The organism is Tenacibaculum agarivorans (assembly GCF_001936575.1).
GTDB classification, from domain to species: domain Bacteria; phylum Bacteroidota; class Bacteroidia; order Flavobacteriales; family Flavobacteriaceae; genus Polaribacter; species Polaribacter agarivorans.
In genome coordinates this window covers 1-57,671 of the sequence record NZ_MSMP01000019.1, presented here as the reverse complement: position 1 = coordinate 57,671, position 57,671 = coordinate 1, and the positions used below count along the sequence as shown (strand labels likewise).

The window sequence follows — 57,671 nt, the reverse complement described above, 5'->3', positions numbered from 1 at the left end:
TTCTATAATAATATGATCAATTTGATCTTTACGCTCCATTAACTGAAGCATTGTTGGTAAAAACTCTTCTTGTACAGTACAACAAAGACAACCATTACTTAATTCTAAAATATTCTCTTCTTCACATCCACAATCGTTTCCTTTTAGAATTTCTCCATCCATTCCTAATTCACCGAATTCATTTACGATTATAGCCAAACGTCTACCGTTCGCATTTTTTGCTATTTGATGAATCAATGTTGTTTTACCTGATCCTAGAAACCCGGTAATTATGGTTACTGGTATTTTATTTGTAAGCATGATGTCTCTGATTTATTTGAGTCAAAAATACGGGTTTTATATTTTTTTAAAACGATAATTGGCTGAATGATGTTTCTTTAAAAGAAACAAAGCCCTCTAAGGATTAAAACAGAGTACAAATTCAATCAATTGAGATTGGCTATTTTAAATAACATGATTTTTTACACCACTTATTTCTATGCGCTCATTTTCTGCTTTATATATTGAGTGGGGGTAATTAATGTTATTGATTTGAATATTCTATTAAAAGAAGCTTTACTATTAAAACCAGCACTTTGAGCTACTGCTAATAGTGTTAAGTTTTTATTTTCTTTTTTTAATATTTCTTTTTTAAACTCTTCTACCCTATACTGATTCACAAAATTGTAAAAATTGATATTGAACTCTTTGTTGATAATTTTTGATAGATAATTTGGTGTGACTCCTAACATTATAGCCAACTCATGAGATTTTAATTCAGGATTTAAATACGGTTTATTTTCTTCCATAAAAAGAGAAAGCTTATTTAAAAAATCATGGTCAATACTATATGTTTGTTTATCATCTATTCCGCTAACTTTGCTCGTTTTTTTTATAGATAATTGATAGAACACTTGGTCTGGATTTACTATCGTCTGAAAAATATAATATTGAGTTAGAATTGATAATAATAAATTGGTTATGATTTCTCCTTCCCCTGGGCTCCATCCCAATACGGTAACTGCCCCTAGACGTCCAACATCAATCAATATTAATGTCAAATAAATAAAAGTGAATTTTTTCAACCATGAAAGATACTCTATATCCGTACTTGAAAAATCATTCTTTAAGTTTCGATCTGTTTTTAAAATTAAAAGTAAACTAACTATTAAATAAACAATTAAAATAAAATTAGGGATAGAAAACGTTATAAATTCAGTGAAACCAATTGTATATTCACCAAACCATAAATTTGTTAATACATTAACTTTTTCATCAAAAGATAAAGGAAAAAACCATTTTATTTGATGAAATCCCCATACCAAAGGAATTAAATGTAACACATGGTTGACTTTAAACTTAAAATCTTTATATAACAATAATTGTATGTAAAAATAGTATACAGGACCTGCGATAAACACAAAAGGGTAAATTACTAAGGTAAATAGAGGGATATGTTTATACAAGCTACTAAACATAAACAAATTAGTAAAACACCCTAATGTGTTAAGCAATACAATTGCTACTAAAAATAGATTGGCTATTTTTTTACCTTTTTTAATTACAAGAAGCGCAATAATAAACAAAATAGCTATGATTATTGTCGCTCCTAAAAAGGCTAATTCTATGAGTCTTATTTCATCCATTTAATTCTGAGATATCTCACAATCCATATATTGAAATTAAAATAAAAACATACGGATTGTATTAAAATAGTATTCTAAATATACTATTTCAAAAAATTAAATTTCTAATACTTTTTTAACTTTCACTTCTCTTAAATAACAATAGCTACATCATTTCAATTGGGGTTATTTAAAAAATTCTATTTCACCTGAATGATCACCTTCACAATCATTTCCTGTTAATTTAAGCTTTAATCGATTATTTTGAGTATGGTTACCTGTAGCTACAAATTCACCTGTACAATTTGGTATTTGATCTACCCATTTAAATGTTACTTTTCCATTTTCTATTTTTATTGTTATAGGACCATCTCCATTATTTCCTGAAGTATTACAACAACTTGTATAGTTTTCTGAAATAAATAGCGAGCCACTATATTCTGTCTTTGAAACTTTTTTAATTGTAGCAGTAATTTTTAAATCGGTATATACTGATCCATTAGTTGCCGTTGAATTCCATAATCCTTTATAGTTTCCTTCTTCTAAAAGAAATGTTTCATTTCCGTTTCCAGGATCTTCTACAGTATCAGAATCATTATTGTTGCTACAACAAAGAAATACAGTAATCAATAGCAAGTACATTACATTTTTCATTCTATTATAATTTATAAGGTTTATTCTAACAAAATTATAAGCTATAATAACTTAGGGTAGTATTACAAGTACATAAAAAGGCTCAGTTCCTAAAATTGAGACGTATTTCTTTATAAAATTAACCTGTAATGATTAAAATAGTTTTCTCTATATATTCACTTTTTCAAAAACAACAACTTTATACATTGCGCTTACGGGTACTTTTTTGTCTTCAATTACTAAATGTACTCGGGTTGCTTTTGTTACTCTGTCTAAATTGGCTATATAAGATTTATGTGTACGTTGAAAGTTTTCAGGTAATCTTTTGGTTATATTAATTAATGTCTCTGAAATTAGGTACATTCTTGAATCTGTAAATATTTTTAAATAATTCCCAAAACTTTGAATATATAAAATTGATTTTAATGGAATATTAGTTAGCAAACCATCATATTTTATTTGAAGCTCTTCCTTTTTGCTGTCTTTTTTAGGTGCCACTATTTTTGAAGCTGAAATTTTGTTGATTGCTTTTAAAAACCGCTCTAGTTTTATTGGTTTTAATAGATAATCAACTACCCCGTAATCATAACTTTCTAAGGCATACTCAGAATATGCAGTGGTTAAAATAACTTTTGGAGCATTTATCATAGATCGTAAAATTTCCAATCCATTAAGTTCTGGCATTTCAATATCGAGAAAAACAAGATCAACATCATGTTCCTGAACGAAATTGATAAACTCTAATGGGTTGCTGGTATTTAGTATAATTTTAAAATTATTTATTTTGGAACAATATTCTTCAAGTACTTTACGTGCCAATAGTTCATCATCTACAATGCCTATTTTAATCATCGTCAATTATTAATCTTTACTTTATTAAATCAATAGTTAAATTTACACTATATACCTTTTCCTTATCTTTAATTTCTAATACATACATGCCTGGATATAATAGTTGTAAACGTCTTTTTACATTTTCAAGTCCTATTCCTTTTCTTTTTGATTCAAAAACTACAGAAGGTTTTGAATTTACAATATTAAAATAAAGTTTATTATCTTTTACTGTAGCTCCTATGTCAATTGTACTTGACTCATTTGTAGCTTGAGCACCATGTTTAATTGCATTTTCTACAAACGGAATCAATAACATTGGTGCTATAATGAAATCCGATGTATCGCCTTCAATTAAAAACTCAATTGCACAACGTTTACTGAGTCTTTTTTCTTCAAGTAACACGTAATTTTCAATAAACTCCAACTCTTTTCTCAATAATACGCTGTTATTTTTAGCACTCTCTAATTGGTATCTCATCAATTCTGATAACTGCATTACTACATCGGGAGTTTCTTCTGATTGTTGTCTAGAAAGCGCATAAATACTATTTAGTGAATTGAATAAAAAATGTGGATTTACCTGTTCTTTTAAGTAATTAAGTTCTAATTCTCTTTGTAATTTTTCTTTCTCATTATTCTTTCTCTGTATACGCATATTTCTTCTTAAAAAGAAAGCTGCCATACCTGTCCCTGTGGTATAAAGATAAAAGAAGAATAGTTTAGAAATATGTCCCCAATCTCCTCCACGAGCTTTTATATATGAGCCTAAAAAAATAATTCCAATAAGAGATACAGCATATAAAAAATAATAGCTTTTATCTAATAAAAATGGAATTAAAAGAAAATGATTGACCCAAATAATACTCATAATGTATATTGTATAATTTAAGCTATGGAAGAAAAAGGAATAATCAGGACCTATTTTGTCTTTGACAATCCATATACTCAATATCTCAAGTACCAATACTAACAAGAAAGCTCCTAAGTTGGTTAGTATTGTATTTCTTAAAGATTTTCCCATAAACCCTTTTATTTTAAGTCATGTAAAAGTAATACGATTATACACAAACTCCGATAATTTCTTACCAAATGCAGATATCAATGATTAAGTGATTTCATCATTTAATTATTGTGTTTATCCTGTTTAAAAAAATAGACACAGACTATCATATACTTTTATAAAACAGTAATACATAAACATTTTATATAAAAAGATGAAAAACAAAACTGAAATATTATTTCTATTAATCCTATTAGTACTAATTCATAAAAGTTTTGCACAACAAAACAGTACTAAACTACCTGAAGCTACTATTGCTGAAACTACAATGTCATTTTGGGATCTTCCTCATCTCAAAAAACCGTATATCAGCGTTTCTCCAACAGATAGAAAAGATGGTGTAAAAGTTGGAAAATTAAAGGTAGAAAGTAACCATATGGACTCAATTTTAAAGTTATCTAAAGATATTTTTCTTGATAAACACGGTAATTATGATGCTTTATTAATTTCACATAAAAACAAATTAGTTTTTGAATCCTATTATAAAAAGGGGCGCATTAATCTATCACACGGACAAGCATCAGCTGTTAAAGCTTATACAAGTTTAATACTTGGAAGAGTGATTCAATTAGGTTATTTAACTATAGAAGATCTTAACAAACCCATAATAAATTTTTTAAAAGATGTAGATCCAAAAAAATTAACTGAAGGAGCTGAAAAAATAACGCTTCATAAAGCATTGACAATGCATGGAGGACTAACTATAGACTCTAACAAATGGAAAGAAATTGAAAAAGATTCTACTCGATTAAAAGGTCAAGGTTTAGTCCAAACTCTTCTAGAACATAGTACTCCTATTACTTCTGAATCTCAAACCTATCTGTATGGTAATTTCAATCCAATGCTAGTGATGACTGTAATTGACGCTGTGGTACCTGGAACTGCTAAAGATTTTATCAAAAAAGAATTACTTAATAAGTTAGACATTACAAATTATAAATGGTCAACTCATGTTAGTGGATTACCACAAGCAGGATGGCGTGTAAGTTTAATGGCACGTGATATGCTCAAATTAGGAAGTTTGGTTCAAAATAAAGGAAAATGGAAAGGCGAACAGCTTATCTCTCAAGAATACATTAGTATTGCTACTAAAGGTATTGTTAAGCCTACTCAAGATTGGATGCCAGAAGCATATCGCTATGGATATTTTTGGTATCAAACACTAATAACTGTAGGTTCTAAAAGTTATGATACTACGTTTGCTTGGGGAGGTGGTGGACAACGTGTGATAGTGATTCAAGAACTTCAGTTAGTTATTGTAATCTCTGGTCATGATAGAGACGATAAAATAATGCCTTACATTTCTAAAATAATCATACCTGCTTTTGTTAAATAAGAATTTACTTTTCTAGAGCACTGACAGTTTGGTTTAATGTTTCTAATCCGAAAAATTATTTATGAGAATAAACTGAATTATAAGTTAAAAAACATATACTTCAGTTTATTTCTTCTTTACGGTTAAACTTTACATAAAAAGCCTACAAACACAGCTAGACTTCTTCAATGCACATTCTAAGTGAAATAAAATTAAAAACAATCATTATAATTCTGTAACAATCATTACAAATTAATATATTTGTATTAAATTAAAAGTTATAATGGCTGGTAGACCTAAACATTTTCAAGAAGACGAATTAATATCTAAAGCAACAAATGTGTTCTGGAAAAAAGGATATACAGCAGCTTCAGCACAAGATTTAATGCAAGCCATGGAAATTGGGCAAGGTAGTTTTTATCGAACATTTTCAGGAGGTAAAAAAGAACTATATCAGAAATCGTTAAAGAAGTTTTTAAATGAATCTATTACATTATTCTATCAAAAACTAGAGGAAACCGAAAATCCTATACAATTTATAAAAGACTTTTTCTATAGGCTTCCTACGTATTCCTCGGGTGAAAAAGATAATGGGTGTTATCTTGGAAATGCTATTGTTGAACTCAGCAATATAGATGAAGAAACTCGATGCATTGCAGCAAATCAACTCAATAAACTTCAGGAAGGTTTTAAAAAAGCATTATACCTAGCTAAAGAAAAAGGAATCTTGGCGAAAGAAAAGTCTCCTGAACTTATAGCTTTACATCTTATAAACTTATGGAATGGTATTAACATTACCCAAAGAATTAACCCAAACAACGATGAAATTATTGAACTATTAAACTTAAATCTTAGCTTATTAGATTAATTTTTTTCTTCAATATTGTAATGATTGTTACAATATTGAAACTAACTATAAAATATGAACGATAAACACATTAAAAATGAGTAAAACAGCAATAGTTATTTTATCAGACCCTAAAGGTGAAACAGACGAGTCTACAGCTAGACTATTAAACGGACTTGCCGCAGCTTACGACTACAAAGAAGCTGGAGTAGAAGTTAAAATCATTTTTCAAGGTACAGGTACTAGATGGCCGGAATTACTTCAAAAAGAAGCTCACATAGCCAACAAATTATATAAAACCCTAGAAGAAAATATTGAAGGTGTATCATCGGCCTGCTCAAAGGTTTGGGGAGCAAATCCATCTGGATTAGATTTAATCACGAACAACCCAATACCTAATACACCTGGCCTATCAAGCTTTGTGCAATTAGAAAAAGATGGCTTTAATGTACTTCTATTCTAATCCAAAATCTAAAAAAGGCTATTGTTTTATTTTAAATAAAAACAATAGCCTTAATTATTTAAACTAAAAATTTAGATACTTATGAATGCTAAATATCACAAAGGAGAACTAGAACTACAACAAAGATTTGGCGAAACAACTATGGCTAAAAGAGTTGGTAGAATAATTAGTAATAAAATTATACCTGGAGCGATTCCCTTTATAGAAAATCAGCCTTTTGCTATCTTGAGTAGTACAGATTCCAATGATGATAATTGGTGCTCTATACTCATTGGAGAAGATGGATGGATTAGTGCTACTGAAGAAGGAAAAATTCATTTTGATTTAGATAAAATATATAGCCCTAAAACTGATCTATTTTTTAACAACATCATTGAGAGCCATCAAGTAGGTATGATTGTTATTGATTTAAGTACACGCAGAAGATATCGAATCAATGGTCGGGTACTGTTAAATAATTCTCATCTTGAACTTACTATAGAAGAAGCTTACCCTAACTGTCCTAAATATATCCAAAGAAGGATATCCAATTTTAATAACCAAGATAATACACAACCAACTATCAGTAAAGGAAACTCTTTAGATGAAAAGCAAAAAAGATGGATTACACAATCTGATACTTTTTTTGTGGGTAGTCAATCTAGTTCAGGTTTTTTAGATGTAAATCATAGAGGCGGTAATCCAGGATTCATTGAAATATTAGAGAATGGTGATTTAAAAATCCCTGATTATGTTGGGAATAATATGTATAATACACTGGGCAACTTTGTAGAAAACCCTAAAGCAGGTCTGCTCTTTTTTGATTTTGATAAGGGCAGTATTTTACAACTTACAGGAAGTACTTCCTTTTTATTTGATCAATTTTCAGATCTAGATAATGCAAAAACTATGGAAACTGGAAGGTATTGGTTATTTACACCAGAAAAATGGATACAAACTGATCAATATCACAATATCAATTGGGAACTTTTAGATAATTCTCCATTTAATCCTTAAAAGTTTACTTATTTCAGGACGAGACATAAAAAACAAAAAAGCCTTACTAAAACTAGTAAGGCTTATTGTGATCGCGACAGGATTCGAACCTGTGCTTTTATTCTTAGTATTTATAGTATCTGTGAGGTTATTACTTATTTTCCATCTCTAAAAGTTCCCCTTTTTTCTTTTATTCTATTCGTGTAAAGTAAATAGTTTTTATGTAATTATTAAGCCCAGTTACTGTGAGCTTAAAAGTCATTTCATTTCCATTTACCTCTACTACTTGTTTATTATTACCAGGTAAAGTTAATTCATTACTTGATTCATTATAAGAATATACCCCTTCAGAAGTATTTGCTTGATTACAATCAGTGCCTGAATATCTAATTAGTATAACTTCTAGATTAGATTTTAACTCCAAGGTTTCTTTTAAGTCACAATTTAATAGGCTTACATTTTCAGTTGTTCCATTTGAAAACTCTTTAGTTTCTTTTGTTTTATTCCATTTCCCTATGATTCCTGATTGAATATTATCTTCATTAGTCCCACATGAAAGTAATACTATAGATAATAAGATTAATAATTTGTTTTTCATATTGTATAATTTAATTAGTTACTCATTGAAATTACTAACATAATAGAGAATATATATTCGATGTTAGTTGTGATTTATTAATGTTGAGAATAAGATGTTTATAATTAGCTTACCTATATATACAAGTACTGTTATTATAGTATGTATTGTTAGGAAAAAGACTAAGAAACCTACTGCTTCTCTAAAAAGTTCTTTCAAGGGATTCTCTTTTTCCTTGTTTAATGCCCAAACTAGTAGTAACACTATGTATACAGCACCTATTAATATATATTTCATAGATTAAATTAAAAGTTGTCATATATGACATTAAAATAAACAAATATAGCTCTTTTCTTGACTTGTCAAAAATGACAACAATGATTAATGAAGATTTAACAGATTCAAAAGATATTATTCAAAGAAAAGTAGGTAACAAAATCCAATCAATAAGAGAATCTAAAGGATTATCTCAAGTTGATTTAGCTGGAAAAATTCAAGGCAAATTTGATACTACTAATGTTTCAAGAATTGAATCAGGAAGAACAAATTCAACTCTTTTTACTCTATATAGAATTAGTAAAGCTCTTGAAGTTCCTTTAACTGCTCTTGTGGATATTGATACTGAATAACTTCCATAGTTCTGTGAGGATAAAAGGATATATCTAAAAAAAGCTATAATTAATTATATAGATCTTTTTCAATTCATATTTTTTGTCTTAATAAGACTAATATAGATATTCTCTCATTTACACTAACATCATAGAGAATAATATATCATAATATTAATTCATCAGAAAAACTATAATATCCTGCTTTAGTTATTATTAAATGATCTAATAGTTTAATATCTATTAGTTCACATGCTTTTTTAAGTTTTTCTGTAATACTTCTATCTGAACTACTAGGAATTAAGTTACCACTAGGATGATTGTGAAATAGTATCAAGCCATGTGCATTAGTTTTTAATGCTACACTTAAGACTAATTTTATATCTATAATAGTTGAACTTGTTCCTCCTTTAGATAACTCATAAATACCTAATAGTTCATTTGCTCTGTTTAACAATATAATCTTAGCTTCTTCTTGGAGTTCTAGTAAATCTTTATTCCATTTCTCCATTATAACCTTGTATGCTTGGTTGCTCCCCTTTACTTTAATTCTTGAATTGTTATTATTAGAATACGAAACCTTTATTTCTGTTACTTCCATAATTTTAAATTAAATACTGTCCAGTTTTTGTAATCACTTATTAAAGTAACCACAGAAACTGGACATTTTTAAACACCATTAATTCAATCCATTTTGAGAAAACACATTTTCCTCTTCTTTAAATAATCCTTCTATACTAGGAGCCTCATCTGGTGTATAAACCCATTTATGAGTTAATACTACCTCTTCCCCTGTTTCTTTAATGATATACTCATAAGGAGTTACTTCTTGCTTAACTATACTTCCTTTCATTTGAGTTCCTATTAAAGCTTTACAAGTAGATTCATCAAAAGTTGAGGAGATTACAGCTTTTTTAGCTGTAGCATAGAATTGCCCTGTTGAATTACTAATTACCATTTCAATTCCTCCTTGCAGTTGCAATAAATAGAATTTAGAACCATCTTCCTTGTTACATTCTCTGTAACCTACAATTTGTACCATAATTTTTATTTTTTAGTTGTTAAATAAATTGACTGTAGAAAATGTTTCTACCCTCTAAAAAAGTTATCACTTTGGATTTACATATAGGGCTTCAAAAATATTTTCTACTGAGAAACACCACGGGGTGTTTTAAAATCAAGAATAAGTGGGGGTACTTAGGAAAGTGACATCAATGAAAGTAAAAGTCTGTGCAATTTTTTTTTATAAAATTCAAATATTATATTTACTCTTATTTAATTAACCTCAAAGAAAATTGTATCCAAAAGTCCCAAAAGAAACTTATACTACTTCATATCAAACCACATTCGGAAAAAGAATACTTCCTATAAAAAGAATAGAATTATTTTCACCAGATGAATGGGAAGAATTTATTGAAGAATGGCTAGAAGTTAAAAAAAATAAATATAAGGAAATTGAAAGGTTTGGTGGATCTGGTGATATGGGAAGAGATGTTGTAGCCTATATAAGTGATAAAACTAAACCAAACTATAAATGGAATTGTTATCAATGCAAACACTATGACAATCCTCTTATGCCCTCTCAAGTATATACTGAGTTTGGTAAAATAATTTACTACACTTTTAAAAAAGAATATCCTATACCAGAAAAATATTATTTTATTTCTCCTAAAAACTGTGGAACTTCATTATCATCCTTACTAATAAACCCTGATAAGCTTAAAAATAGTATTATGAATAACTGGGGAAAAAAAATACAAGACTCAATTTCAAAAACAACTATTAAGTTAGAAGGTGATCTCTTAAAATATTTCAATAATTTTGATTTTAGTATTTTTTCAAAAATACCAACAAAGGATATAATTGAAGAACATAAAAAGCATAATAATCATATTGTTAGATTCGGTGGAGGTTTACCTGAAAGAGAAAAACTAAATGAAAAGAAGATTCCTAAAAATATACAAAAAGAAGAAATAGTCTATGTCAACCAACTAATTAAAGCTTATAATTCAGAGTCTAAGAAGGAAGACTCTAAACCTGAAGAACTTGATGAAAAGCACTACAAACATTTTAACAGAGCTAGATTAAGTTTTCATCATTCAGAACAATTGAGAAACTTTTCTAGAGATAGTCTCCCTGTAAATACATTTGAAAGTTTTCAAGAAGAAATTTATAGTTCAATTATTGACATGACTGAAGAAAATTATGATAATGATTTTAAAAAAGTTATAGAAGTAGAAAAAGAAGTTAGAAAAATTACAATCTCTTCAAACCCACTTAAAGATGTTATAATCTTAAATGATAAAGTTGGGGTTTGTCATCAATTAGTAAATGATGGAAAAATATTTTGGGTAGCAAATGAAAAATAAAACCTCACCTTTCAATAACGAAATAGAATCTGGATTAAGAGTTTTATTCTTACTAAATGAAATTTTCCCAGAACCTTTATCCATAGAAAAAATAATTTATTTAGACTATTTTACTATTCATTCAGCTGATGTTGATGAGACTCAAAAAAGTATACACCCTCCTGTTCCTTATAGGTTTGGAGAATTTTATGTTAGAAGAAATATTACTCAAAATGGTATAAACTTATTTTTAAGTAAAAATTTAATCGATACATTTTATTCAAGAGATGGGATTCAATATAAAGCTAGTGAAAACTCTACTCCTTTTTTAGATAATTTAAGTGAAAGTTATTCTTTACAAATAAAAAACAAAGTTACATGGGTTGTTAATACTTTTTCAAAATACAACTTAGAAGAACTAAAAACAATTGCAAAAGAAAAATTAGAATTCATAAATAATGAATATAACCTCGAAATCTTAAACTAAATGAATTTTGGATTTATAATAAATGAGCTAAGATTATCTTCTTATTCAAAAAAACAAGCAACAATAAAATTCAAAGAAGGTTTAAATGTAATTGTTGGACCATCAAACTGTGGTAAAACATTTATATTTCAATGTATCAACTATATGCTTGGGGCTAATACTTCCCCAAAACAGATTAAGGAAGCGCGCGAGTACAACTCAATATATCTTGAGATTATTGATTTGAACAGAAATAGTTACACATTAAAAAGTGACTTAATAGGAGGCGATATTAAACTATTTAATAAGAAATTAGAAAACATATTACCTAATGACAATGATTATAAAGTTCTAAAAAGAAAACATAATGAATATAAAGAAGATACTATTTCTTTTTTTCTACTAAAACTGAATAATTTACAAGGTAAAAGAATTCGAAAAAATGCTTCTGGTAAAACAAAAAGCTTATCATATAGAGATCTTATTAATTTTATATTAGTTAATGAGAAAGAAATAATTACTGAAGACTCTTTGATTCAAACTAGAGGTAAAACAAATCAAACTATAGATTTGAATACCTTTAAATTAATTATATCAGGTAAAGATGATGGTGATGTAATTCAAAAATTAGATAAACAACAAATAAATAATAGGAAAGGAAGAGTTGAAGTTCTAAATGATCTTATAAAAGATTTAAACGAGGAAATACCCACTGAATATCACAACGCAAATACGGAAATACTTGAAGAACAAATAGGTAAAATTGACACAAACTTTAAATCTTTTAATGATAACTTTATAAAACTTCAAAAAGAATTTAACTCAAAAGAACAAATCCGGTACTCTTTAACATCTAAACTAGATAAACATAAATCTAAATTTAAAATACTAGAAGAACTGTTTGAACGTTCTAATATATTAGAAGAACAGTATTCTACAGATATAAATAGATTAAAATCAACGATTGAGGCAAGTATATTATTAAAAGACAACAGTCATTCAAATGATAAAAACTGTCCTTTATGCAAAAATAAAATAACAGAAAACTGTGATGAAACAGAAATAAATAATATTATACTTTCTTGTGAATCAGAAATACATAAAATAGAAAAGTTAATATTAGAGCTAAAAAGCTCTCAAATCTTAATGAAAAATGATATTTCTATTTTAGAAAAAAAGGTTTCTGACCTAAATAATCAAATAAAAAAAATAGATATAGAATTAGAGAAAGGCATAGGTAATGAAATGAATAATGTTTATAAGATTACTCAAGATTTAATTATCAAAAGAAATAATCTAAAACATATTGTAAAACTAAAAAAAGACATTAAGAAATACTCTGGTAAAACAATTGAATTAAATAATGATATTAAAACTGCTAATCAAAAGAAAAAATATGACAGCATTGATGATTCTTCAATGACTAAGTTCTTAGATAATTTTAAGAATGTTTTAAAAGGAATTAACCTTCCAAATTTAAGTTCTGTAAACTACAACTCCAACACAGTAGATTTCTCCATCTCAGGTGAAAATAGAGGATTATCTGGTAAAGGTGTTAGAGCTATAATTTATGCTAGTTTCATAATTGCAATTCAAGAATATTTACAAAATAAATCATACAAATTAAGTGTTCCTATTTTAGATTCTCCTTTAGTAACTTATAAAAAACCAGAAGCAAATGGTGAAGGAATTCCTGAAGACATGGCTATGGATTTTTATAGGTATATTTATAATTCTACAAAAGTAAAGCAGACAATAATTCTTGAAAATGAAGAACCACCTAAAGATATAATTAGTAAAATTAATTACATAAAATTTGGTAGCTCAACGAATTCATTACGAAAAGGCTTCATACCTAATTAAAAATGAAACTTTAAAATCATAGAAAATGCTATATATCATCCTAAAAACCAATGATAAATTCTACTACCATTAAATACTGTTATTAAACCTTGAGTAAATTCAAAAGCATTACTATTTCTACCTAGAAAAGTGTCTATATAACTACTCTTGTTAGCTGATGTAAAGAGATTATAAACATTCCATAAATTGATAGTATTATCTTCATCTTTACAAAATCTTTCATCTTGATAAAAATCTTTAGCTATAGTAGAAACTTGACCATCATTTAGATTTAGAGATGGTATAATAGCCTTTTCTTCTTTAGGAAGGTAATTATATAACCTCATCCTTCCTATCAGTTGAGCAAATTGTTTCTCCGTAAGCTTATATTGAGTAAGTTCTTTCATTTGTTTAATATGTCTTTCTGCTTGATAGCTTTCTATCACAGTAGCTATTTTAGCTCTTAATTCAGAATAAGAACCTACTCTTATTTCATCTACAAATCCATCTGAACTCACACATAAATTACAGCATACTTGATTTTGAAAACCTATAAAAAACTTAAATTTTTCTATTGTTTTCTTACTATATAAATTCTCTTGATTGTAAGCTCTCACTCCTCCTAGTGTCAAAGAAATTCTATTTCCATTTATAGTATCTGTTATACTTGGAATTCTTATGATAAATGCCATTCTTTCATAATAAATAGTTTTCTCATGTTCTAAGAGTTCATTAGCAGCTTTATTTATAGCTGTAGGAACTCTACCTTTAATTTGATGAGAAACTCTAATCTCAGGCTCTGATATGACATTTTGAGGAAAAATAGAGTTTACTACATCACAAACAACTTCTATGAATTCATGATGACTGATAGTTCTTTCATTATCTTTTGAGAAAACAGGAATAATGCATTTCTCTTTTAAATGAGAAAGACTAACACTCTTGGTATTAGCTTCTATAAAAGGAGATTTATTAAATATAATATCACTATACTCTATTATGTTAGTAGTTTTTTTAAAATCTACTTTATCCCTAGTAGGAATTAACTGTAGTTCCATTTTTATTTAGTTTTGGTAAATTAATTAACTTTTCTAATTCTTCTTTTTTAGCTTTAAATTGTGGTTGCAAGGTTTGTTGGTACTTTGTGTTTTCATTATAAAGCTTAGTTAACTCAGAAAGAGATAGACACTCTCTAATCTTTTTTAACATTTCTTGCACTGTTAATGATTTAGCATTACACCATTTTAACAACTTCTCTCCTGTTTCAGAAGAAATTACAAACTCAGGTTTATTCATAAACAAACCAGTTCTGTCTTTACTAGCCTTTGCTAAGTGTTTATCATTAACTATTTCAAAGTTTAATGTTAACTCATACTCAAAACCTTCACGTGTCACTTCTTTAGTACCATGTTTCACTACTTTAGTCTTACCATTACTTCCTGTATCTAAAGAGTAATCTGTTTTTCTTCTAGTAGTAGTTATAATGTGACTGGTAGATTGTAGAATTTCATCTATGAAAGCTTGATGTCTTGGTGTTACATCTTTCCAATCCTGCCATCTTCCTCCTAATAGTTCATGTATTTGTAAACAACCTCCTGCTCCATTCCATTCGTGACTTATTGAATCTACTATAATTACTTCCATGTTAGCTTTTTCGCACAGCTCTATTGCTTCTCTATATCTCTCAGGACTGTAAGGAGCTTGCAAATCCACTACATTAAAATTTCCTAAATCTGAATACAAGGAAGCAGAAGAATTTTCTGTATCAATAACAGCTATTTTACTCCAATCTTGAGTAATTCCGAAAGCTAATAATAATGATGAATATGTTTTACCAAATCCACTAGCTCCTGAAATACCTATTCGGAGCTTTATATTTTGTTTTTTGCTTTGTTTTAATTGCATAAATTATTTATTTAAGTTTAATATTTTTATTAAAAATAATTAAGATAAAAATTAACATAAAACACTGATTAACAATAAAATAAACTCGTTTTTTTATTATTAAAACTTGATTATTAAAAAATTTTTACGTAATTTTGCCCTGTCAGGTTTCTGAAAGAAAAACCTGAAAAGACTTCAGTATTTTGAGGTGGGGTGTGTTTCTAAGAGAGGGGAGGTAACTTTTGTAAGTTGCTCCAATGTTTTTACATAGCAGTACTATATACCACTTATTCTCGTTCTTCTAGTAAAGTAAAGATTATTCAAATTAATATATAGTATATATTCAAAAGTCAACTTTTTCTATCTGCTTATATATAGTAAAAACAAAAAAGTGGACTTTTATAAATCAAAAGGATTTAGATCACTTAATATAGTATTTAATTCGGTTTGCATTTCATTATAAACTTCTTCTCCTACTAAGTCAATTTCATCTTGCCTTTTTCTATCTAAATCTAATTGAGGACTAAGGAAATTTATTGGGTATGGATTTACTAACCTCACAGTAACTACTTCTTTTACCCTACATTTAGTACCATTAATTGAAGGCTCATGTTTAGCTCCTAGTTCTAATAAATCACTTTTTAAAATCTTATATAATGAGTTAATCTGTTTGCTTGCGGGTTTGTTAAGAATACTTCTTCTAAAATTATAAATATCTTGAGATAAGAAATCATCATACTGTATTAATGACTGTATTTGCTCCAACATACTTAAGTCTGTGTTATCCAGTCCAAAATTGTTATCAACCCTTATATAATAGTAATGTTTGCCTCTTGAAGTATACTCATGTATATTCTCTATTAGTTTCTTCTTAAAATGACCTATTGCTCTAAATAACAATACTCTATTCTTAGAAACTTCATCTGTGATATTATTAGGGTCTAATTCTAAAGCTACTTCTATACCATCAGATAAATAATCTGCCCTTGTATATTCTTCTTGTTGCTGAACTCCAAAATACCATCTCCTGGCTACAGTTAACAAGTACTTTTCAAAGATTTTTAATGTAATTTTATCACTTTGATATTTATTAGAGTTAACTCTTTTAAACTTTAATAGTGACCTTTTAAGTAGTATATCCTTTAAAGTATAATAATAGATACTAAAGTTCCCATAAGTAATAAATGGACTTAGTTTTATTTCTAAATTATTAGAATCATAGAAGGCTATTAATTCACTATTTATATTCTCTTCTGTAAAAAATAATGTTCTACTAGCTAAAATATTCTGTAGTTTACAATTAACAAACTGATTGGTTATTGCAGCAAAGGTTACATAACTGCTAATATCTTCTCCATAGATAGGGTAATTATTAGCTAGATAATCTTCCCCATCTTCCAGTACAAAAGTTTTATAATCTGGAAATTCTAGTTTAGGTAATCCATTTCTATCAATTGAATTCACTACCTCAATTTGTGTGGATAAATAACCTTTTAGTTCTTGTTCATAGAAGTTTCTCAAATAGGCTTCCTGTACATTTAAATCTTTGTATTCTACTAAGTAATTTCCTCTTTGAACTACTCTGTCATAAAGGCTTTTAAATTGAACTTTCTGTTCATTCCTCATAGAAGTATAATCAAGTGAACTATAATCAAACTCATTGGGTTTGGATAAGATTATATGAATTTCATTTTGGGTATTCTCAACATACCTTTGTCTAGCTAGGGCTTGTATTACAGAGTTAATTCCCCCTGAAAATATTCCGTACTTATTTATATAACCTTTTTCACTACTACTAGGAGGTAAAATAATCACAAAAGCATGGTTCTCTTTTTTAATACTAACCCCTGTTTTAAAGTTAGTTCCTACATTACATTTAGTATTATCATACCTATTTTCAGGTATAGTTCTATCTTCTTTTGTAATTGATGTACAGTCTTGAATCTCTCCAAAAGTTTCATTTAATAACTTTCCTAGATCACTTCGTGGACTAACAATATTTTTAGAAAGTGATTTAGAATAACAAAGAATATCAATTTGCTTACCTCTAGCCACCAATTGTTCAATAGTATTTTTTATTTCTCTAGTTTCTACATTAAAGGTATTATCATCACTATAATGTAAGTATAATTTACTTTGTCTCTCAGGAAATAAGACTCTTTTTGACTCTATAAGTTGAATCTTTCTATCTGTCAGTTCAGCTAAATATTCAATCACCACCTTAGAAGCTTCATTATAGGTAGCACTTATTATAAAATTTTTGTGGACTACATTCTTCCACTTCCATAGGTTGAAAATATATTTCTGTTTGAAGTTATAATAAGAATCATGTATTTCATCATAGATAAATACTACAGGTACTCTTTTAGCCTCACAGAAACTAGATAAATTACTTAAATATATTCTTTTCTCCTCAGAATGCCTAAAGCCTTCTTCTCCTGGGTTTCCTAATAGAGTATTAGCTGTAATTATATGGATGGGCTTATCTAAATAGGTTGGTAAGTCTTCTTCATTATATTCTTCTTCTCCAATATTTTCGTAACTAAATATCTTTTCTTGTGGTATGTTTACCTGTGATTGTAAGTTGTCTACATACTGTTTAACTAGACTTATAAAAGGTGAAGCTATAAAAATTAAATAATCTTGTTCAGATTGATAATACTGTTTTACTATTTCAATAATAGAGTAGGTTTTTCCTTGACCTACAGCAGCATTTATTACTACTGTATTTTTTTCTTCTAAATCTATTTTAGATTGAATAGCATCATTTATATATCCTTCAGAGTTTGGCTGAATAATACTCTTCTGACCTACAAGAAAGATAGGGAAATCCTCAGGATCTAACTTTTTAAACTCTACTTGATAATTTTCAAATTCAGAATTCATAATTAGTCAATATATTCGTGAAAATTATGTTTTACCTCATCATTTAACTCTAAAAAACAATCCATTAAATAGAGGGATAAATCTAAAAGCTTATAATTCCTTGACCCTATAGCATTACTACCAATATATTTACCTCCATGCATCACATTATTTCTAACCCTTCTAATGTAAACACATATTTTTCTAGTCAAAGAATCATCTTCCCTTACCCTATCTCTATACACAAGTACACCTCCTTCAACTTCTTGCTTCCTTGGAGGTTCCATTACAAAAAAATCAACTGCTTCTTTTAATTTAACTATTTTTTCATGATTAAATCCAAATCCATCTAATTCTTGATTAATTAAATTACAAAAATCCTCATTTATAGAATCTGCATAAGCATCCCAATTTGCACTAGCAGCTCCATGTCTTTCTATCAAAAAGTCATCAGTTTTTTTAAGTGCATACTCAAACCTTGAAAAAACTAGGAAAAACTGTTGCATTATTATAACACCATCAGGAATTGATTCTTGAGCACTAGTAAGAAACACATCTATATTGTCCATTTAAAAGTAAAGTATATTTTTAGTAAATATAAAATAACCTCTATAACTTTCTCTTTAATTTTTGAATTTCATTAACAACCTTACTTTTGACCACCTTAGCATAATGTTCTTGTGTAACCTGTAATCTAGAGTGTCCTAATAACTCAGACACTACTTCCATGGAAACTCCATTATATAGTAACACAGTAGTTGCAAAAGTCTTTCTCGCAACATGATGTGTTAACTTCTTTTCTATACCAACAATATCAGCTATTTCTTTTAAATAAGAATTAAACTTCTGGTTTGAAATTTTTGGAAGCAAGCAATCATATTTATCTAAAATCTCTTTAGCTTTTGGTAATATAGGGACTGATATTTTGGACTTAGTTTTCTGTCTATACATTTCTATCCATAAATTATTATCAAAACCTAGAAGAACTGAATTAGGCTTAAGAGATGACATTTCCTGATAAGCTAATCCTGTATAACAACAAAAAATAAATAAATCTCTAACAACACTTAACCTCTTCTGATTAAAACTAAAACTCTCTAATAATTTAAGTTCTTCAACTGATAGATAAACAAGTTCAATTTTATAACTAGTTGCTTTATATAGAGCAAATGGATTTCTTTCTAAATAATTCTCATCTATTCCAAATTGAATGATCTTTCTAACCCTCTGTAAACTTCTATTTATGGTAGCTTGACTTAGTTTGAGTTCTACCTTAAAATAGTACTCTAAATCTTTTATAAATTTTAAATCAAGCCTATTTAGTTTAATATCACTTTTCTTGTGTTTGAACTTTATAAACCTTTCAACCTTTCTCTTATTCTCAACATACCTACTCCAAGAAATCTCTTTAAAATCAATTCCAATAAGCTTTTTGGTTTGCTCATTATGTATATCATATAATTCTAATAAAGTCTTCTCTATCCTAGTGTTTTCACCTTTGTACTGACTATATATATCATCAACACTAAAATCTTTATGTTGTAATTGTAATAATAAAAAAGCCTCATTAATCTTTTGACTAATAAGGCTCAGTTTTGAATTTACAATTTTAGAGTTTTCCACTTTCTTTAAAAGCATTTGTTTCTTACTATCCCAATGATTAGGATTAATGAATAATCCTGTAGCAAACTCTCTTCTTTTCTTATTATAGGTAATTCTACACTTCATAGGACAAAGTCCTTTCTTATTTATCTTACTCCCATTACATATAAACAGGACACTTAATTTCATACTCATAATATCTTACTCTATTATGTTAGTAAAAAATGGGACACCTAGAATTTAAAAGTGGGACACCTAAAAGGACACCTTAAATACTTTTATCTAGATAATAATTAGAGAAAGGAATAGCAACACACTAATTAAGTAAACACGCTACAGACACCATAAACTATAGAAAACAAAAAAGCCTTACTAAAACTAGCAAGGCTTATTGTGATCGCGACAGGATTCGAACCTGTGACCGTCTGCTTAGAAGGCAGATTTTATTAAATCATATAAATTCAAACAAGAACAAAATCACCTGTAAATAAAGGGTTTTTAAGAAATTTACAATTTTATAAAATCAGATAAAAACAAAAAAATCGGGGAGTTTCCGGGGAGTTTTTCATATCTTTATAACATCAAAATTAAAGATAATGGCAAGTGTAACAATTGTTTTGGATAAAAGAAAAAGTGGACAAAAAAAAGACGGCTCTTTCCCTATCAAGTTAAAAGTTGAACATGATAATAAACACCTAACAATTCATTTAAGCAAACATGCTAAAATTGAACAATGGGATGAAGAGAAATACAATCGTAATTATCCTTACTGGAAAAGAGAGAATAAAGAATTAAACAGAAAACTTCTTTTAGCTCAAGATATTTTAGATGACTATGAAAATGAGATTAAAACTTGGAACTGTAAACAACTTAGGGATTTTATCGCATTACAGATCTTAGATGAAAAGTCCGAAAAACGAGATAAAAAAATCAAAGAAAAAGGCGGTACACTTTTAATGACTCCTAAAGGTATTAAAACCATTAAGCTTTTTGAATATGGTAATACTCTGGTGGAACACTATGAAAATTTAAAGCTCTATGGCAGAGCTAAATCTTATAAGCAGGCCCTAAGTGCATTTAAGAAATACACTGACTGTACAGAAGACATCACTTTTGCGGAAATCACTGGAAAAGTCCTAGAGCAATGGAAAGTAAACATGATGAATAAACCTATGAAAGACACTTCGTACAATGCTTATTTAAGAGGCTTACGTGCTGTAATCAATCATGGAATTAAAGACCACAAGCTTCCAAAAGACGGAAACTATGGATTTCAATATTTTACAGTAGGCACACCTCAACCTACACAAAAAAGAGCTATTCATTTAGAACAAATCAAAGCTTTATTTGAATATCCTTTAGAAAAAGATACTTCTTTATGGCACTCTCAACAACAAGCTATTTTTATGTTTAATACCAATGGCATTAACTTTAGAGATTTAGCTTATTTAAGAATGAATCAAATTATTGGAGATTTTGACCGTATAAAATATACAAGAGCCAAAAACCATAAAGATTTCGATATCGTGATTGCAGGAAAGTCCAAAGAAATATTACAATATTATTCCCAAGGAAAGAAACTTAATTCTAATGAGTTGGTCTTCCCTATTCTACCTCAACAAATTTTAGGGCTAGGTAAGAAAGAGGTTACTCTTTATGAAAGTCGCCGTGATGTGTTTAATAACAACCTAAAGAAAATTGCCTCACTAGCTGGAATTGATATCAATTTAACTTCTTATGTTTTAAGACACTCTTTCGCTACTGCTTTAAAGCACTCAGGAACGAATATTTCATACATCTCAGAAGCTTTAGGTCATGACTCTTCTAAAACTACTCAAGTGTATTTAGATAGCTTTGAAACGGAGGATAATGATAATATTACTAGGTCTGTGGCTTTTTAATAAACTCCCCTTATCCTTAAGCTATATATAGAAATTTCTAATTATTTCGAATATGGTCTTAAAATTCGATAAGTTTATAATACATTTTAAAACCATATCTAAAATAAGTCATACATATACTAATTTTTAAGTTCATCTTGAACCTTGTTCATATAAAAAGCATCTTTGGGACTAACAGGTTTGGGGATCGTCTTAACAACTGTATTAAAATAATAGTTTGTATCATCCCACCTGCTCTTCCAATAATTATCTCCATCAGAATCTAAAATAGAGTTTTGTATCTCTTCAATTGTTGCTGGATAGTGCTCATAGTTATTCCAAAATATTTTGAAATCATCTACAGTAAAATTTGATGCACTTGTCTCATTTAATTTTGAAACTATAATCTCTGCTACTTCTTCCATATTATCATTCGTATAATTTACAATTTTAAACCAAACTTTGAGTAGTTTCAAAACATCGTCTTTATTAGAATTATAAAAAGATTTCGTAGATACAATTCCATTTATTGGAGCTGGCCCTAAATCAACACCTGTCAACATTTCTACCATCCCTTCTTTCGTTGCTCTTGTTCTTTGAGGTATTCCACCTATATAAGCATCTCCTTCTCCTGATAAAAAAGCTGCCAAACCTTCATCTGGATTTAAATTAATTATTTTAATATCTTTCTCAAAAGACAATAAACCTCTTTGAGTTGCTGCTGCTACCCCCTGTTCCATATCTGTATTAGATGTAGTAATAACTGTTTTATTTTTTAATTGCTCAGCCGTAAGCTTAATAGCCTCTTTCCTATTAATTCCTTGCTCTAAGAAATAAGTAAGTGGTTTTAGCTCACTATTGGGGCGAATCATTAACGCAAATCCATTATCAAAAGTATTAAATCCGTACAAGTAAATAATTTCAGGGTTATTATGGTGACTCGCAATTACAGAAGATATATTATTGATGCCGATATCTATTTTTTGTGTTCCATTCGAAGATAATGACTCTTGAATTTCAGTCCAGCCTAAAACTTTAAATTCAACGTTTAAACCAACTTCTTCATACCATCCTTTTTCTTTACCTAATATAGGCATAAAAGTATCTTGAAATGGAGAAATACCAAAAACAATAGTATTTGATGGGGCTTTTTTATCCTTACTAAATAAAACATAAGATGCTCCAGTAATTACGACTAAAAGCACTAAAAATGTAAGTATAGTTTTAATTTTTTTCATAATAAATAAAGGTTATACGTTGTTCCAACGTGTTAAATAATTAAATAATTTTCTTATCAAGAAATCTGTTAACAAAGACAGAACTCCTAATAAAACTGCTGCTAATAAGATTGTATTCGTACTTAGAGTAACCCTTGCATTTCTTATTAAATACCCCAATCCTCCTTGGGCTCCTAGATACTCAGCTGCAACGGTGAGACTAAAACCAGTAGCTAAAGCTACTCGTGTTGCTGATAATAAGTTTGGTAAAATAGAAGGTAATAACACGGTAGTATATATGTCATACATACTTGCCCCTAAAGATTTAGCTGCTCTAACATATAAAACATTGACGTTTCTTATAGAAGTAACTGTAGACACAACTATAATCATAAAGCAACCTAATGCTATCAATAATAATTGTCCTAGATTACCTAAACCAAACCAAAGAATAAAAAAAGGCGTTAATGCGATTGGAGGGATAGGCCTTATCAATTCAATGACTGGATCAAGTACTGATTCAAGAATCTGACTCCAAGTAATAAATATCCCCATAATTAAACCTGTAAAAAAACCAATAACTAACCCCAGAATAACCCTTGACCAAGTAACTAACATAGAATGAAGAAAAACCTCATAATTTGATTCTAAATTAATTATAACATTATGTAAACTAGGAAATAATAATTCAGCAGAAGGAGATTGCCTATATGTTAACATATCCCAAATAAATATTAATAAGCTAATGGTCACTATACTTATTAATTTATATTCTAATTTTTTCATGATTTCAGGTTAGATATTAATATTTCTATCTGCTTTCTTAACTGAATAAACTCTAGAGAGTCGCATATGCTTAAATCTCTAGGCTTAGAAAAAGGTACTTTTATGTCCTTTATATCTATTTCTTTATTTGAAGGTAAAATTATTATCCTATCACTTAGTAGAATCGCTTCGTTAATATCATGAGTAACAAAGAAAATAGTCTTTGGTTCTATTTTTAATAAGTCAATGAGCTTTTTTTGTAATTGTCTTCGTGTTTGATAATCAAGGCTTCCAAAAGGTTCATCCATTAAAATAATAGACGGAGAACTTGCTATAGCTCTGGCTATATCAACTCTTTTTTTCATACCGCCTGAAAGTTGCTTGGGGAATTTTTCTCCAGTACCTTCAAGATCTACTAGTTTTAAAAGTTCATTAAGTCTAAAATCTCTTAATTCCTTAGAAAGTCCTCTTCGTTTTAAACCATACTCAATATTATTTCGAACTGTCATCCAGGGAAATACTGCATCCTCCTGAAATACAACTGTTTTACTAGATTTTGACTGAGCATCATCTTCACCAAATATTGAAATTCTCCCTTCATATGAACTAAAACCAGCTAAAACATTAAGCATCGTAGTTTTCCCGCAACCTGATTTTCCTATAAATGTTATGAATTCATTCTCTTTTACTACTAGTTCAGAGATATTCAAAACCTCTTGTTCTTCGTTATTTTGAAAAAAGGACTTCTTTAGATTAGAAATTATAATCTTATTTTTTTGTGATTTCATAGCATGAGTTTGGTAAAAATTGAGAAACTCGTCTCATGAATATATTATCATCTCCCCAAAAACCATACAAGAAAGGTAGTTTATATTGTGCTAATTCACTGGAAATGTCCACCCCATTGATTCTTTTACTTTTAATATCTATTTGGGGTTTATAAAGTTTCAGTAAAAAATATTTAAACTCAATTCCTAAATTTTCACAACTCTCTAAATCTTCAGGTATTCCTTTACAATAAGTTTCATATATCTGACTCCCTTCAACACTTAATGCTTTATAAGACGGACATACTCTTCCTTCTCTATTTTTATTATAGTAATTAATCTTTCTATCACCTGAATCGTCTGAGTAATTTTCTACAATAGCATCATTTGAATAAATTTCAACAGTATCTTGCTTTATTAAGTTATATGGTATAAATGCAGTTACTATACCAATAATATCATCTTCTCCTCTGTAAGCTCTATGTATGTGTACCGCATCATTAATATTAAAAAAAACTGGAAGCCCTGGAACAACTCTTTCTTGAGGTTGAAAAGAAAATCTTGGGTCTTTCATTAGTTGTTCTCTCTTCATCATATATTCATCATTCTCATAGATCCTCATTAAACGGTTGTGTTCATAATTTAAAGTAGAAATTCCCCTATCTTTTATCATTGAGATAATCCTAGTTTTCGTAGGAAATCGGATCGCTCTATAAACAGTTAAATGATCAGGTTTATGTAACTTCTGTAATCCCGATAATATATTTAGACCAGTGACAGTATCTATTTTTTTTGAAAGTCTATCAAATTTCACTTCATTCAACCGAACTTGTTTATCAAAATCCACTTTATTTATAGAGTTGTTCAACAACAACTCTTTTAAATCTTCATCTAAAGGTAAATTGCTTACATAATTACCACTAGGTTGTGATGTCATTAAATCCCAATTATCTTTATAATATTTCCAATCTATTTTCATGAAGGCAGGTATATTAGGTGATTTGCTAAATATTTATCAATATAATCCTCAGCTGTTATGTTGAGTTTTATTCCTTTATGATTAAATTTTTTAACTCTATTTGAAGTATTATAAGGCTCTAAATATTCCTTAATTTTTTCAATTTCATTCTCTTCTGCAAGATTTTTTATCTCTACATAAACATTTCTATAAAGTTCATAAATAGTTTTTGCAAAAGCTTTAATATTATTTCTATCAGAATATTTTGAATCATGAAAAACAAGACCATTTTCTTGTTTTATCTTCTTAAATTCATGCTGTTCTAAAAGATCTTTATGTTCTATTAAAACTTGGTATTTATCATCTTTTAATAGATTTATTCTTTCTGGAATCCCTCCTATAAACAAACAAGGATCATCTTGATCAATAAACTCTATTAATATACCATCCTGTTCATCTGATACACTTTTTAAAACTGGTGATTCAATAAATTCCTTACCAAATAATTTATTAATCTCAATAAAATTGTTGTAGTGATCAGTATTACCATTAACATATACAAGAGTATTTTTTGGTATTTGATTAAAAGTATCTATAATACTTTCTCTTTTATTTTTTCCTTGTTTTCTATTTCTAGTATATATATATGTAAAATTTTCTATTTCCATATTCTTATAAAGAACATAAAAAGATTTATAAGCTATTAATTGGTTAGAATAGATATACTCTATAGTACGTTCATTTTCAATATCACATTTACCTCTATTAGCAATAACTATATCAACTCTATCATTCATTCTTTTAGAAATTACTTCAATGGTTTTATCCCAATCTACTCTCTTAATATTAATATTATTCATAAAACTATTTTCTAATTTCTTTTTCAAAATCATTAATTCAGGATATTCAGAAATTCCAATACATAATTCCTTAGAATTAAATCTATCGATTAAATTATTTATCTCTTCTTTAATAATTTTTAGCCATTTTATTTCAATAGAATTATACTCTAATACTTTCATCTGTTGGATATCAAATGGTAAAGATTCTGTATTATCTTGAGTAATTATTAAAGTTCTTTCAATATCTGTATAATGAGTCATTCCTAATTCATACATTACATTAGGGCTAAGCAAAGTCAAATCGACTATGAATATTTCGCTTTTTCTAATTTCTGTTATTATAGCATCATCAATTTTTTGTTTATTGATCTCATATGCGCACTTAATTTGAATATTATAATTTTTAAGCTCATCACAAGCTTTAGTTATAATTTCACTATAAAAATCCTTAGCTATTTTTCTTTTCCGCGTATCTTTCGACACTCCTTCAAGCCCTTTTCTTAATAATTCTTCTTCTTCTTTTTTAGATAGAAATGGCATAATTACAAATAAGTTATATGTGTCTTTTTCGTTCATACTAATTGTTTAAATTTTATTTCTACCCCAAGAGTATATATTCTCATAAATTTCATCTCTCAAAAAACTTCTATCATTATTATATCTAGCAAAATCAATCAATGTCTTTGAATTAGAATATCTGAGGTATTTTTGATCAAAATCACCCAATCTAAACCTATCAAGTCCATCTGCATCTTTGAAGAGTAATAGTAAAAATCTTGAACGTTCTACATCATCTAGCTCATAATTACTTGAATTATCAATAGCTATTTTATCAGCCAGGCAATGATTCTCAATAATATATCTTACTAATGAGTTATTAAATCTTTTAAACCCCAAAAAGCTATGTTCTTCTAATTTTTCAATGCTCTTAACACCATGAGTATCATCTATTAAATCATTCACTCTTCCGATGTCATGAAATAAAGCACAAAATTCTAATTGCAATCTTTCTAGTTTAGTTATTGATTCTAAATCACAAAGTTTTTTAATTAACAGAAATACTCTAAAAGAATGCTCAATACCATGTATTCCTATCGGGTATATCTTTTTTATTAATAATAGATCTATTTCTTGAATAACCATTAATGAAAATTATTTTCTGCTAAACTATAACCATCACTCTTCTACCAAAACATCATAAAACAGTATTTTATGTATCATCACTTTTGAGGATATATAAAACATAAAATATGATGAAGGAATCATAGATTGAAATATTGTTCTTTGGTAACTAAGAATTTTAATATATTAACAATGAAGAATTATTACCAAGAAACATTTTTTTGTACAAAAGAAAACCAAGAAAAAAAAGAAGAACCAAAGACTGAGTCTACAGAAATACAACAAGACGCAGATGAAGTTGTAAGACCAGGAGGTGATATTCCTAAGGAGAAAAATTAAATCATTTCTCATACAAATTACTATAATTAAAGACTTTACTTATATTAGTTTATGTAAAGTCTTTTTTTATGATACACTCCTACTACTCTCTTTGCTTAAAAACGCAACACATGACTCTATATATTGTATTTGTGTTATTTACAAATTATTCTTTCTCTCAAAATAAGGTTATCGACAGTTTATTAATCAACTTGAAATCTAGTCCTTCTAATAAAGAAAAAGTCGACTACCTTAATGAACTTGCATGGGAGTATAGGACTATAAATATAGAAAAAGGTCTAAAACATGCTAAAGAAGCAAAGAAATTGAGTGATGCTATTTCTTATCATGATGGTTTTGTAACAAGTTTAAACAGAACAGGTATTTTATTACTGAACAAGGGAGATTACGAAGAATCTATAAGCCTTTATAACAATATATTAGACCTAGAAAAAACAAGAAACAATACTTATGGAATCGCTAGAGCTCAAAACCAATTAGGGTTATTGTATAAAAAAACAGGAAATCTTAATACTTCAAAAGATTATTATACATCAAGCCTTAAAAATTTCGAAACTATTAATAAAGAAAAATTAGTAGCTAAACTCTCTAACAATCTAGGTAGTCTATATAAAGATTTAGGTGATACTGAAAATGCAATGCTATACTACACAAAAAGTTTAAATATCAGAGAACAATTAAACGATAAAAAAGGAATTGCTTTTTGTTTTCTTAATATCGGTGTTTTTCATAATACAGTTAATAATTATGAATTGGCGATTAAAAACCTTAAAAAAAGTGAATCTTTATTTAAGTTATTAAATAATAATTTCAACCTCTCAAAGGTGTATAATAATCTGGGGGTTTCATTTACAAACATTGATAAATTTGAAGAAGCTTTAGAATATTATCAAAAGAGCCTTTCCCTAAAAGAAGAAATAGGCTTAAAAAAAGAAAAATATCTAATATTAAATAATATTGGAATTGTTCATGAAAAAAAACGAGATTACAATACTGCACTTAACTACTATAAGCAGAGTTTAAATATACAAAATGTCAATAATACTGAGACTCTAAATAATCTAGCAAATGTTTATAGAAAAAAAAAGGAGCTTAATAAGGCTCTACACTATTATAAATTAGCTTTAAAATCTTCTGAAGACAATAGCCTAAATATCTTAAAACTCGAAATCTTAAAAAATATAGCCTCATTATATTCACAACAACAAAACTTTAAGTTAGCTACAAGATATAATGAACAATATATACAATTACAAAATGATTTAGAAAAAGCATACAAAAATGCCATTCAAATAAAAATAAACTATGAAGAGGAAAAAAATAAAAATATAATTCTTGAAAAAAATGATATTATTAATAAAACCACTATTGAAAAAATTTCAGAAGAAAACAAACGTAAGACTATTTTGCTTTACAGTTCAGTTATTGGAATTATCTTTTTATTAATAGTCTTTTTTTTAGTATCCAAAAACTATAAACAAAAACAAAAAATAGTACTTGCTGAAAAGGATAAAAAAATACAAATACAAACAATAGAAGATTTGTTAAAAAAACAAGAGCTTAAATCTATTAATGATATGCTCTTAGCACAAGAACAAGAAAGAAAACGAATTGCACAAGACCTACATGATCGACTAGGAAGTATGCTGTCAATGGTTAAACTCCATTTTAAATCGGTGGAAGAAAATGTTGAAGCATTAGTAAAAAATAATATACGACAATACAAAACAGCTAATAACCTCTTAGATGAAGCTTGTGAAGAAGTACGTAAAATCGCTCATAATATGTCGTCAGGTGTTTTAGCTAAGTTTGGACTTATACCGGCATTAAAGGAGTTAACCAATTCACTTAATGAATCTGATAATATTGATATTGAATTTATTGATTACGGTATAGATAATAGGTTAGAAAATAATTTAGAAATTAACCTCTATAGAATTATTCAAGAATTATTTAGTAATGTTTTAAAACACTCTCAAGCTAGTGAAATCAGTTTGCAACTAATAAAAAATAAAAAAAGATTAAGTATTATATTTGAAGATAATGGAATAGGCTTTGATCCAAATTCTAAAGTAGAGGGAATAGGATTAAAAAATATAAAATCTAGAATTATTAAATTTAATGGGCAATTAGAAATTGATTCAGGAAAAGGGAATGGAACAACATTTACAATTTATATACCACTAACAAATGAGTAAAAATAATAACATTAATATCCTTATTGCTGATGATCATCAAATTGTAATTGATGGACTTAGTTCACTTATAAAAAATGAAAAACATATAAATGTTGTCGCAGAAGCTAAAGACGGAAAACAAGTATTAGATATTTTAGAAAAGGTTACAATTGATATTGCCATTTTGGATATTGAAATGCCTAAGTTAGACGGTGTACAAACTACCCTAAAAATAAAAGAACTATACCCAGATATTAAAATTATTATTTTAACTATGTACAATAAAGCTGAACTTATAAAAAATATTATATCAGCTGGTGCAGACGGATACATCTTAAAAAACAAAGGAAAAGAAGAATTAGTTAAAGCAATTAATATTATAAATGATGGAGAAGAATATTTTGGTGATGAAGTAACTAAAACTTTAATCACGGATTTAAAGCAAAAAGAAAAACAAGAACAACTAATTCGATTAACAAGAAGAGAAAAAGAAGTCTTAAAACTTATTGCTGATGGTAAAACAACTCCTCAAATCTCTAAAATTCTATTTATAGCTCCTCCTACTGTAGAAACTCATCGTAGAAATCTTATCGATAAAACAGGAGTTCCTAATTCTAAAGGACTCGTTAAATTTGCTCTTCTAAATAATTATATATAAATTTTTTATCATCAAAAATGATGATAACATAAATCAATAGTTTAGGGGTTTTATTAAAAATCGTTTTATTTCAAATTTGTATTGAAACAAAAACGATTTATTATGCCTTTACAAATTCAATACTCAAAAGAAATAGCTCGAGAACTAGGGAAAATTGCTGTTTATTTCCCTGGAGACGAAGTTAAAGTTGGTGATATTATTCGCTTCCCTTTTGGAAAAAAAGGACTATTTAGAAAGACAGTACCTTGGGGAACTTTTTCAAAAGTAACTTCTCTTAAAAATTTAGGAGTTACCTATAAAGAATCTCAGTTATCAGAATCTCCAGATCCATATCAATTTTCAACAAAAAATGCAGTCAATGTTGGTTTTAATGGAAATATCAATGCTGATTTAACAAATGATAAATTACCACAGGGTAACGCTTCATTAAGCATCAAATTTTCTTCAGAAGGGGCTATTTACTTTCTAGCTGTAGGCTGTGACAAGACTGGTATAGATGACATCATTGCTTTAGAAAACCAAATTCAATCAAAAAGTAATCTTTTATGGGATGACACTTTTTTAGTCACTTCTGTAACTATCGCTCAAAAAGCTCTAATTGCACAATCAAATTCAAAATCATCAGAGTTAATTATTGGAGGTGAAATCTCAGGGCTTAAATCTAATACAGCAAATATTAATGCTGATGCCAAAATATCAATTATAAAAGAAAAAGGTAGTGCTTTTATAAAAGATTGGAGTGATAATGTTACGATATTTATGGAAGTAATGAAGTTAGAAAAAGAAATCTTTTCCTCTACTAAAAGGATAACCTCTTCTAATAGCTCTTCTATCCCTTCTGAAGAATCTTCAGAAAGAATTCTTTTGAAAAAAGTAGATATTGAAGAATACTTAAACTATTAAAATGGCTCAAAGAACATGCTTTGTTATCATGGGGTTTGGAGAGAAGACCAATTATAAAACAGGTCACACATTCAATCTAGATAAAACCTATAAAAACATTATAAAACCAGTATTTAAAAGTTTAGATTTCTTATGCTTTAGAGCAGATGAAATTCCAAATTCTGGAAATATTGATGTGGTCATGTACGAGAATATCTTGAAAGCTGATTTTGTAGTTGCTGATATTTCTACTTTAAACCCTAATGCATTCTATGAATTAGGAATACGACATGCATTAAAAAAGAACACAACAATTATTATTGCTGAAAAAGGTACTGAATTTCCTTTTGATGTTAATCATAATAATATTGACATGTATGAACATCTGGGACCAGATATTGGTGTAGACGAAGCTGAACGATTTAAAGCTTATTTAGCTAATAAAGTGAATGTGTTATTAAACAATCCAAAAACTGACAGTCCTGTATATACCTATTTGCCAAATCTTGAAACACCTACATTTACTAAAGAAGAAATTGAAGAGTTAAAAAATGACATTAAGGAAGAGGCAACTTCTGTTGCTGATTTTATTGAAATTGCAGAAACTGCCAAAAACAATCAGGAGTACATTGCTGCAATTCATTTCTTAAAAAAAGCTAGAGAACGTTACCCAAATAACGATTTTATAAATCAAAGGTTAATTCTTAATACTTACAAATCAAAAAAACCAGATGAAATTTCATCTTTACTAAATGCAGAAAAGTTACTAGAAAGTTTAAATATTAATATTACAACTGATCCCGAGACTTTAGGACTTGCAGGAGCCATATATAAAAGGTTATACACTATTAATAAAGAAAATATTTATTTAGAAAAAGCACTATGGAGTTACAGCAAAGGGTTTTATGTAAAGCAAGATTACTACAACGGAATTAATCTTATTTATCTACTACTATTGAAAGCATCCATAAGCAGTTTAAAGCTGAATATTTGTGCTAATTATGGTAGAGCTATAGAAATTATAGACCATGTTAATCGTCTTTGTCTTTTACTATTAGAATCAAAAGATTTTCATGAACGTGACGATAAAGAATGGGTATACTTCACTCTAGCTGAGATTGCATTTATTCAAGAAGATTTTAATAAAGAAGAATCATATTTAGAGTTAGCTATTGGAGAATCTAAAGGCTCTTTTTCTTTAGACTCATATAAATCTCAAAAGGAAAAATTAAGAGTAATTCTAAAAACTATAAAATTTAAACAACAATTAAAAACTTAAAAAAATGAGGAGAGCATTACTCGTAGGTATAAACGATTATGATTGGTCACCTTTATATGGGTGCATTAATGATGTTAAAGAAATGGAAAATGTTTTAAAGGAACATTATGATAAAAAAGAAAACTTTAATTGTATAACACTTACATCCGATAAAGATAAAGTCACTAAAGCTAAATTCATGGGAGCTGTCCAAGAACTTTTCTCTAGAGAAGCTGATATGGTATTACTATATTTTTCCGGTCATGGTCATCAAAATAATCTAGGAGGTCGTTTGGTAACACAAGACGCAGTAGAAAACTCTGAAGGAGTAAGTGTTTCTGATATCATTACCATTGCTAATCAAGCTGAACATATAAAAGAAGTAATAATCATATTAGATTGTTGTCATAGTGGACATTTTGGTTCTATTCCGATAATTGATTCGGAAAAAGCCATTCTAAGAAAAGGAATTACTATTCTAACTGCCAGTTTAGGAAATGAACTAGCTGTAGAAAAAAAATCTGAAAAACAAGGATTATTTACAGGTATTTTACTTGAAGCACTAAAAGGAGGAGCTTCTAATATTCTTGGTCATATAACAGCTGCAAGTATTTACGATTACGTTGAAAAAATACTAGGTCCTTGGCAGCAGCGACCAGTTTTTAAGGCCCATATATCAGAAATGACAGCAATTAAGTATTGCCAACCCAAAATATCAATTGACATTTTAAAGAAGATAACAGACTACTTTCCTACTGCTGAGTTTAAATATAAACTAGATTCATCCTATGATGAAGACTTAGAACCTAGAAATGATAAAAACGAGTTAAAAATGGAACACTTTAGAGCTTATCTAGCAGAAGGATTATTAGTTCCTATTGGATACAAATATCTTTATAGAGCTGCTGAAAATGGTACAGGATGCCAACTAACACCTCTAGGTAAATTTTACTGGAAAGTACTGAACAAAATAACATCTAAACAATAACAGATATGAGGCATAAATGTTTTATATCTTTTAAAACAGAAGACAAGTATTACAAAAAAATCATTCAAAAAAACTTAGATATAGACATGATTGACAATTCATTAAATGAAGCAATAGATTCTGAGTATGAAGATTATATCATGCAAAAAATTCGTAAAGATTACTTATCAGATTCTACTGTCACCATTCATCTTATAGGTACTAAAAGTTCTGAAAACGAAGGTTGGGATGAACAACGATTTATAAAAAGGGAATTACAAGCATCTCTATACAATGGTCATGGTAATACTAGAAATGGTATTCTAGGTGTTGTGTTACCTACAATGAATAATAAAGTTTATAAGGGCTTTGGTGGATGCTCTACATGTGGTAATTCTCATAATTATGTTTATATCAATGATGAAACTGTAGTAAAGGAATTTTCATACAACTACTACATCCCTCATAACAAATGTGCTTGGTCTGAAAATGATAGATATTGTGTTTTAGTTAACTGGGATAATTTTTGTAGAGAACCTGAAAAATATATTGATCAGGCATTTAATAAGCGACATCTCCCTATTTCAAAAAAAATAAAAGTATATCCCAAATAATATTTAGAGAAAAAAGAAAATATATAATGAAAGATTATAAAAAATTAATAAAAAACATACAAACAAGAACCAACCCTGAAAATATATCTCTCAAAAAAGAATTTATAGCTGGATTATCTGCTATCAGCTACAGTGATGTACTAAAGTATATACGTTATGCTATGAAAGGAGTAGAACCAGAATACACCCAAAAAAGTAAGTTAGCTGGAGAGAGAGTTCAAAATCATTTAAAAAATAACTTAACTAATGTCGTTTATAAATATCAAGGGTCTGTTATGACTAATACTCATATTAAAGGAACTAGTGATATTGATTTATTAGTTATAGCCAATACTTTTTACACTTTTGATAGGGCTTCTATTAATAACATACTAACTAACGAAAACTTAAAAGCTTCTTTAAATTCATTTCAAATAGAAAAACTTAAAAATGAGCTTAATGGAGGAGGGTATTCAAATGATATTAAGGATTTAAGAAATAACCGAATAGGTTCTGAAAACACATTACTTCCAATATATGATATATGTGATATTTCACACCCTAAAGCAATTAAAATTACCAATAAAAGTCTTAATAGAGATGTTGATATTGTTATAGCAAACTGGTATGACAATGTAACAGCTATATTGAAAAATAAAGAGCCAGACTTTCGTGGTATACAAGTTTACGACAAAAAACTAAATATAAAAGGTAAGGTAGATTACCCTTTTTTAAGCATACAAAGAATCAACACTAAAAGTAGAGAGACCAATGGACGATTAAAAAAAATGATTCGATTTTTAAAAAATGTAAAAGTTGATTCAGATTTGGAGATTAACCTTTCTAGTTTTGATATAAATGCTATTTGTTTCGATATAAATACGAACAAGTATTTCGATAAAAGTTTTTATGAATTGGTTCCTGTTATTTACAATCAATTAAAACGTTTAACTAACAACCCTCAACTTGCACATGACTTAAAATCTGTTGACGGTAATGAATTCATTTTCCGTGATGATAGCAAAAAGTTTCAGAGCTTACAAAGCTTGATTACCGAAATTGACCTTATCCTTTTAGATTTAAAAAAGACCATCTTATGAGAAAAAAAAGAATTTTTATAGGTTCTTCTTCAGAAGAGTTAGAACTTGCAAATAAAGCTAAAGAAATTCTGAATCAAGAGTTTGATGTTACAATATGGAATGATAATGTTTGGGAAACTTCAATTTTTAAAATAAATAGCAACTTTTTAAATTCACTTTTAAAAGCTTCTCTACAATTCGACTTTGGTATACTTTTAGGCACCACTGATGATAAAGTAATACATCGTGATAAGGTAGTACTACAACCAAGGGATAATATTTTATTCGAATTAGGTTTATTTATAGGTCGATTAGGTTTATCAAAAAGTGCTTTTGTTATAGATAAAGATATATCTGTCTTATCTGACATGACAGGGATTTCATTAGTAGAGTTTGAAAAAAACAATCAAGAAAGTTTTATTGAAGCTATAAATAGGGTTAAAGATTTCTTTAAAAATCAAAAAACTTCAGAAATTAATTTTTTTCCTTCTTCTACCCTAGCCTCTGGATATTTTGAAAACCTATTATTTCCTACATGTAAATACCTAATTGAAAATAATGGTTTCAAAATTAAAAATACTAGATATGAAAATTGTAAAATAAGAGTAATAATACCTAGTAGACTTAGCGCAGATGTTAATCTTCAATTTGAGCAACTGAAACGTAATTTCGACACTCAAAAAGTTTCTTTTAATTATGCTGGTCGTCCTAGATTCATTCATTTTGATACAGAAATCATCAATAATGAGCTGATTTTCGTTGACTTTCCAACTACACTATCAGGAATCAACTATGCTATTTCTCATTTATTACCAAATGATTTCAATACAATGAGTCCTGATTATGATACTATAATAAATCGTGAAGTAGAACGGTTCATTTATACGATTAAACAATTAGCTCTTCGAAACGGAGTAGATTCAATGATTGAAATTCTGGTAGAAAAACAATGAGGAGTTTAAAATTAGTTCCTAAGTATCCCTGAATTCTTTTCAAGAAAAACTAACAAATCAAAACTATGAGATTTATAAATAAAATTAAAAAAACCTTATTTGGGTATGATATTTTTATTTCTTATTCAAGAAAGGATAGTCTAGATTATGGATATGCAATTGCAGCATATTTTATGAAAAAAGGATACGAATGCTATATAGATCAACTATCTAGCATATCTCCTGGAAAAAAACTTCCATTAAATATAAAAAATGCAATTAAGAGATCTTCTTCTTTTGTATTAATCGGAAGTAAAGAATCGCAACTTTCTAAACCTATCCTTGAAGAAATAGAGTTATTTTTATTAAACAATAAAAACAAACCTTTAATTCCTATATCAATAGAAAATAATATGAATGAAAAATCTATTTGGTATAAAAATATAAAAGGTTTAGCATTGATAAACGATTCATCAAAAAATTTATTATCAGGAGCACCTGACAAAGATGTTTTTGATAGAATACACAATGCTTTAAAATTCACTAAGAAAGCCGTTAGATTAAGACAAATTTCATTATTAACTTTATTTGTTCTATTAATAACCACCACAATTGCATTTTTATACAGTAAGCAGAAGAGCAATGAAGCTTACAGTGCTAAAAAAGAGGCGAAAGCATCTGTAGAAGAGAAAAATAAGGCAGAAAATCAAGCAAGTATAGCAAAACAAAAAGAAAAAGAGTCTTTAAAAAAACTTAATGAAGCTAATAAACAGGTAGAACAGGTATTAGTTGAAAAATCAGAAATTATTCGTTTAAAAGAAATAGCTGATAATAAAGCAACTCAATTAAATTATAAAAATGAAACTTTAAGAATTAGAAATAATGCTTCAGATACTTTAATACACGATCCTGTTCTAGCCTTTAAAATTGCTAAAAAAGCATATAAACGTGAGAGCGATTCTAAAAACAAAGAACTTCTCTTAGAAGCTATTTCTTCAATCAATTTCTATTATAAAAATATAATTAAAGATTATCAAATTCTAGACTTTAAGGAACCATATATACTTTTAAAAAATGTAATTGAAGATCATCTCGCTGTTTACGATATGAAATCTTTTATAGTTAAACCAATGCCTATTAACACTGATGAAGCATGGATCATCCCAACTAAAAGCTCTTGGAGAATATTGTGTAGAGAATTAAACAGTAACAAATTGCAACTATGGAATAATTCCTTAAATATTATAGGAAAAACACAACAATATAAAGGCTATTCCGTGGTTCAATTTATAAACAATTATAAAGTCAAAATACAGTACCAAAAAGAATCAATAATATGGGATTTATTGACAAACAAAAAAAGTTATATTAATGAATCTCAAAAAAACAGCCCTCTTTTTTACGGTAATTATGGAACATTAGCGACTAGAAGAAATGAAACCTCTGCAATTTATTACAAAAGTGGTTTAGCACTTACAAATAAAGAAGGGATAATAATACCTGAAAGTCACACCTATGTAAGTTTTGACCCTGTTTTTACTAGAGCCGATTGGTCTCCTGATGAGCAATACCTTGCTTTAAACTATTCTAGAAGGAAGAGATTAGGGATTTGGAGCCCTGATACAACTACCTTCACTTGGCTTGACCCTGACGGATGGGTCATTAATTCTTACACTTGGAGTCAGAATGGACACTTTTTAGCTTTTGCGGGGAGAACAGAAAACGAAGTTGATGTTACTGTTGAGATTTTAGATGCTGACATCCCTACCAAAAGTCGTAGAGTTATATTTAATGGAGAAATTCCTATTAAACATATGACTTTTTTACCTGGAGATAAATATTTAGCAATAGTTAATAAAGAAGATGCCATGAGTATCTTAGATATATCAACTAATGAAGTAATAGGAAAAGGTAAACAAGCTAATCAAATTTATAGTTCAAAACTTGGCTTATACTCAAGCAGTACAAAAGATTTTAAGCATTGGAGTTCTAAGCCAGCACCAAGAGTAAATTGGACATTTAATTCTAATTCAAAAAGAATATATAAACCGAAAGGAGCAGTAGATAAAAATTCTAATTGGTTAGCAGTTCCTTTTACTGAAAAAGAAAAAGCTTTACATGGAGTAGAATTAAGAAATCCTATAACTGGTTATAAAAAAATACTCGACAGTTCTCCCGGACACATTCATGGTATAGAGTTTTCTAAAAAAGGTAAATGGTTGGCTTTATTAAATTCAGAAAATATCAGAATATGGAATACAAAATCATGGAATCATTATGACTTTAACCTCATCAATAATCACCGTCAGTTCATATCATTAAAAATCAAAAAAAATCTACTTTATTCAGAGGTAGTAACAAATTCCAATAAATTTAAAATTTATTATAAAATTGACCTAAGTGGTTCAGAACCAAAATTTATAGAATACTCTACTGTCGAAAATATCAAGGATGAAAAATTAATTAAAAATCAAAAAGAAATATTAAAAAAAGTAAAAGGTTGGAAAATTAAAGACCTATACAAGTATCGATCACATGGATTCAAAGAAAAAAAGGACTGGATTATACGATATACTTGCAGAGACCAAGCACTAGGAGCTAATGATTGTGATGTAAATTTTATTCCCAAAGACATTAATTGGCTTATAAAAACATATGATAGCTTATTATGTAATCCAAAACATAAAATAAACTTTATAAAAAAATAGTTTACATGCCAAATATATTTATATCCTACAGAAGAGAAGACTCATTCATAGAAAGTCATAATTTGTATAAATCCTTGGTAAACAATTTTGGAGAAAACTCAGTCTATATAGATGATGAAAAAACTCCTGTAGGTGAATATTTTATCCCTTATTTACACAAGAAATTAGATTGGGCTGATGTAATATTAATTGTTATTGGAGAAAAATGGAAAGGAAGGAAAGAACAATTTGGGTATAAAATAAACAGTTCTAGAGATTATGTAAGACAAGAAGTTGAGTATGCTGTACAGATGTCTTTAATTAATAGCAAACACATAGTTCCAATAACAATATTCCCAACAACTCTAAATAATACTAACTTAACTTATGAATTTGAGTTCTTACGCTCTTTCAATGGAATAGAATTAAATCCCAATAATACTTTCGAGTCTATAAACTTTTTAACTCAAAAATTGAATGAATTACCATCTAAAAACAATCAAAATATAAAAGAATTAATTACAATAGATCAAGGAATAAATTTATTCCAAAGAATCAATTTATATGGAGGAAAGAGAAATGGTCATGGTAAATTCCCAGATGATTGTGAAGTTTTTTTATTTAAAATAAAAGAAGGAATTCAATGGGAATTATTTTCAAAAAAAGATCCATTCCGTAACATTAACTCATATCACCCTAATATAAACACTTCAATGGATACCATTCAAGAAACAATGGGAGCTATTGTTGAATGGTTTGGGGTTATTCCTAAATTTTACATTGAAGAAAGTTACATCAATAAAAAAACAAATCTTTTATACCACTTATTTCCCTTTTTCGTTAAAAAAAGGTTTAAATGGCGAAAAATCGTTCATGACTTCAAATTTAGTTGTCTACATGATCTCATCTTAGAATTCAATAAAGATCTGAATTATAGAATAGCTAATGAACAAATACCTATTATAGATTTATCCCCGCCTAAAGAAGGTGAAAATATTGGATTTTACTATAATAAAACTGGTTACTTTAAGGATCATAGTAATGGAATATTTGGTAAATACATATGCTCTTTAACATTAGAAATTGGTTCACAATTAAGGGAAGGAGGAAGAATAGTTAGGCTCCCTAATATCAGTCAAACTAGGTTACAATACATAGATTACTATAAAAAGCCTTACTTTTTAAAACCTATTAAATTCTGTGGCCATATTGGACTTGATCAGAACGGATACCATATCGTTTTTAATTAATCCTAGAACTCTTTACATTTCTAAATAAACTAAATTCATAGTTAATGAGTTTATTACATTCAGTAAAAAATTACTGGACATCAATAAAAAATCTTCCGATTTTAAAAGCGTAGGTTGAGGAGAGGCACTCTCCCACAAGTTGCGTGATAGACTGGATTCAAACGGGTTTATCCTTTGATATCCAGTATCACGCTTACTTGCCTATAGCTCCTTAAAAAAATAGTAATAGCTATAGCCCGCGCAAAATAAATTTATGCCAAATAATTCTGCGAAGCTATCCTTCCTATTAAATACATTTAAATAATCATTACTTAAAAAAAAGCACCTCTTAAAATTATAAAAGGTGCTCTACATGATATTTTTCAATATTAATCTAACGGATAATTAGCTGTTAGAACCTCTATCTTAGTTTTATTAGGTTTTTTATTCCTTGTTGCTACAGCTACCTGACTACTCATCTTTTTCTGACACCAACCGTTTTCTTTAGTATATTCATCTAATAAAGAACTAGGGTAGCTACTGAGCAGAAACTTACCTTTTATGTTTTTTAAAGCTTCTAACAAAGCTTTAAAGTTCTCTTTGGTATATCCTTCGTAATGTCCTTGATCACTATTTATGTAAGGAGGATCACAATAGAAAAAAGTATCTTCCGAATCCTTATATCTTATTATTCTTAGCGCATACGTATTTTCTATCTGTACCTTTTCAAGGCGATCAGTATAATCCTTTATAAAGGATTTCTTCTTATTGAATATTTTTAAAGCCATAGAATTGTTCTTCTTTGTACTTCCCCATGATGCGGTTAATATAGAACCATAACTTTGAGAAGCTAATACCCAAACTGCCCAGGCTCTCTGAATTTTGGTAAATAAAGAAGGGGTTTTATAAATAACCTGTGCTTCTCGATGTTGGGTTCTACTATGGAGCGTACTTTGGATGAGTTTTTCTAATTCTTTGTAGTGATGTTTTGATACGAAATAAAAATTGATAAGCTCCTCATTAACATCATTAATCACCTCTATCTTACTCGGTGGTTTTGCCCAAAAGACTGCACCACCTCCTAAAAAGGGTTCAGCATATAAAGTATGATCTGGAATAAGACTGATAATAGTTTTAGCCAACCTTTGTTTACCTCCATAATACGAAATAGGAGTTTTTAGCATGTAATATATAATTAGGAAATAGACCTATCTTATAGCTTAGGTTTTTGATTCTCCATAAATAAAATACCAACGTACTTAAATAGTAAATTACACGTATACCTTGATAAGGTTTATTTACTATTGATATCCAGTAATTTTACTGCTGGATGTCAGCAAATAGATACTGGATATCAGAGAACATTTATTTGTTTCTATGAATTTATCACTAGATATCAAAAAAGTCCCTTCATTCGAAAGGACTTTTCAATTTGCACACAATAGTTATTTGAACATATTTTAAGGTAAAATCATTCAAACAAATCCATTGAGTACCTTTTACAGAGAAATGAAATGGCAATAGACAGCTCTTCAGATTCTTTGTTTAAGAGCCTACAACTTTCTTCATCCTGATAACACAAAGAGAGTTCTGCTGCAAAATCTAAAAACTGTTTTTCTTTCACCACGAAATTATAAATGTGGGGAAATTCTTTAGCAAAGAGCTCTTCTTTTTTGCTTTCATCCGTGAGGTAGGTAAAATGTTCTCCTTTCATATTATTTTTCCTTTTTCTCTGAGTAAATAAAAGAAGATACTGAGTAATGTTTTATGATGTTTTCTAAACTATTGGAGAGCTTTTTTGCTTTCAATTCTAAACATCTGCTATTTTTCTTATCTCCAACAATCAATGCGAATTCAGAAGCATCGTATAATACTCTAATCTCGGTAAACATAAAAGAAAGGAAATGAGGAAACTCTTTTGCAAAAGATGTCTTTGCTAATTCTACTGCTTGATGTAGTTCCATAAAATATAAATTTTGATTACTTATTTTGTGTATAACATCAAAATAGATATCACAGTAATTTTTCTTTAAACATAAAAAAAGCTCCCGAAGGAGCTTTACAAAAACAGAGAAAAGAAAAAATTATTCTCCGTGAATTTCTTTGATTTTCGAGAATCGTTGTTCTTGAAAACAAATATCTCTTTCAATACCTAAACCGAACTGAGATTTGTAAGCTTTCATTTCTATAAGTGAAGTGTAACCCCATTCATCTTCAAAAAGTCCAGTAACATAACAGTAGAAAACTTGATCTTCTGGATAGTATTCTGTTGCAAACCATGTTCCTGCTCCAGAAGGGTTAAAGAATTTAGCAATGACGATAGGATCTGAAGTATTATCCTGTCTTCCGATTTCTTGAAAGCGTTTACGTAATGTATCTGTTAAAAGTTCCATAATAAAAAATTAAAATTAAGCCCTGCGTAAAAATCTTTTGAGCGTTAAAAGCAAGGTGGAACTCGTAGAGGTAAAACCTTGTTTTTATAAGTCTTAAAGGATTAGCTTTGGGCTTTATTTTTAATTTTTTATGGGACTTATACAGATGCTTACGCTAGAGACTGATGTTTCTACCAATCTCTTTGCTATTATTTCATGTTTTTAGTAATTCCAATTACTAATCAACCTCTTTTTTGTTTATTGTTTTTTACCCCCAATGCTTAAAAGATTCTAGTTACAATTCAATCCGCTTCCATTAGAAATACCGCCAGTATGCGTATTAGAATCATTATTAAAATCAGTAAGTAAAGCAAGTGCTTGACTATTAGTAATCTCAGATCCATCTGAATTCTTCATCGATTGAATCACATCCAAAATAATTTGGTTGATTACGGTATCGCTATTTAAAGATTCACTTGTATTTTCTTTCGCGATGTTTTCTGCTACATAGAAGAAAACTAGTCTCCATTGGTAACCGTTTGGCATGGTAGTAATATTTGCTCCTAAATAATCTTGGTAGCTGTTGTAGGTAAAACTAAAAGAAGTTTCTAGTTTTTCTAAAATTTTCCCAAAATTTGTTAAAGTCATACTATTATCTGCACCTCCACCAGGACGAACAATACCAGTAGACAGCCAATCTAAATTAAAAGCTGTGAACAGAGGATGTCCACCACTATTAATGTCTAGGTCAGAAGCCAAATCATCTAATTGTCCTATTTCACTCCAAGTCGTTAAACTTGACTGAAAACTTGCAACCTTGGTAGTCGAAGCAGTTCCATCAGGTGCTGCAACAAAGTCTGTTCCACTATCATCACGTACAATAACAGTTTCTCCATGACCTCCGCAGTACGAATAAGCAGTACTTTCATCAACATTATTAATAGTAACACTTCCGCTTAAAGAAATATCTGTTTGACCAGATCTCTTTAATAATAAAGTAAAACTATCATTTGCAGATGCCTCATGATCAGCGCCAGCTTTTCTTCGAACGTCGTTTCCAACTAATTCAAATTTATCGCCACCACTGGTAAATTCATGAGAAGTAAAAGCTAGGCTTCCTGTTTGGTTTAATGATCCAATGACTACTGCTGAACTATTATTCTCATCTATAGCATTAACCGTTTGATTAAATACATAAATGAAGGTCTCAACAGGAACATTTATTATTTCTGATTTAGTATCTGTTCCTATTTCACCATTATTGTCTATTACTGTTCCTTCAATCATATATGTATCATTTACTAAATCTCTTGAAGAAAAAGAGTTACCTACAACAGTAATAGTTTCAACTAATGAATTAGAACTATTAGTAATTTTCACCGTTTTATTAGTTATAGTGCCATCAGAATCTGCACCTATTAATGTACCAGTAATTTTAGATTCATTAACCTGAATGGTTAATGTTGCTAAAGGTTTTTGATTTTGTGTTTCTTGCTCATTGTTATCACTGCTACAAGATATGATAATAAGAACCACCAACATAAGAAATACATTTTTCATAATTTGAGTTTTGTTGCTTTTGAGGTTCTAAAAAGCAGGTTAGTTAATGGATAAAAAAATGAAGCATAAAAAAGGCGTGAACCTCACTAAATCAGCTAAGTTAAGGCATCGGCAAACGCCCAAGGAAAACTAAAATAGAATATCGGAACACACCCAAATAGGTGTATTTCGTATTACCACTTTTTATTTCCTTGTTTTTAATTTTGCCGATTTCTAACTTAGAAAAAATAGTACACGTTTTAAACGCTTATATGTATGTTAAGTATATTACTTTCTTATAATCTATTATTTAATAAAAATTGACTTCAAATATAATTAATTTGTAGTATCTCTAATTAGAAAACAAAAGAAAACCTCGTTCTATTAAGAACGAGATTTACAAATAATTAAAGTTTTAACGAACTATAATTCAAACTCAATAAGTTGTTTTTCAATTTCAACCTTACGTGTAGTAAGTGTGCCTTTTAAATGATTGGTAACTAGGTGTACTAAGTTGTTGTTGGTAGTTCTAAACTCTAAACCATTAGAATCTTTGATGTAAAACGTAGATGAGTCACTTTGGTTATACTTAAAACGATTTAACTCTGTAAGCGTGTTATTTAATCTCTCTCTTTGATGTGCTAGACCTTTCATCTGTTCAAACTTTAGCATTCTATCATCTAAATTAACAAGTGGTTTCGTAATTTCTTGTACTGATTGTAGTTTAGAAGCTTCTTTGGTAATAGGTGTTGGTTTTTCGCCGATAGCTTCTTTGGCTAATTTTTCTTGTACATTCTTTTTTGCTGTTGTTGCTTTTTTTACACTTCCGTTTTGTTTTACTGTAGCTGTTGCCATAATGATTAAAATTTAAAATGAAACTTATTTTTTGGTGGAGATACCTTTTGTATAGAAGTGGTATCAAACACATGCTAAACACAGTTACTGGAGGATGAGGAGACAAGTCTTGGGCGGTTATTTTTCAAAGAAAAATGTTCGACAACATGAAATGCTAGGACTTGTTAAAGCGGGAGGAGGGTAACTAAATTGCGTGTGTTTGTATCCACTTACAAGAGGAGGATTCATAAAAATAAGTTTAGTGTATTTTATTATGGGAATACAGGAAGGAAACTAGGAGAGTAAAAAATGGCATGCTCTTTGGTACTATCTATACAACCAAAATGATGAATTATGAAAACAACTATTTTATTTAAAAGATTGGTGGTAGTAAACATTTTTGCAGCATCAGTTTTTTTCATTGGAGGAGAAAAAGGAAACGGAATTATAAATGCAAATGATATAGGTAGAGACGGAAATGGGCTCGTAGACGGTCAAGAACGAGACGGGTTTGTGGATGACCATAGAGGTGGAAACGGATTGTATGAGCACGGTAAAGAAGGAGGTAACGGATAACATCTCCTCTCCCTATTGAATTAATCGAAATAATGGTTTGTGAAGTGTATGTACTCACAAACCATTACTTTTTTATACCGATGCCAATTTATCAATAAGCTCTTGTTCCAAATCATAATGTGATACGATTGTAAATTCGCCATCAATATAACAAGCAGTAAGAATATCAAAACTTTGAGCTTCTGGAACAAGTAAAACTCTTCTTTTCGTTTCAATATTTATCATTTGATCTACGAGACGGAATTCTGCCTTTGATTTAATATTTGTAGTAATGATGTTTGTATGATTCATAGTAAAAGAATTAAGGTTAAATACATCAAGCTTCATATCTCTAAGGCATAAAAGTCAAAAGGACACTCTTTGAAAAAGAGGCAAACATTTGACTTTTAAAAAGCCGATAGAGATAGCTTTGGATGTATGTACCGTTTCTTTGGTATGAAGACATTAACAGTAAGTTCAATCAATATTAAAATTATAGAAACCTCCTTTCTGAAAATTTATCAAGAATGATTTGACAATAGACATATTTCAGGATAGAATGAAGATGTACCCGAGGTATGTGAAGAAAAATATTTTCATACTTCTTAAATCAAACACTTTTGGCTTAGATAAGCTTGAAATTAATAAAATTAGTTTCGGGGGCGTTCTCATAACCCGAAGGTCGCAGGTTCAAATCCTGCCTCCGCAACCAATCACCTTTCACAGAAAGGCATAAGAGGATTTCAAATAAGTAAAAAAGTGGCTCTATGTACTTCGGGTTTTACCCGATAACCACTAAAATCATGAATTCTATCCTCGATATACATCAACAATATCAAGATTATACACTAACTTTTAAAGGGCTTTCTCAGGTTACCTTAAAAAAGGAATTTTATGTATTTAAGTCTTTTATAAACTCTACAAATGTTCATCATCCGAATGAAGTCACTAGAGCTTTAGTTGAACGTTATATTACTGAAAAGAAAATTTATAATCATTGGAGTGCAAAAACAATTAAAAATTGTTTACAAGCTCTCAATAACTTTTTTAAATTTTGTCTCGATCAAAATTATATTACTGAAAACCCCGTAGAAAAAATACCTAAACCAAAAGCTCCTAAACGTTTGCCTAGTTACATCCCAAAAGATGATGCTATAAAACTTATCGAATGGACATACATTGCTAAGTTTAGATACAAATTTGAAAAAATTAGAGCTAGAGCCATTATTGCTACGTTTCTTTTTACTGGCATTAGACAAGCCGAACTTTTAAACTTGAAAGTATCTGATATCCATTTCTTAGAATCTTCTTTAAAAGTGACACATGGAAAAGGTGGAAAAGATCGAATTATCCCTATAAACCCTAGACTTAAAGAAATTCTCAAAGAATATATTCATCAAAGAGAAATTAAAGAAAAGAGTTCTATTTATTTTTTTACTTCTCTTAGGCATGACCAAAAAATGAGTCAGTCAGTTTTAAAACGTTTATTTACAAGATTAAAAAAAGATATGGGTTTTAAGGTTTACCCACATCTTTTACGTCATACATTTGCTACACTTATGCTTCAAGGACACTGTGATATATTTACTTTATCTAACATGATGGGACATAGTGATATTAAAACTACCACTATTTATTTATCAATATCTCAGAATCATATGAGCCAACAAATCCATAAACATCCATTGAGCTTTACAGTAATTCAACATGGCAAAACGATTTCCTAAGTGATTCTTTACTAACACTCAAATAAATTTCAGTAGTAGAAACACTTGTATGACCTAATAATTCTTTTACCAAGTACAACCCCACTCCTTCATTTACTAATCCTCTAGCAAAAGCATGTCTAAGATTATGAGGAGTGAAATACTCTCCACATCGCTTACTTATTTTCTTACAAATAGTATGAACCGTTTTTGCTGTAATTTTTGTAGCTGCTCGTAAACTTTGAAAAAACCATTCTGAATCGTAGTTACTTTTCTTACGTTGCTGTAAGTAGGTTTGTAATACTGTATATAAATTATTGTGAATAGGCACTATACGTTCTTTCCTTCCTTTTCCTCTCTTTATTAGAATCTCTTTATCTTCCATATTTACATCCTCTAACCTTAAATTCAATAACTCATTTAGGCGTATTCCAGTATGTATAAAAGTATAAATTAATGCTCTATTTCTAACTTTTTCCTTTTCATATCTCCAAGGAAACAACTCTGCTCCTAAAATAATTTTTTGAAGTTGATTTTTAGTTAAAAAGCGAGGTAACGTTTTGGGCAATTTCGGTTTACTAATTTTAGAAACAGGATTTTCCTTTATGAATTGTTGGTGTAAACAATAATCAAAAAATGTTTTTAAATACTGTCTTTGATTTCTAAATGTTCTTGGCGACCATAATCTTTCTTCTTTCATAGAATATAAATAGTCTCTCACATTATTTATTGTAATATCTTTTGGTTCTTCAACACTTGTATACTCAAATAATTTTGTTGTGGCGCTTAATATTTCTTTTGTACTTTTTGGTGTAATTTCTTTTTCATAAAGTGCATATCTCTTGAAACCAACAATTAATTTTTTTAAGTTCATAAGTAATATTAATAGAAATTAGGATTCCACTTATAAACTCAAGTCAGAAAACTACCAAAAGAAAATTGATCTTCAAAGATATTTAGTTTCTCAGAAACACTAAACAACAAAACATATTACAATTAAAACTATATTAAATTAAAACTTATTACATTTTTAATATTTTTTAATGTAATTTGTTTTATATTTGTAAAACATTTTACAAAAAAATAAGCTATGACAACATTTAAAACACTAGATGAACTCAATGAGTTCAACAAAAAGGGTTTTGAACAGGTATTTCGGCTAAAAAAAATAGAACGCCCTGAAAGCCCATTCAAAGAAGGCTCTTTTGATAATCTTAAATTTAACGCACGACCACACGAAGTTTTTAATCTTGATTGGAACCAATACAGCAGTATTGATTTTGCTGACAAATTTTTACCTTACATCAAAAAGTACTACAAAGGAAAAGGAATGTGGATGTATGACGGTGCTGAATTATTTAATGGATTAAAAAAGGCGGAAAGAAAATTATTTAAGTTTGATGACCATAAACATCTAATTAGCCTTATTAATTATACATATCCGAAAGGTGTACTTGCAGAAGAAAGAAAAGACAGAGTAAAAATTGGAGAGAATGAAGTATTAACTTTTATTGAAATAGATGAAAGTAATAGTATTGATGTGCAGTTTAAATTTGGAAAGCGCTTTAAAAATTATATAAAGAACGCTGTAGCCAGTAGTGAAAGAAAAGTATCTGTAAATGCACTAGAGAATAAAGTGTACAAGACCAATAAAGATATATTTCAGGACTTTTTTAAGAAAGAATTGGTGCATGATAATATGATGCGTTACGTCCTTGACACAATAGGAATAGAGAAAGAAGCATCAGATTTCGCAGAGCTTAATACACTATTTCCACAGGAAGTAGTCTCTTTTATGGAAAACTTTACCATTACCGGTAAATTTAAAGCTCGTGTTTTTATAGAACAATCTATTGTTAACGTACTAAAAAAAATAAATCCTAATGACGGTTCAGAAGCTATTCTTCCAAATAGTGATGAAATTTATATTTGGCTGGTACATAGAAACACTTCTTTTATAAAAGTTAATTTTGGTATTAATGTACTTAAAGCTATAAAAAAGGAAGAACTAACAAAAGAAGACTTAGAAGAACTAATTCTTAACATAATAAAGGCAGAGGTAGAAGAGAATATTATTAGTGAAAATAAAATTGAAAAAGCTATCGATAAAGGTTTAGGAAATTTCCTTCTCACTATAGCTATGTATGATGCTTTAGAAAGTAATGCTCTCTACAGAGAAATTTTCAAGAAAAACCCAATTCTCTTAATAGTATTATTACTATCTAACTTTGCAGTTGGAGAACTAGATAAGTTAAGAATTAAAGAGCATCGTTGGAATCCAAAATCTGTATCACCTAAATATAATCCTATTATAAAAGGAGATTCTTTATTTAATGCTCAGTTGTGTGGTTTTATTAATGGTATTATAGATGAAGTAAAAGCAATTCCTGAAATGGCCGCTTTTTTCACAAAAATAAGTGGGAGTCAAAAAGAGTTTAATGAATTTATTGAGGGGATAAAAAAGTTATTTGAAGAAGGTCTTTTTCAAGTAATCATAGAAAGTGCTACTAAAGAATACGTAAAAGCATTAAAAGAAGGAAACGTTGAACGCCTTTATTATAATTTAGCGCATGATGTTACACAAATTGTATCTTTGTTGATAGGTGTTTTTCAATTAGCAAAGGGAATCTCTGGTTTTATTAACCTTTCAAGACAAAGTATTCGATATATTAAACGTAATGGTAGAAAAGGAATTGATAAACTTAAAAAACTTAATAAAAAAGAAATTAAAGAGGTTTTTAATAGTTTGGAATTCGGATCAGGAGGTTTTTTAAAATATAAGAAAATCATTTCTAGAAAAATGATTAAGCAAGAACATCAAATGTCTTGTGCCGCCGCTTGTATTACTCAATTAGCTGAGGATAATGGAATTAAAATAACGGAAAAAGTTGTTAGAGAGTTTGCAGGTACTACAATAGATACAGGAACTGTAAATACTGGAATAATTGAAGGAATGGAAAAGGTTTTTAAGAGTAAAGAAGTAGTTGCTAAAAGTTTTTTCAGAAATAAAGAAGATGTTATGCCACTTATAATAAAAGATTTATCAGACGAAGGTAGTTGGATTGCTACAATTTACCCTCCCGATGGTCGTATGCACGCCGTTATAGTAGATAAAGTTGTAGGTAAAGATGTATTTATCAGAGACCCTTGGCCTCTTGAAGATTTATTCTCGGAAGGAGTCAATGGTGTAGAAGCAATTGTCAACATGGACGAGTTCGCTTATTCATGGCTCAGAGGAGGATCAGAAAGTTTTACTGTAAAATAACACACATATAAAATGAATTTAAAAAGATTAGAAAGAATAGAAAAGCAATTAAAAAAAATAGGATATTCTCCATATTTGCAAGAAGCACATGGAATTTTATTCTGTGGAATAGACGATAAGCATGGTGAACCTATTTTAGGTTCTGTATCTCAAATAACAATTCCGAATAAGGTTATTAAGCATATGTACTTTAATGGACAAATACCTGTTTATAGTGATTTTGAAAGTATTGAAAACCTAATTGCTTTTATTCAAGAAAAATATCCAATTCAAGAAAAAGATTAAAGGTTTTTAAAATGATAAAAATCCAATAAAAAGTTTAAGCTGATTCCTTGTGTAAATATCAATTTTATATTTAATAAAACAATGTCCATCAGTTTAAACACAATACATAATAAATTAGAAGAACAAAGATATAAGTCTTTTATGCGTAAAAATGATAATGAAGAATGGATTATAGCAGGAATACATGATTCTAATACAAATTTAAAATTTGGATCAGCTTTTCAGGTAAGAATGATACAAAATCAAATTTTGCTTTCTTATTTAGTAGGACAATCACCCGTAAACAAAGATTTCACTTCTTCAAAACAGCTTTTTAAATATCTTAAAGAGAAATTTGTTATTGAATAACAATCTAAAAGAATGATCTTAGAAAAGATTAAAGAAAAATTAAATAAAGAGGGATATCAAATAATAATGAGACCTCTAAAAGGAACAGATAACTGTATACAAGGCGGTATCCCAAAGAAGAATAAAAATGCTAGTTTAAATACTTTTTTTAGGATTATAATCCCAGGCGATAAATTATATTTAGATTTTATGTCTCAAAGAGAGACTAATAAATATTTTGATTCAGAAAAAGATTTAATCGCTTTTATAAAGCAAAAGTTTCCTATTGAATAACAATTCAAAATATGAATCAACAAAACATTATAGAAAAAGTAAAAAAATACCTTGAAAAAAGATTCAATAGCATAGATGAATCACTAATAAGTTATTCAGGAATTAGACAAAATGCTCCTACTACTAATCCTAACGAAAGGAAGGATTTACATCTAACACATTATTCATTAGAAAATATTGAAGGAAATCCATATATAACGAATATTTATACTGTAGCAATAGATGTGAAAACTGAAAAACTAGAATATATTCTAGGTCAGAATATAATGGAGAAAATTGAAGAATAAAAAAAGAGATTCATTTGAATCTCTTTTTTATAAATCTCCTTCATCAGCAAAACTATAATAATCTTTTTCTGTAATAATAAGATGATCTAAAAGTTTAAGATTTAAAATTCTAGCTGCTTCTTTAATTTCTTCAGTTAGTAGAATATCTGCATTAGAAGGTTTTAGTTTTCCCGAAGGGTGATTGTGAAACAACATAATTGCTACCGAGTTTGTTAATAAAGCTCCTTGCATTAAAATTCGTTTATCTATCAGTGTAGATGTTATACCTCCTAAACTTATCAGATGATATCCAACAACATGGTTAGAGTTATTAAAATAAAACGCATACATATACTCCCTGTAGTTAATTTGTTCTTTAGGTATAATTTCACGAATACAATTATTCGCTAATTTTGAACAAGTAATCTTCTCGAAAGGACTTTCAATGTTTTTTTCATAGGACAGTTGTACTTCTCCAATTTTAAAAAAATCTGTTGTAGTATGATGTTTCATAATGCCGTTATTTTGATGAATAATTCTTTGGCATTACAGCAATCGTAAAAACGGAAATAGAACATGGAGGAATTACAGAGAAAATCCATGTGTTTTTCCGTAAAGATTAGCTTTGACAATGAATTTTCTGCAAAATGGTATTAAATACATCAGTGAAATTATCTTATTGAAATACAAAAAAGAGCTATAGAAAATTCTACAGCTCTCTTTTAGTTAATTAAACACTTGGATCAAATAGTAATTCGAAGAGTTTCTTGATAATCTCTACAAGTAAGTACCATATTTTTTCTATTGTAAAAACAATCCATTTAAATAATACTTTAGATATGTATTTAATCCCTTTCCAAGCTCCTTTTAGCATTGGTACTAATACATTAGTCTTAAATATCTCTAAGAACCCAAAAGGAAGATATTTGTTTTCTATTTTAAACGCCTTGCATAGTATAGCTAACCATAAAGCTATGGTAATAACTCCCATTGTAATGTTATATATATAATCGAATATTGGATGTAACATAATTTTAAAATTCTAAAGTTTATAATCTTGATCTTTTTACTAATCTTCTTTGTTTATACCAAGGTTTCATCGTCATGATTTTTGCCTTGTTCTTATGTAAATACAAAAAGGAATTCACTGGTAAATCCCTTAATTCTTGAGCACTAATCAACGGAATTCCCACAGGACGTTCAAAAACTTCTTTGGTGTCATTTCCTACCAATTTAGATGCCCAAGAAGCAGTTTCATAGGAGACAGAACCAAATATGATTTTATTCATACAATTACTTGCTATCACCTTTTTTTGAGAAGTTCCATACATGTCCAATTGGTGTAAGTCTTGGAAAATCAACATAATAGAAACCGCTCGCTTGCGCATCACAACTATATAAGAATCAAGGCTTTGCAAGTAAAAAGCACCTGCTTCATCAATGTAAGCATGCACATCTAATTGCTCTTCTCCTTTTTTTGGAAGCTCCATACATTGACCTAACAGCATTTTATTTAAAATTGAAAGCATTGCTTTTACCCCAGAATTCCCCAAGCGATCCTCTCTCACCTGAATATAAATTCCTTGCGCTTTCTTCCTGAGTGAAGTAATATCATAGCTTGTGCTACTTATGATTTCATTCAATGTAGTATTATTAACAATCTTTGCTAAAGCTGATTTTGCGGTACTCACAACACTGAGTAACATTTTACTATTCTCACCACTATTGGCTACCATAGCTTTGTACTCTTCTTTTGTTTTCTCGTCATGTTTAAGATGAGTAATCACAAAACGATCTAATTTTTCTTCAGCCGAACCAAACCAATTCAAAAGTGTATATACTGTATTTAATGTACGAGGTAGTGCCTGTTGATTTTCAGCAGTTACACAGCGCATTAAAACCACTAACATATTCTCTGCGGAGTCCTTCCAGAAAGGATCTCCTCCTGAAGATTTCTCATACTGAATTTGCATGAACAAACTTGCTAAATCTTCTATACCATTTGCTGTTTTTGCAGCGAATTCTAGTATGTTAATTTTCACAGATTCTGAAGCTGAATCTAGATTAATGACCACAGAATCCATAGATTGAGATTCAATCCATCTGTGAGTATCTCGATAAATATCTGATGCAGGATCAATAACCCAAAATGAATGTGGATATTTAGCCGTTTTCTGTAAAATAGTGGATTTAATTAAGGTTGATTTTCCTGATCCTGGTTGGGCGATTACCAATGTTGAAAGCTTACTAAATTCAGGCTTTAAGTGCTTTATTCCGTCTAAAGAAATACCTTGTGGTTTTCTATGAAAAAGCTTTCGTAAATCTTTATTTTTCATATAAGAAACACTCCCATAAAGCTTTTGATGCTTTCTATTTGAATTAAATAATGTGTTATATAATGACATAAAATTGTTATTAAAATGAATAATTAGCGAGCTTGTCCTCGCTCCTGCTCTTTTTCTTTCCTTAGCTTTTTCAACTGTTCTAATTCTTGTAAAACCTCAAAGCGTTCTGCTTCTAAAAAAGTTCTAAAACGATACTTATTTCCTTTATACCAACATCCATTCACAATCCCTTTCTTTGTTGTATACAAAGTCAGATCAGCATGTTTTTCTATTCTCTCACAGAAATCAGAAAAACTAATTGATTCATCTGCTATTTGAGTATAGATTTTGGTAATAAAAAGCTTATTTTCTTCTTTATGAGTTCGCTTTATTTTCGGAGTTTTAGTACGTTCTGGATTGGTATAAACCAAAGATTGTAAATGCGGATATTTTTCGTATTGATATTCTTCCAAAGCTACTTGCTGAGCTTCATAATCCTTTCTAGAATTCCGTGTACTTTTTTTACTTCGATATTCATTGACACTTATTAAAAAATGCCAATGATAATGCTGAACAGATGCACTTTTCTTTTTGTTCTTATCAGGGCGATGAATAACTGAATAAACCATTGCTTTATCGTAACCTCTAAGTCTCAAGTACTCACCTGCTAAATCATATAAAATTCCTGAATTCGCTTCTAACTTTTCGCTATCTTCAGGTGTAAAACTCATAATACAATGCCTTAGATTCTTACTCCTAGAATGCTTAAATTTCGAATTCTCAGTAAACACCTTCGTTAGCTCTCTTGGTTTAGTAGCAAAACCTGTATTTCGAAATAATTGTGGATCTCCTTTCTGATATGATTCTAGAAAATAATTAATAAGCCTAGAAAACTTCTGATTCGATGTTTTTAACTCTTTAATAAACATCTTATAATTCGTTTTTAATTATATCTAGTATCCTCTGAACATATTCAATAAAACGATTGTTCTTCTGTTGCTCTTCTCTAAAAAATTGTTCAAGTGAAACTGGTGTACTAAAACTCAGATATAGATTTTCTAGTTTATAAAACTGCTCTTCTAACTTTTTTGTATCTTCTAAATAAACCTGATTATTTGGTCTATTATCAATATGAAATTGTATCTGATTGATACTTGTCGCTATTTCTGATAGTTTAAGATGTATGGCTTCTAACACTTCGTGAGAGACCATCATGTAAACCTGCTCTTGATAACCTTTAGTAATTACATTTTGTAGTACAGCGGTTACACTTGTTTTTAATTTTTCTGCATCCGATTTGAACCTATTAAAATCTTCTAAAGAAAATTTTAATTCAACTCTTTTTTGATATTTCCGTCTTTCTATTTGGTTATTTCTGAGTTTGGTTCTACGCCAAGCATTGTATAGCTCCATACGCTTTTCTGGCGTACAACTACTCTTACCTATTTGTAATAAATATTCGTCAAAATTCATGTGTAAAAAATCAAGTGATTATTCTTATATCATGTATTTCTAATTCCTTAAAAATTAGAATAAGCGATGCCATATCTAGTGATACTCGTATCCTAGATAGTGGGTAATAGTTCTGTAAATTTTCTTAAAAAAGGGAGTGAGATTTCACTCCCTCTCCCTGTATACTAACGACTTTTAGATTGGTCTTTTTGTTGTTGTTTCTCTTCTCGATTTTTTTGAAGCTGAGATATCTCTTTCTCTAATTTTTCTTGCTCAATCCTTTCCGCCTCTTTTTTTCTGTGCGTTTCTTCATGTTCCAAACTTTTTTTTACTAATGGTTTCTCATGTCGAGCATGACGTTCACCTTCTAAAAAAGATTTAACCATAACTGGGTCGTTTGCATGCTTAAGAATTTCTTCTATTAAGTTTCCTAACATTTGCTTATCGTAAGCAGTGACTAACCCCCACCGATAACCAAGCTGAAATGACTTAATACGACGAACAGTTTTTGCTTTTCTTAAAGCTAACTTTTCTAAAAGAAGCTTTTTGATACTCGATGTTATTTCTGATTTCCCCATAACTAAAACGTCTTATAACTATTATCTTCTAAGTACTTGATAATAGAAGCTTTCTTATACAGAATAATCTTCCTACTTGGCTGAGAAAACTCAATCTTTCCTTCTGAGCGTAATTTAAAAAGTGTAGTGTCAGATTTTATAGATAACATCTTCTTTGCGGCTTCTGTATCGATCCAAATCTCTTCATTCTCTCTGCCTTCTCGTGTCTCAAAATATGAAATCACTTTTTCTAGTAACGCAAAGAAATTCTCTTCGCTTATCATAATTAAGTTATCGGCTTTCATACTACAATGATTTAAACACTACGTTTTTCACTCCAAACAAAGCAAAGACAGCTCGCCAATACGTTTCTAAAAACGAATCAGAAGTACGTTTGTTCCCTCCTATTCCCATATCTAACGGGAATATAAACTCTACTTTCTCCACACCAGATAACTTTTGAGGTAATTTATATTTTTTACGAAGATTTTTTACGTCTACAAAAGCTGCATATTTTGCATCTTTATCCGAGGTCAAAAGACGTTTATCTATTTGCCTAAATTCTGAAGATTCTATTCCATCGGTAAAAAAGAAGATCTGCTTTTTAGGATTTGAGTTTCTTGATATCTGAACTATTGCTGCTAAAATCTCTGTCCATCTTGCCGAAGATTGATAAGAATCCATAAATGTGATTACCTTTTTGGCAAAACGCTTTCTCGACCTTCTCAGTTTCCCTTTAAAAAGCTGTTGCTGCATGGGCAATTCGTCCGCTGAGTAGTAACTTCTATTAAAGGAAGGTTGTTTATATACAAACTTTTTTCTTGCTGTTGCAGAAGCTGTATGCTCGCTTAAAAAACAAACCGTTACTTCTGTTAATACACCTGAGCAAGCCTTTTGTATCAGCTTTTTCTTGTATCTCCTTTGTATTGGGTTTTCCTCAGATGATACACTTACGCTTTTATCTTCGAAGATCATCACAATATTTTGTCCTTGTGCTATTGTTTTATGTATGAATACAAAAAATAGAATAATGAATATATTTTTCATGGTATCGTTTTTTTAAGAATTAAGGTGTGAATGTTTGGTGATGACTGCTTACACCGCTTGGTGGTGTAACAGATGCTGTGTTTATAGCCTTTACATACTCACTGGTAACAGGATTTGCGGCTTGTAATGATTCAATGACTACTTTTCTACCTACTAATCTCAAATATGGTGCTCTGAGTCCGTAAGCATTCTCTAACCTAGACACAAGGCTAGTATACGAAGCATACTGTTTTTCAATACGTATGAAATAATAATCTCTACTGAATTTCAGCCATAAAACCTGAACATATAAAACTGTTACAGCTTTAAGAAATGACGAACAGAAAAGCATAACCAAACTAAGTAAAGACAATGCTAGAAAAGAGCTACCCAAAATATATTCAGGTGTAGTATCTACTTTTTCCATTTTGGTTTTCATCTTCGTCTCTAAAGCGACTAGTTCTTCTTGATTACCGTCTGATTCTTCTCGTAACTCCTCTATTCTCTGACTCAGAAGTAATATATCATTTCGGTAGGTCTTCTTTTGAATGTTATAAAAACTCAATCCCCCCATAATAAACATAACACAACAAC

Annotated in this window: 64 protein-coding genes and 1 tRNA gene (1 of these 65 running past the window's edge); 27 read left to right on the top strand and 38 right to left on the bottom strand. The window is 29.1% G+C overall.

The genetic code is table 11. The features are described from left to right. The 5 genes from cobW to BVC87_RS14760 form a co-directional block, all read right to left on the bottom strand. Positions 1-300 carry the 5' portion of a cobalamin biosynthesis protein CobW gene (gene cobW, locus BVC87_RS14780; RefSeq protein WP_075343168.1) on the bottom strand. It extends 783 nt beyond the left edge of the window, so 300 of the gene's 1,083 nt are visible here — the first part of the coding sequence; its start codon is at positions 298-300; the stop codon falls past the left edge of the window. Positions 301-476: 176 nt separating this feature from the next. Then, positions 477-1,625, bottom strand: coding sequence for a helix-turn-helix domain-containing protein (locus BVC87_RS14775; RefSeq protein ID WP_075343167.1), 1,149 nt, complete (start codon positions 1,623-1,625; stop codon positions 477-479). A 165-nt stretch (positions 1,626-1,790) separates the two neighbouring features. Beyond that, entirely contained in the window at positions 1,791-2,258 is a 468-nt protein-coding gene (locus BVC87_RS14770) for a hypothetical protein (protein ID WP_075343166.1), read from the bottom strand. A gap of 147 nt (positions 2,259-2,405) precedes the next feature. Further along, complete coding sequence (locus BVC87_RS14765) at positions 2,406-3,089, bottom strand: LytR/AlgR family response regulator transcription factor (RefSeq protein WP_075343165.1); 684 nt, start codon at positions 3,087-3,089, stop codon at positions 2,406-2,408. 16 nt (positions 3,090-3,105) lie between these two features. Then, the gene (locus tag BVC87_RS14760; protein WP_075343164.1) at positions 3,106-4,092 is read right to left on the bottom strand and encodes a sensor histidine kinase; all 987 of its coding nucleotides are present in this window, start codon (positions 4,090-4,092) and stop codon (positions 3,106-3,108) included. 193 nt (positions 4,093-4,285) lie between these two features. Here BVC87_RS14760 and BVC87_RS14755 point away from each other — a divergent pair, with 193 nt between their 5' ends. The 4 genes from BVC87_RS14755 to BVC87_RS14740 all read left to right on the top strand — a co-directional run bounded on the left by BVC87_RS14755 (position 4,286) and on the right by BVC87_RS14740 (position 7,752). Further along, a complete protein-coding gene (locus tag BVC87_RS14755; RefSeq protein WP_075343163.1) occupies positions 4,286-5,467 on the top strand; it encodes a serine hydrolase domain-containing protein in 1,182 nt (393 codons plus the stop codon). A 262-nt stretch (positions 5,468-5,729) separates the two neighbouring features. Beyond that, the gene (locus BVC87_RS14750) at positions 5,730-6,314 is read left to right on the top strand and encodes a TetR/AcrR family transcriptional regulator (RefSeq protein ID WP_075343162.1); all 585 of its coding nucleotides are present in this window, start codon (positions 5,730-5,732) and stop codon (positions 6,312-6,314) included. A gap of 76 nt (positions 6,315-6,390) precedes the next feature. After that, positions 6,391-6,756, top strand: coding sequence for a DsrE family protein (locus BVC87_RS14745; protein ID WP_075343161.1), 366 nt, complete (start codon positions 6,391-6,393; stop codon positions 6,754-6,756). A gap of 81 nt (positions 6,757-6,837) precedes the next feature. Next, entirely contained in the window at positions 6,838-7,752 is a 915-nt protein-coding gene (locus BVC87_RS14740) for a PNPOx family protein (RefSeq protein ID WP_083629507.1), read from the top strand. 169 nt (positions 7,753-7,921) lie between these two features. Here BVC87_RS14740 and BVC87_RS14735 read toward each other — a convergent pair whose 3' ends face one another. Together BVC87_RS14735 and BVC87_RS14730 are read right to left on the bottom strand one after the other, a co-directional pair. Then, positions 7,922-8,329 carry a lipocalin family protein gene (locus BVC87_RS14735; RefSeq protein ID WP_075343159.1) on the bottom strand — a complete coding sequence of 136 codons (408 nt, stop codon included), beginning with the start codon at positions 8,327-8,329 and terminating at the stop codon, positions 7,922-7,924. 63 nt (positions 8,330-8,392) lie between these two features. Continuing rightward, a complete protein-coding gene (locus BVC87_RS14730; RefSeq protein ID WP_075343158.1) occupies positions 8,393-8,605 on the bottom strand; it encodes a hypothetical protein in 213 nt (70 codons plus the stop codon). A gap of 80 nt (positions 8,606-8,685) precedes the next feature. Between BVC87_RS14730 and BVC87_RS14725 the strand changes: the two genes are divergently transcribed. Next, positions 8,686-8,937 (top strand): helix-turn-helix domain-containing protein, encoded by a 252-nt coding sequence (locus BVC87_RS14725; protein WP_075343196.1) that lies wholly within the window; start codon positions 8,686-8,688, stop codon positions 8,935-8,937. Positions 8,938-9,082: 145 nt separating this feature from the next. Here the strand turns inward: BVC87_RS14725 and BVC87_RS14720 are convergent, their stop codons facing one another. Together BVC87_RS14720 and BVC87_RS14715 are read right to left on the bottom strand one after the other, a co-directional pair. Further along, complete coding sequence (locus BVC87_RS14720; RefSeq protein ID WP_200799197.1) at positions 9,083-9,517, bottom strand: JAB domain-containing protein; 435 nt, start codon at positions 9,515-9,517, stop codon at positions 9,083-9,085. Positions 9,518-9,595: 78 nt separating this feature from the next. Further along, a complete protein-coding gene (locus BVC87_RS14715) occupies positions 9,596-9,958 on the bottom strand; it encodes a hypothetical protein (protein ID WP_075343156.1) in 363 nt (120 codons plus the stop codon). A gap of 253 nt (positions 9,959-10,211) precedes the next feature. Here BVC87_RS14715 and BVC87_RS14710 point away from each other — a divergent pair, with 253 nt between their 5' ends. The 3 genes from BVC87_RS14710 to BVC87_RS14700 are packed head-to-tail and all read left to right on the top strand — an operon-like array spanning position 10,212 to position 13,593. Beyond that, positions 10,212-11,285 carry an ABC-three component system protein gene (locus BVC87_RS14710; RefSeq protein ID WP_083629505.1) on the top strand — a complete coding sequence of 358 codons (1,074 nt, stop codon included), beginning with the start codon at positions 10,212-10,214 and terminating at the stop codon, positions 11,283-11,285. Then, entirely contained in the window at positions 11,275-11,751 is a 477-nt protein-coding gene (locus tag BVC87_RS14705) for an ABC-three component system middle component 2 (protein ID WP_075343155.1), read from the top strand. Before BVC87_RS14710 ends, BVC87_RS14705 begins: the two co-directional genes overlap by 11 nt. Beyond that, positions 11,752-13,593, top strand: coding sequence for an AAA family ATPase (locus BVC87_RS14700; RefSeq protein ID WP_075343154.1), 1,842 nt, complete (start codon positions 11,752-11,754; stop codon positions 13,591-13,593). A 35-nt stretch (positions 13,594-13,628) separates the two neighbouring features. Here the strand turns inward: BVC87_RS14700 and BVC87_RS14695 are convergent, their stop codons facing one another. The 6 genes from BVC87_RS14695 to BVC87_RS23445 form a co-directional block, all read right to left on the bottom strand. Further along, positions 13,629-14,630 (bottom strand): DUF3871 family protein, encoded by a 1,002-nt coding sequence (locus BVC87_RS14695; protein WP_075343153.1) that lies wholly within the window; start codon positions 14,628-14,630, stop codon positions 13,629-13,631. Then, entirely contained in the window at positions 14,605-15,477 is an 873-nt protein-coding gene (locus tag BVC87_RS14690) for an AAA family ATPase (protein ID WP_075343152.1), read from the bottom strand. Before BVC87_RS14690 ends, BVC87_RS14695 begins: the two co-directional genes overlap by 26 nt. Positions 15,478-15,855: 378 nt before the next feature. Next, a complete protein-coding gene (locus tag BVC87_RS14685) occupies positions 15,856-18,342 on the bottom strand; it encodes a DEAD/DEAH box helicase family protein (RefSeq protein ID WP_075343151.1) in 2,487 nt (828 codons plus the stop codon). 2 nt (positions 18,343-18,344) lie between these two features. Then, complete coding sequence (locus BVC87_RS14680) at positions 18,345-18,890, bottom strand: hypothetical protein (protein WP_075343150.1); 546 nt, start codon at positions 18,888-18,890, stop codon at positions 18,345-18,347. Positions 18,891-18,930: 40 nt separating this feature from the next. Beyond that, positions 18,931-20,112 (bottom strand): site-specific integrase, encoded by a 1,182-nt coding sequence (locus tag BVC87_RS14675; RefSeq protein ID WP_262509530.1) that lies wholly within the window; start codon positions 20,110-20,112, stop codon positions 18,931-18,933. Between the two features lie 205 nt (positions 20,113-20,317). Then, a tRNA-Arg gene (locus BVC87_RS23445) sits at positions 20,318-20,386 on the bottom strand. Positions 20,387-20,519: 133 nt separating this feature from the next. On the opposite strand from BVC87_RS23445, the gene BVC87_RS14670 reads away from it, so the two are divergent. Beyond that, positions 20,520-21,824, top strand: coding sequence for a tyrosine-type recombinase/integrase (locus tag BVC87_RS14670; RefSeq protein WP_075343148.1), 1,305 nt, complete (start codon positions 20,520-20,522; stop codon positions 21,822-21,824). Positions 21,825-21,943: 119 nt separating this feature from the next. On the opposite strand, the gene BVC87_RS14665 is transcribed toward BVC87_RS14670, so the two are convergent. From BVC87_RS14665 to BVC87_RS14640, 6 genes are read right to left on the bottom strand one after another with little or no spacing between them, the layout of a single operon-like run. Further along, on the bottom strand, positions 21,944-23,041 hold the full coding sequence (locus tag BVC87_RS14665; protein ID WP_075343147.1) for an ABC transporter substrate-binding protein: 1,098 nt from the start codon (positions 23,039-23,041) through the stop codon (positions 21,944-21,946). A gap of 12 nt (positions 23,042-23,053) precedes the next feature. Then, entirely contained in the window at positions 23,054-23,806 is a 753-nt protein-coding gene (locus BVC87_RS14660; protein ID WP_075343146.1) for an ABC transporter permease, read from the bottom strand. Continuing rightward, the gene (locus tag BVC87_RS14655; RefSeq protein WP_075343145.1) at positions 23,803-24,573 is read right to left on the bottom strand and encodes an ABC transporter ATP-binding protein; all 771 of its coding nucleotides are present in this window, start codon (positions 24,571-24,573) and stop codon (positions 23,803-23,805) included. The genes BVC87_RS14660 and BVC87_RS14655 overlap by 4 nt, the downstream gene beginning before the upstream one ends. After that, a complete protein-coding gene (locus BVC87_RS14650) occupies positions 24,554-25,531 on the bottom strand; it encodes a hypothetical protein (RefSeq protein ID WP_075343144.1) in 978 nt (325 codons plus the stop codon). Before BVC87_RS14650 ends, BVC87_RS14655 begins: the two co-directional genes overlap by 20 nt. After that, the gene (locus tag BVC87_RS14645; RefSeq protein ID WP_143569794.1) at positions 25,528-26,928 is read right to left on the bottom strand and encodes a hypothetical protein; all 1,401 of its coding nucleotides are present in this window, start codon (positions 26,926-26,928) and stop codon (positions 25,528-25,530) included. Before BVC87_RS14645 ends, BVC87_RS14650 begins: the two co-directional genes overlap by 4 nt. A gap of 9 nt (positions 26,929-26,937) precedes the next feature. Then, complete coding sequence (locus tag BVC87_RS14640; RefSeq protein ID WP_075343142.1) at positions 26,938-27,495, bottom strand: HD domain-containing protein; 558 nt, start codon at positions 27,493-27,495, stop codon at positions 26,938-26,940. Between the two features lie 171 nt (positions 27,496-27,666). Here BVC87_RS14640 and BVC87_RS23440 point away from each other — a divergent pair, with 171 nt between their 5' ends. From BVC87_RS23440 to BVC87_RS14590, 11 genes are all read left to right on the top strand, one after another. Beyond that, complete coding sequence (locus BVC87_RS23440) at positions 27,667-27,813, top strand: hypothetical protein (RefSeq protein WP_159439364.1); 147 nt, start codon at positions 27,667-27,669, stop codon at positions 27,811-27,813. Positions 27,814-27,881: 68 nt separating this feature from the next. Next, positions 27,882-30,011, top strand: a complete 2,130-nt coding sequence (locus BVC87_RS14635) for a tetratricopeptide repeat-containing sensor histidine kinase (protein ID WP_083629501.1) — start codon at positions 27,882-27,884, stop codon at positions 30,009-30,011. Beyond that, the gene (locus tag BVC87_RS14630; protein WP_075343140.1) at positions 30,004-30,648 is read left to right on the top strand and encodes a response regulator transcription factor; all 645 of its coding nucleotides are present in this window, start codon (positions 30,004-30,006) and stop codon (positions 30,646-30,648) included. Before BVC87_RS14635 ends, BVC87_RS14630 begins: the two co-directional genes overlap by 8 nt. A 102-nt stretch (positions 30,649-30,750) precedes the next feature. After that, positions 30,751-31,551 carry a hypothetical protein gene (locus tag BVC87_RS14625; protein WP_075343139.1) on the top strand — a complete coding sequence of 267 codons (801 nt, stop codon included), beginning with the start codon at positions 30,751-30,753 and terminating at the stop codon, positions 31,549-31,551. Between the two features lies 1 nt (position 31,552). Then, positions 31,553-32,809: a TRAFs-binding domain-containing protein gene (locus BVC87_RS14620; protein ID WP_075343138.1), complete on the top strand. Its 1,257-nt coding sequence runs from the start codon at positions 31,553-31,555 to the stop codon at positions 32,807-32,809. Between the two features lie 4 nt (positions 32,810-32,813). Beyond that, positions 32,814-33,776, top strand: a complete 963-nt coding sequence (locus BVC87_RS14615; protein WP_075343137.1) for a caspase family protein — start codon at positions 32,814-32,816, stop codon at positions 33,774-33,776. A gap of 5 nt (positions 33,777-33,781) precedes the next feature. Beyond that, positions 33,782-34,369 (top strand): TIR domain-containing protein, encoded by a 588-nt coding sequence (locus BVC87_RS14610; RefSeq protein WP_075343136.1) that lies wholly within the window; start codon positions 33,782-33,784, stop codon positions 34,367-34,369. A gap of 26 nt (positions 34,370-34,395) precedes the next feature. Further along, positions 34,396-35,448, top strand: coding sequence for a hypothetical protein (locus BVC87_RS14605; protein WP_234974677.1), 1,053 nt, complete (start codon positions 34,396-34,398; stop codon positions 35,446-35,448). After that, entirely contained in the window at positions 35,445-36,380 is a 936-nt protein-coding gene (cap12, locus tag BVC87_RS14600; RefSeq protein WP_075343134.1) for a CBASS system CD-NTase-associated NAD(+) hydrolase Cap12, read from the top strand. Before BVC87_RS14605 ends, cap12 begins: the two co-directional genes overlap by 4 nt. A 65-nt stretch (positions 36,381-36,445) precedes the next feature. Then, a complete protein-coding gene (locus tag BVC87_RS14595) occupies positions 36,446-39,067 on the top strand; it encodes a toll/interleukin-1 receptor domain-containing protein (RefSeq protein ID WP_075343133.1) in 2,622 nt (873 codons plus the stop codon). Positions 39,068-39,072: 5 nt separating this feature from the next. Then, entirely contained in the window at positions 39,073-40,296 is a 1,224-nt protein-coding gene (locus BVC87_RS14590; RefSeq protein ID WP_075343132.1) for a toll/interleukin-1 receptor domain-containing protein, read from the top strand. A gap of 368 nt (positions 40,297-40,664) precedes the next feature. Here BVC87_RS14590 and BVC87_RS14585 read toward each other — a convergent pair whose 3' ends face one another. From BVC87_RS14585 to BVC87_RS14560, 6 genes are all read right to left on the bottom strand, one after another. After that, on the bottom strand, positions 40,665-41,459 hold the full coding sequence (locus tag BVC87_RS14585) for a DNA adenine methylase (RefSeq protein ID WP_075343131.1): 795 nt from the start codon (positions 41,457-41,459) through the stop codon (positions 40,665-40,667). A 287-nt stretch (positions 41,460-41,746) separates the two neighbouring features. After that, positions 41,747-41,989: a hypothetical protein gene (locus tag BVC87_RS14580; protein WP_075343130.1), complete on the bottom strand. Its 243-nt coding sequence runs from the start codon at positions 41,987-41,989 to the stop codon at positions 41,747-41,749. Between the two features lies 1 nt (position 41,990). Further along, complete coding sequence (locus tag BVC87_RS14575; RefSeq protein WP_075343129.1) at positions 41,991-42,239, bottom strand: hypothetical protein; 249 nt, start codon at positions 42,237-42,239, stop codon at positions 41,991-41,993. 120 nt (positions 42,240-42,359) lie between these two features. Continuing rightward, entirely contained in the window at positions 42,360-42,668 is a 309-nt protein-coding gene (locus BVC87_RS14570) for a DUF2958 domain-containing protein (protein ID WP_075343128.1), read from the bottom strand. Positions 42,669-42,938: 270 nt separating this feature from the next. Continuing rightward, positions 42,939-44,207, bottom strand: coding sequence for a hypothetical protein (locus BVC87_RS14565; protein ID WP_075343127.1), 1,269 nt, complete (start codon positions 44,205-44,207; stop codon positions 42,939-42,941). 402 nt (positions 44,208-44,609) lie between these two features. Beyond that, positions 44,610-45,041 (bottom strand): hypothetical protein, encoded by a 432-nt coding sequence (locus BVC87_RS14560; RefSeq protein WP_075343126.1) that lies wholly within the window; start codon positions 45,039-45,041, stop codon positions 44,610-44,612. A gap of 333 nt (positions 45,042-45,374) precedes the next feature. Here BVC87_RS14560 and BVC87_RS14555 point away from each other — a divergent pair, with 333 nt between their 5' ends. After that, complete coding sequence (locus tag BVC87_RS14555; protein WP_075343125.1) at positions 45,375-45,596, top strand: hypothetical protein; 222 nt, start codon at positions 45,375-45,377, stop codon at positions 45,594-45,596. Between the two features lie 72 nt (positions 45,597-45,668). Here the strand turns inward: BVC87_RS14555 and BVC87_RS14550 are convergent, their stop codons facing one another. Then, positions 45,669-45,887: a hypothetical protein gene (locus BVC87_RS14550; RefSeq protein ID WP_143569793.1), complete on the bottom strand. Its 219-nt coding sequence runs from the start codon at positions 45,885-45,887 to the stop codon at positions 45,669-45,671. A gap of 491 nt (positions 45,888-46,378) precedes the next feature. On the opposite strand from BVC87_RS14550, the gene BVC87_RS14545 reads away from it, so the two are divergent. Continuing rightward, positions 46,379-47,302, top strand: a complete 924-nt coding sequence (locus BVC87_RS14545) for a tyrosine-type recombinase/integrase (protein WP_075343123.1) — start codon at positions 46,379-46,381, stop codon at positions 47,300-47,302. On the opposite strand, the gene BVC87_RS14540 is transcribed toward BVC87_RS14545, so the two are convergent. Continuing rightward, a complete protein-coding gene (locus tag BVC87_RS14540; protein WP_075343122.1) occupies positions 47,268-48,155 on the bottom strand; it encodes a tyrosine-type recombinase/integrase in 888 nt (295 codons plus the stop codon). The two genes, BVC87_RS14545 and BVC87_RS14540, sit on opposite strands and share 35 nt — an antisense overlap. Before the next feature lie 216 nt (positions 48,156-48,371). On the opposite strand from BVC87_RS14540, the gene BVC87_RS14535 reads away from it, so the two are divergent. From BVC87_RS14535 to BVC87_RS14515, 5 genes are all read left to right on the top strand, one after another. Continuing rightward, entirely contained in the window at positions 48,372-50,546 is a 2,175-nt protein-coding gene (locus tag BVC87_RS14535) for a cysteine peptidase family C39 domain-containing protein (protein WP_075343121.1), read from the top strand. A gap of 12 nt (positions 50,547-50,558) precedes the next feature. After that, on the top strand, positions 50,559-50,831 hold the full coding sequence (locus BVC87_RS14530; RefSeq protein ID WP_075343120.1) for a hypothetical protein: 273 nt from the start codon (positions 50,559-50,561) through the stop codon (positions 50,829-50,831). An 81-nt stretch (positions 50,832-50,912) separates the two neighbouring features. Further along, positions 50,913-51,179: a hypothetical protein gene (locus tag BVC87_RS14525; protein WP_075343119.1), complete on the top strand. Its 267-nt coding sequence runs from the start codon at positions 50,913-50,915 to the stop codon at positions 51,177-51,179. A 12-nt stretch (positions 51,180-51,191) separates the two neighbouring features. Further along, the gene (locus BVC87_RS14520) at positions 51,192-51,452 is read left to right on the top strand and encodes a hypothetical protein (protein WP_075343118.1); all 261 of its coding nucleotides are present in this window, start codon (positions 51,192-51,194) and stop codon (positions 51,450-51,452) included. A gap of 11 nt (positions 51,453-51,463) precedes the next feature. Next, the gene (locus BVC87_RS14515) at positions 51,464-51,739 is read left to right on the top strand and encodes a hypothetical protein (RefSeq protein WP_075343117.1); all 276 of its coding nucleotides are present in this window, start codon (positions 51,464-51,466) and stop codon (positions 51,737-51,739) included. A gap of 27 nt (positions 51,740-51,766) precedes the next feature. On the opposite strand, the gene BVC87_RS14510 is transcribed toward BVC87_RS14515, so the two are convergent. The 9 genes from BVC87_RS14510 to BVC87_RS14470 all read right to left on the bottom strand — a co-directional run. Then, positions 51,767-52,231, bottom strand: coding sequence for a JAB domain-containing protein (locus BVC87_RS14510; protein WP_075343116.1), 465 nt, complete (start codon positions 52,229-52,231; stop codon positions 51,767-51,769). 217 nt (positions 52,232-52,448) lie between these two features. Further along, positions 52,449-52,748 (bottom strand): hypothetical protein, encoded by a 300-nt coding sequence (locus BVC87_RS14505; protein ID WP_075343115.1) that lies wholly within the window; start codon positions 52,746-52,748, stop codon positions 52,449-52,451. A 19-nt stretch (positions 52,749-52,767) separates the two neighbouring features. After that, positions 52,768-54,123 (bottom strand): type IV secretory system conjugative DNA transfer family protein, encoded by a 1,356-nt coding sequence (locus tag BVC87_RS14500; RefSeq protein ID WP_075343114.1) that lies wholly within the window; start codon positions 54,121-54,123, stop codon positions 52,768-52,770. A 23-nt stretch (positions 54,124-54,146) separates the two neighbouring features. Beyond that, positions 54,147-54,971: a relaxase/mobilization nuclease domain-containing protein gene (locus BVC87_RS14495; RefSeq protein WP_075343113.1), complete on the bottom strand. Its 825-nt coding sequence runs from the start codon at positions 54,969-54,971 to the stop codon at positions 54,147-54,149. Between the two features lies 1 nt (position 54,972). Continuing rightward, entirely contained in the window at positions 54,973-55,515 is a 543-nt protein-coding gene (locus tag BVC87_RS14490; protein WP_075343112.1) for a hypothetical protein, read from the bottom strand. Positions 55,516-55,679: 164 nt separating this feature from the next. Further along, positions 55,680-56,072 carry a hypothetical protein gene (locus BVC87_RS14485; RefSeq protein ID WP_075343111.1) on the bottom strand — a complete coding sequence of 131 codons (393 nt, stop codon included), beginning with the start codon at positions 56,070-56,072 and terminating at the stop codon, positions 55,680-55,682. A gap of 2 nt (positions 56,073-56,074) precedes the next feature. Then, positions 56,075-56,356 carry a DNA-binding protein gene (locus BVC87_RS14480; protein ID WP_075343110.1) on the bottom strand — a complete coding sequence of 94 codons (282 nt, stop codon included), beginning with the start codon at positions 56,354-56,356 and terminating at the stop codon, positions 56,075-56,077. A gap of 1 nt (position 56,357) precedes the next feature. Beyond that, positions 56,358-57,098, bottom strand: a complete 741-nt coding sequence (locus BVC87_RS14475; RefSeq protein ID WP_075343109.1) for a hypothetical protein — start codon at positions 57,096-57,098, stop codon at positions 56,358-56,360. Between the two features lie 19 nt (positions 57,099-57,117). Continuing rightward, on the bottom strand, positions 57,118-57,671 hold a 554-nt coding region (locus BVC87_RS14470; protein ID WP_234974676.1), incomplete at its 5' end, for a hypothetical protein.

Coding starts and splice junctions, on each gene's coding strand:
- BVC87_RS14775 (WP_075343167.1), bottom strand. CDS start 1,625: ATGGATGAAATAAGACTCATAGAATTAGCCTTTTTAGGAGCGACAATA.
- BVC87_RS14770 (WP_075343166.1), bottom strand. CDS start 2,258: ATGAAAAATGTAATGTACTTGCTATTGATTACTGTATTTCTTTGTTGT.
- BVC87_RS14765 (WP_075343165.1), bottom strand. CDS start 3,089: ATGATTAAAATAGGCATTGTAGATGATGAACTATTGGCACGTAAAGTA.
- BVC87_RS14760 (WP_075343164.1), bottom strand. CDS start 4,092: ATGGGAAAATCTTTAAGAAATACAATACTAACCAACTTAGGAGCTTTC.
- BVC87_RS14755 (WP_075343163.1), top strand. CDS start 4,286: ATGAAAAACAAAACTGAAATATTATTTCTATTAATCCTATTAGTACTA.
- BVC87_RS14750 (WP_075343162.1), top strand. CDS start 5,730: ATGGCTGGTAGACCTAAACATTTTCAAGAAGACGAATTAATATCTAAA.
- BVC87_RS14745 (WP_075343161.1), top strand. CDS start 6,391: ATGAGTAAAACAGCAATAGTTATTTTATCAGACCCTAAAGGTGAAACA.
- BVC87_RS14740 (WP_083629507.1), top strand. CDS start 6,838: ATGAATGCTAAATATCACAAAGGAGAACTAGAACTACAACAAAGATTT.
- BVC87_RS14735 (WP_075343159.1), bottom strand. CDS start 8,329: ATGAAAAACAAATTATTAATCTTATTATCTATAGTATTACTTTCATGT.
- BVC87_RS14730 (WP_075343158.1), bottom strand. CDS start 8,605: ATGAAATATATATTAATAGGTGCTGTATACATAGTGTTACTACTAGTT.
- BVC87_RS14725 (WP_075343196.1), top strand. CDS start 8,686: ATGATTAATGAAGATTTAACAGATTCAAAAGATATTATTCAAAGAAAA.
- BVC87_RS14720 (WP_200799197.1), bottom strand. CDS start 9,517: ATGGAAGTAACAGAAATAAAGGTTTCGTATTCTAATAATAACAATTCA.
- BVC87_RS14715 (WP_075343156.1), bottom strand. CDS start 9,958: ATGGTACAAATTGTAGGTTACAGAGAATGTAACAAGGAAGATGGTTCT.
- BVC87_RS14705 (WP_075343155.1), top strand. CDS start 11,275: ATGAAAAATAAAACCTCACCTTTCAATAACGAAATAGAATCTGGATTA.
- BVC87_RS14700 (WP_075343154.1), top strand. CDS start 11,752: ATGAATTTTGGATTTATAATAAATGAGCTAAGATTATCTTCTTATTCA.
- BVC87_RS14695 (WP_075343153.1), bottom strand. CDS start 14,630: ATGGAACTACAGTTAATTCCTACTAGGGATAAAGTAGATTTTAAAAAA.
- BVC87_RS14690 (WP_075343152.1), bottom strand. CDS start 15,477: ATGCAATTAAAACAAAGCAAAAAACAAAATATAAAGCTCCGAATAGGT.
- BVC87_RS14685 (WP_075343151.1), bottom strand. CDS start 18,342: ATGAATTCTGAATTTGAAAATTATCAAGTAGAGTTTAAAAAGTTAGAT.
- BVC87_RS14680 (WP_075343150.1), bottom strand. CDS start 18,890: ATGGACAATATAGATGTGTTTCTTACTAGTGCTCAAGAATCAATTCCT.
- BVC87_RS14675 (WP_262509530.1), bottom strand. CDS start 20,112: ATGAAATTAAGTGTCCTGTTTATATGTAATGGGAGTAAGATAAATAAG.
- BVC87_RS14670 (WP_075343148.1), top strand. CDS start 20,520: ATGGCAAGTGTAACAATTGTTTTGGATAAAAGAAAAAGTGGACAAAAA.
- BVC87_RS14665 (WP_075343147.1), bottom strand. CDS start 23,041: ATGAAAAAAATTAAAACTATACTTACATTTTTAGTGCTTTTAGTCGTA.
- BVC87_RS14660 (WP_075343146.1), bottom strand. CDS start 23,806: ATGAAAAAATTAGAATATAAATTAATAAGTATAGTGACCATTAGCTTA.
- BVC87_RS14655 (WP_075343145.1), bottom strand. CDS start 24,573: ATGAAATCACAAAAAAATAAGATTATAATTTCTAATCTAAAGAAGTCC.
- BVC87_RS14650 (WP_075343144.1), bottom strand. CDS start 25,531: ATGAAAATAGATTGGAAATATTATAAAGATAATTGGGATTTAATGACA.
- BVC87_RS14645 (WP_143569794.1), bottom strand. CDS start 26,928: ATGAACGAAAAAGACACATATAACTTATTTGTAATTATGCCATTTCTA.
- BVC87_RS14640 (WP_075343142.1), bottom strand. CDS start 27,495: ATGGTTATTCAAGAAATAGATCTATTATTAATAAAAAAGATATACCCG.
- BVC87_RS23440 (WP_159439364.1), top strand. CDS start 27,667: ATGAAGAATTATTACCAAGAAACATTTTTTTGTACAAAAGAAAACCAA.
- BVC87_RS14635 (WP_083629501.1), top strand. CDS start 27,882: ATGATACACTCCTACTACTCTCTTTGCTTAAAAACGCAACACATGACT.
- BVC87_RS14630 (WP_075343140.1), top strand. CDS start 30,004: ATGAGTAAAAATAATAACATTAATATCCTTATTGCTGATGATCATCAA.
- BVC87_RS14625 (WP_075343139.1), top strand. CDS start 30,751: ATGCCTTTACAAATTCAATACTCAAAAGAAATAGCTCGAGAACTAGGG.
- BVC87_RS14620 (WP_075343138.1), top strand. CDS start 31,553: ATGGCTCAAAGAACATGCTTTGTTATCATGGGGTTTGGAGAGAAGACC.
- BVC87_RS14615 (WP_075343137.1), top strand. CDS start 32,814: ATGAGGAGAGCATTACTCGTAGGTATAAACGATTATGATTGGTCACCT.
- BVC87_RS14610 (WP_075343136.1), top strand. CDS start 33,782: ATGAGGCATAAATGTTTTATATCTTTTAAAACAGAAGACAAGTATTAC.
- BVC87_RS14605 (WP_234974677.1), top strand. CDS start 34,396: ATGAAAGATTATAAAAAATTAATAAAAAACATACAAACAAGAACCAAC.
- cap12 (WP_075343134.1), top strand. CDS start 35,445: ATGAGAAAAAAAAGAATTTTTATAGGTTCTTCTTCAGAAGAGTTAGAA.
- BVC87_RS14595 (WP_075343133.1), top strand. CDS start 36,446: ATGAGATTTATAAATAAAATTAAAAAAACCTTATTTGGGTATGATATT.
- BVC87_RS14590 (WP_075343132.1), top strand. CDS start 39,073: ATGCCAAATATATTTATATCCTACAGAAGAGAAGACTCATTCATAGAA.
- BVC87_RS14585 (WP_075343131.1), bottom strand. CDS start 41,459: ATGCTAAAAACTCCTATTTCGTATTATGGAGGTAAACAAAGGTTGGCT.
- BVC87_RS14580 (WP_075343130.1), bottom strand. CDS start 41,989: ATGAAAGGAGAACATTTTACCTACCTCACGGATGAAAGCAAAAAAGAA.
- BVC87_RS14575 (WP_075343129.1), bottom strand. CDS start 42,239: ATGGAACTACATCAAGCAGTAGAATTAGCAAAGACATCTTTTGCAAAA.
- BVC87_RS14570 (WP_075343128.1), bottom strand. CDS start 42,668: ATGGAACTTTTAACAGATACATTACGTAAACGCTTTCAAGAAATCGGA.
- BVC87_RS14565 (WP_075343127.1), bottom strand. CDS start 44,207: ATGAAAAATGTATTTCTTATGTTGGTGGTTCTTATTATCATATCTTGT.
- BVC87_RS14560 (WP_075343126.1), bottom strand. CDS start 45,041: ATGGCAACAGCTACAGTAAAACAAAACGGAAGTGTAAAAAAAGCAACA.
- BVC87_RS14555 (WP_075343125.1), top strand. CDS start 45,375: ATGAAAACAACTATTTTATTTAAAAGATTGGTGGTAGTAAACATTTTT.
- BVC87_RS14550 (WP_143569793.1), bottom strand. CDS start 45,887: ATGAATCATACAAACATCATTACTACAAATATTAAATCAAAGGCAGAA.
- BVC87_RS14545 (WP_075343123.1), top strand. CDS start 46,379: ATGAATTCTATCCTCGATATACATCAACAATATCAAGATTATACACTA.
- BVC87_RS14540 (WP_075343122.1), bottom strand. CDS start 48,155: ATGAACTTAAAAAAATTAATTGTTGGTTTCAAGAGATATGCACTTTAT.
- BVC87_RS14535 (WP_075343121.1), top strand. CDS start 48,372: ATGACAACATTTAAAACACTAGATGAACTCAATGAGTTCAACAAAAAG.
- BVC87_RS14530 (WP_075343120.1), top strand. CDS start 50,559: ATGAATTTAAAAAGATTAGAAAGAATAGAAAAGCAATTAAAAAAAATA.
- BVC87_RS14525 (WP_075343119.1), top strand. CDS start 50,913: ATGTCCATCAGTTTAAACACAATACATAATAAATTAGAAGAACAAAGA.
- BVC87_RS14520 (WP_075343118.1), top strand. CDS start 51,192: ATGATCTTAGAAAAGATTAAAGAAAAATTAAATAAAGAGGGATATCAA.
- BVC87_RS14515 (WP_075343117.1), top strand. CDS start 51,464: ATGAATCAACAAAACATTATAGAAAAAGTAAAAAAATACCTTGAAAAA.
- BVC87_RS14510 (WP_075343116.1), bottom strand. CDS start 52,231: ATGAAACATCATACTACAACAGATTTTTTTAAAATTGGAGAAGTACAA.
- BVC87_RS14505 (WP_075343115.1), bottom strand. CDS start 52,748: ATGTTACATCCAATATTCGATTATATATATAACATTACAATGGGAGTT.
- BVC87_RS14500 (WP_075343114.1), bottom strand. CDS start 54,123: ATGTCATTATATAACACATTATTTAATTCAAATAGAAAGCATCAAAAG.
- BVC87_RS14495 (WP_075343113.1), bottom strand. CDS start 54,971: ATGTTTATTAAAGAGTTAAAAACATCGAATCAGAAGTTTTCTAGGCTT.
- BVC87_RS14490 (WP_075343112.1), bottom strand. CDS start 55,515: ATGAATTTTGACGAATATTTATTACAAATAGGTAAGAGTAGTTGTACG.
- BVC87_RS14485 (WP_075343111.1), bottom strand. CDS start 56,072: ATGGGGAAATCAGAAATAACATCGAGTATCAAAAAGCTTCTTTTAGAA.
- BVC87_RS14480 (WP_075343110.1), bottom strand. CDS start 56,356: ATGAAAGCCGATAACTTAATTATGATAAGCGAAGAGAATTTCTTTGCG.
- BVC87_RS14475 (WP_075343109.1), bottom strand. CDS start 57,098: ATGAAAAATATATTCATTATTCTATTTTTTGTATTCATACATAAAACA.